We start from the raw sequence: 55,856 nt of genomic DNA on the forward strand, positions 1-55,856 counted from the left end.
CATAACGCCCACGTTTCCAGTGGCGTCGAAGGTATAATCGCCGCCGCCGCGCGTCAGCTCGACCAGATGGGCGACCAGATCGCCCTTGACGTCATTGGGATTGACGAAATCGGTCATGCCAAAGCGCGTGGCCATTTCCACCTTACCGGGGTCAAGATCGACGCCGACGATCTGGCTGGCCCCCGCCATGCGCAGACCCTGAATGACATTCAGGCCAATCCCGCCAAGGCCAAAAACGATAGCCCGGCTGCCGATCTCGACCTTGGCTGTGTTGATGACCGCACCGATGCCGGTGGTCACGCCGCAGCCGATGTAACAGATTTTATCAAACGGCGCGTCTTTGCGCACCTTGGCCAGCGCGATTTCGGGCAAAACGGTATGGTTCGCGAAGGTCGAGCAGCCCATGTAATGCAGGATCGGCGTGCCATCCAGCATCGAAAACCGGCTGGTCCCATCGGGCATCACGCCCCTGCCTTGCGTCTCGCGGATCGACTGGCAAAGGTTCGTCTTGGGGTTCAGGCAATACTCGCAGGTCCGGCATTCGGGCGTATAAAGCGGGATCACATGATCGCCCACTTCCAGCGACGTCACCCCCTCGCCGATCTCCAGCACGACGCCCGCACCCTCATGGCCCAGAATGGCCGGAAACGCGCCCTCTGGATCAGCGCCTGAGAGAGTGAAATCGTCGGTGTGGCACAGGCCTGTGGCCTTGATTTCCACCAGAACCTCGCCCTTTTTAGGGCCGTCCAGATTGACCTCCATGATCTCCATGGGCTTGCCGGCCTCAAGTGCCACCGCTGCTGTCGTGCGCATGATATTGTTCCTTCAACTTCGTTTCGGGTTTGGGCCGACTTTGCGGGAATTGCCGTGCGGTTTCAACATGGCAAAGATAAAGGGTTGGAATGCCGCGCCCTGCAGCGCAATCTAGCGTCTGAACACCAAGGAGATTTCCATGCCCCGCCTGATGCGCACTGCCTGCCTGATCGTTCCCGCTGCCCTCGCTTTGGCAGCCTGCCAGTCTACTGCGGCCAACAATCCCGCCCCGACCAGCCCGGCCCGTGATTCCTGTGGTGCGTCCGCGTATTCCGACCGAATCGGACAAAAACATGCACAGTTTGATTTCAGCGCGCCAAATCGCCCAGTAAGGGTATTGGGGCCGGATACGCCGATGACCATGGACTACCGGACCGACCGACTGAATATCGATACAGACACAGCGGGCCGGATCACACGTATCTGGTGCGGTTGATGCCTGTCTCATCGCCTTTACCGCGACCCTATCCCGGCGCGGTTAGGGCTTGATCCGGCGCCAAATCGGGGCAAGTCTGGGGTCATGACCTTTCAGTCCACCTCATCCGGTTTCGGCACAGCCGATCAGGTTGCATTCCACCGCACCGAACTGGGCGTGATCCTGTCGCTATACGGCCGCATGGTCGCGGCGGGTGAGTGGCGCGACTATGGCATTTCCAATCTGCGCGAAGTTGCGATATTTTCGGTCTTTAGGCGTACGGCAGAGCACCCACTTTACCGCATAGAAAAGCGACCCAAACTGCGCGGCAAGCAGGGACAATACGCGGTGATCGGCATGGACGGCCAGATCCTGAAACGCGGCGCGGACCTGCGCCAAGTGCTGCGCGTGTTAGAGCGAAAGCTGATTCGCACGGTGCAATAGGTGAAAATCAATGCGCAAGGGGACTGCCGGAATGTGCTGAGCCCCGGTTTTGGGTCAGACATCGCCTCGCAGCGGCTGGATGATCTGGACAAATCGGCCATCGAACATTTGCTTGGGATCCGCGCCCGCGCCGCCGTTTTGGATCTGGGGTGCGGCTTTCCTATTCAATCGCTTCGATTTGCGCTGCTAGGTGCGCGGGTTTATGCGGTCGATAGCCACGATTTTTCCGCTGAGGCCGCTGAGATGGCATCGGCGGCGCGACTGGATACGCTGACCTTTGTGCAGGGCGATATTCAACAGGTCATGGCGGAGTGGCCGAACGGCGGGATCGACATGATCTATAGCCAGCGTGCGCTACACTATCTGGACCCGCCAGATGCGGCAGGATTGGCCACGCGCCTGTTTTCGAACCTTGCTAAAGGGGGCAAAATCTTTGTGTCGGCATCGGGCCTGAATAGCGAGTTGGGCCAAGGGTATATTGGCCGCGACACCCCATGGGGCGCGCGTTATCACCCGCTTAGCGATGAGATGCGGAAAAAACATGATATCGAAGGGCGTGTCTGCCTCTATACTGAGGACGACATGAGCGCGCTTTTCCGCGCTGCGGGATTCGCCACCGAGAAGATTTATTCGTCGCCGTTCGGCAACGTAAAGGCAGTTTTCAGCAAACCGGGGTGACCCCGCAAGGAGCGTTTCGATGCCTATTGAGACCTATTTTCTCTACCTTGCTGCCGTCGCCGTTTTCTTTGCAACGCCGCCTGATACCAGCCAACTGCTCATCATATCGAACGCGATCCGCCACGGCTTGCGTCGCAGCATTTGGACTATCTTCGGTGACCTGTCGGCAAACGCGATCCAGATGACTGCCGCTGCCTTCGGCCTTGCCGCGATCATCGCCACCTCGGCCACTGCCTTTGCGTGGATCAAATGGCTGGGGGTCGCCTATCTCGCGTGGATCGGCCTGCAACTGATCCTGTCCAAGGGTGGCGCGGAGGGCGCAACGGCCGCGCAGAACGGTGCCTCGCGCCTTTACAGGCAGGGGTTTTTCACCTCGCTGGCGAACCCCTTTGCCGTAGTCTTCTTTGGCGCTCTTTTCCCGCAATTTCTAAATCCCGCCGCGCCGGTCCTGCCGCAGTTGGCTATCCTTGGCGGCACGTATCTGGTCGTCGACGGCGCGATCCTGATGCTGTGGGGGTGGCTCGGCACGCGGGCGGCGGGCGCGCTGCGCGGCTCCCGCTTTGCGCTGGTGAACAAGCTGTGCGGCACCTTGATGTTGGCCGGGGCCGCGATGCTGGCGTTCAAGGATATGCGGCCAGCGCGGTGATCTGACGCGGCCCTACTGCCGCCAGTCAAAAAATCCCGGCCCAGCCTCTTTTAGCATGTCCGCAGCCATTGCGCGGCCCAGTTCGGCACCATCGGCGATGGGCGCACTGCGCGCATCCTTGATGCTCTGCGATCCGTCAGGGCGCAGCACCTCGCCGCGCAAACGCAGAGTGCTACCGTCCAGCACTGCCAGCCCCGCGATCGGCGTCTCGCACGACCCATCAAGGGCGGCTAGAAACGCGCGCTCGGCGGCCAATTGCTGGCCCGTCATCTCATGATGGATCGCGCTTAGCATTTCGGCGGCCCGCGTGTCATTCGCGCGCCGCTCAATTCCGATTGCGCCCTGCGCGATGGCGGGCAGCATATCGGACGGGTCCAGCGCGCTACGCGCCGCTTCGCTCCGCCCCAGCCTGTTCAGCCCGGCCATAGCGAGGAAGGTGCAACTAGCCACGCCGTCATCCAGCTTTTTCAGCCGTGTTTGCACATTACCGCGAAATTCGACCACCTGCAGGTGCGGGTATGCGACCAGCACCTGCGCCCGGCGGCGCAAGGAAGATGTGCCGACCTTGGCCCCCTCGGGTAAATCAGCCAGCGCTGCGTAGACTGGCGACACGAACCCATCACGCACGTCCTCGCGCGGCAGATAGGTGTCCAGCAGCAGGCCACCCGGTTGCAGGGTTGGCATATCCTTCATCGAATGAATCGCGATGTCGATATCGCCCGACAGCAGCGCATCCTCAATCTCGCGGGTAAACAGCCCTTTGCCGCCGATATCCTTGAGCGGGCGGTCAATGATACGATCGCCCGTCGTCTTGATCGCCACGATCTCGAACGCCTCGAACGGCAGGTCGAACGCCTTTGCCAGGCGCGCGCGCGTCTCATTCGCCTGCGCAAGCGCCAGCGGAGAGCCGCGCGTGCCCAGTTTCAACGGGGCCATTGGGGTGGGTAATTGCAATGTCATGGAGGCGGTTTAATTGTGCGAGGGGCGCAGGGCAAGGGATGCCGCGCTTGACTTCTACCGCGCCGGACGACTTGACATCGCGCGCCTGCGGCGCGACCACCGCCGCAAACCGAGAGGACGCATCATGGCCAACCCGACATCAGACAAAACGATCCTGCGCGCATTGGCGGGCGAGGAGCAGGCAACCCCGCCGATCTGGATGATGCGCCAGGCCGGCCGCTACCTGCCTGAATATAAGGCCACGCGCGCCAAGGCCGGCGATTTCCTGTCGCTGTGCTATAACCCGGAATTGGCGACCGAAGTGACGCTGCAACCGATCCGGCGCTTTGGCTTTGACGGTGCAATTCTCTTTGCTGATATCTTGCTGGTGCCTCAGGCGCTGGGGGCTGATCTGTGGTTCGTCACCGGCGAGGGGCCGCGCCTGTCGACCATCACCGGCGAGGCTGAGTTGGCGCAATTGCGCAGCGTAGATGACATTCACGAGACGCTGTCACCGATCTATCAAACCGTGCGCAACCTGCGGCAGGAATTGCCAAAAGAGACGACGCTGATCGGATTTGCCGGTGCGCCGTGGACCGTTGCGACCTACATGATCGCGGGCAAAGGCACGCCGGATCAAGGACCAGCGCACGCACTGAAGGGGACACATCCAGCCGTCTTTGACGCGCTGATCGAGCGCATAACAGAGGCGACTATAGAATATCTCAGCGCCCAGATCGACGCGGGCGCAGAGGTGGTTAAGCTATTCGACAGCTGGGCCGGATCATTGAAAGGGCCGGACTTTCAACGCTACGCGCTGGAGCCGACGCGGCAGATTATCGCAGCGCTGAAATTGCGCCACCCGGAGACGCCCATCATCGCGTTCCCGCGTCAGGCGGGGGACAATTACATCGGGTTTCACGAGGCGACGGGCGCAGACTGCGTCGCAGTCGACGATTCGGTTACGGCCGATTGGGTGGCCAAGCATGTCCAGCCCGGCGGCTGCGTTCAGGGCAATCTGGCCTCGCGCCATATGGTGACGGGCGGCGAGGAGCTTGTGTCCGAGACGCAGCACATCGTCCGCACGTTGCGCGGTGGCCCGCATATCTTCAACCTCGGCCACGGCATCACGCCAGACGCAGATCCCGCCAACGTTCAGTTGATGATCGATACCGTGCGAGGCGCCTAGATCACTTTCGCTTGCGTAGCCGTGCGGGCGTTTTTGAATGAAATGTGGGCGGCCTTTTGCGAACCCATGCGATGAACTTGGCCAGCCGGGGATGCGCGCGCAGCGCCTCTGGCGTGTGATAGTCGCGCGCCAGTTCTGCCTCTGTCAGCGCCGCGTGAATCTCGTTGTGGCAGATCTGATGCAACAGAACAACGGGCCCGCCTTTGCCGCCCTTTAGCTTGGGCACCAGGTGATGCAGGCTCTGCTTTGCGCCCGCGGGAATGGGCCGCTCGCAGATCGGGCAGATGGGGGGCGGGCCTTCTATTGCTTGATCCTCCGGCGACTTACGCCCAAGAGGATGGCACGGCATCCCGCATAGGCAAGAGGCCACTCATGGAAAATTCCCCTACCGCACTCGTGATCGGCGCCGGCCCTGCCGGGTTAATGGCAGCCGAGGCGTTGGCCGCCGCAGGCAATGCAGTTACCATCGCCGAGGCTAAACCGTCGCCTGCGCGCAAGTTTTTAATGGCGGGCAAGTCCGGGCTGAACCTGACCAAGGCTGAAAATATCGACGTTTTTCTCGCCGCCTATGGCGCAGATGCCGAATGGCTGCACCCAGTCTTGCGTGGCTTTGGCCCCGATGAGGTCCAAGCGTGGGCGCAGGGTCTGGGCCAGCCGCTGTTCACCGGATCGACTGGCCGCGTTTTTCCGCAGGCGATGAAGGCGTCACCGCTGATGCGCGCATGGCTGGCGCGGCTGGACGGGATGGGCGTACGGATCGAACGGCGCTGGCGCTGGCAGGGCTGGGAAGGGGACAGCGTCTTGATCGGCACGCCCGAAGGCGTGCGGCATCTGGCACCCCGTGCCACCGTGCTGGCCTGTGGCGGCGCCAGTTGGGCGCGGCTGGGATCAGACGGTGCGTGGGCCGCGCCGCTCTTGGATCAGGTCACACCGTTTCAGCCCGCAAACATGGGCTTTGCGATTAACTGGTCGCCGCATATGCAGCGGCACCTCGGCGCGCCGGTCAAGGGGATCGCGCTGAACGCTGGCACCCAGACCTCGCGAGGAGAGATCGTGCTGAGCCGCGACGGGATCGAGGGCGGTGGCATATATGAGGTCTCACGCGCCATGCGCGGCGGCGCGCGTCTGACGCTGGATTTGATGCCAGATTTGAGCGTGGAGGAGTTGCGCAAGCGTCTGAGCCGTCCGCGCGGCAAGGAAAGTATGGCAAATCATCTGCGCAAGGCGCTGAAATGGACGCCGGAAAAGCAGGCGCTGCTGATGGAATTCGCACGTCCCCTTCCCGGCGATGTGGCCCCACTGATCAAAGTGCTGCCAATCACGCATCAAGGCCCCCTGCCGATCGATCAGGCCATCTCGACCGCGGGCGGCCTCAGGCTAGATGCGTTGGACGATGCGCTGATGCTGAAATCGCGGCCGGGCACGTTTGCGGCAGGTGAAATGCTGGACTGGGAGGCGCCAACCGGCGGCTATCTGATCAGTGCGTGCCTTGCCACCGGATTGCATGCGGGTCGCAGCGCGGCCGCGTGGCTGGCGCGCTAGACCACCTCGCCTGCATCCATTCGGTCAAGGAAACTGTTGGCCGTCTCTAGCACCTCGGCGCGCCGGGCTTCATCCATCTTGTCCCATGTGCGATAGATCATGCCCATCCGGTGATTGCCCTCAAATCGCTCGCGATGACGATCTAGAAAATGCCAGTAGAGCGTGTTGAAAGGGCAAGAATTCTCGCCTGTCTTGTCCTTGACCGAATAAGCGCAATCGCCGCAGTAGTCAGACATGTTGTTGATATAATTACCGGAACTGACATACGGCTTTGATGCGATGATACCGCCATCGGCCCATTGGCTCATCCCGATCACATTTGGCGCCTCGACCCATTCGTAGGCGTCGATATAGACCGCCAGATACCATTCATGCACCTCGTGCGGCGCGATCCCAGCCAGCAATGCAAAATTTCCCGTCACCATTAGGCGCTGGATGTGGTGGGCATACGCCTCATCCTTCGTCTGGCCAATGCTGTGCGCCATGCAATTCATCTGCGTCTCGCCGCCCCAATACATCCACGGCAGAGCACGGTCGTGCCTCAGCGCATTTCGCCCGGTATAGTCCGGCCCCTCGCGAAAATAGATGCCGCGCATGTATTCACGCCAACCGATGATCTGTCGAATGAATCCTTCGGCAGCGTTGATAGGTACATGGCCCTCACGCCACGCCGCCTCGATGCGCTGGCACACTTCCAGAGGGTTAAGAAGGCCCAGATTGATATATGGCGACAGCAGCGAGTGGTGCAAAAACCGATCATCGCGCAGCATTGCGTCCTGATAATCGCCGAACCCCTCCAAAAGGTAGCGCACAAAATGATCCAGTGCCCGTAGGGCCTGACCGCGCGTGACGGCAAAATGAAACGGGCGAAGCACGCCGAAATTATCCGAAAAGCGCGCCTCGACCAGGGCAAGCACTTCCTCGGTGACATCATCTGGAGTGAACTGCATCGGTGCGCTGCGCAGCATATCGGCCTTGGCGGGTTTTCGATTATCGTGATCAAAATTCCACTTGCCGCCCGCTGGGTCATCGCCGTCCATCATCAGGCCAGTCTTGCGCCGCATCAGGCGATAGAAATACTCCATTCGCAGCTCTTTGCGCCCCTCCGCCCAGCCCTCAAACTCAGCCATCGAGGCGATAAAGCGGTCGTCTGGCAGCTGCTGCACCTTTAGCGGAATATCCTCCAACGCCTTAATCAGACGCCAATCGCCGGGCCGTGTGACGATGACATCACTCGCGCCATGCGCGTCCGCCCGGCGCAGCAATTCACCCGGAATCGTGCCAGAACTGTCTGGATCGTCCAGACGGGAATATGCCACCGTCCAGCCATCGGCCTCTAGGCTAGCCGCAAAATGCCGCATCGCGGATAGCACCAGCGCGATCTTCTTTGGATGGTGCGGGACATAGCCTGTCTCGGCTTGGACCTCGGCCATCACGACGATGTCATGCGCTTTGTCTGCCTTGGCCAGCGCGCTCAGATCCTCGCTGAGCTGATCGCCGAGGATGAGCACCAGACGCGGCATCACCACGGGACCTGTTCGCCCTGCCAGTCATACAACTTGCCGCTATCGTCCGGGCCTAGTCCCTCAAGCACAGACAGCAGGTTATGCGCCGCTTCATCCGGCTTTACCGTTTTGTGGCGGCCAGCATATTTGGCGGTGAAATCGGTCGCGACCGTGCCGGGATGCAAAGCCACGCACACTGCCTCGCGGTGAGTGCGCTTAAGCTCAATCGCGGCGCTGTGAATCATCTGATTGAGCGCCGCCTTGGCAGTGCGGTAGGAATACCAACCGCCGATTTTGTTATCACCGATAGACCCGACACGCGCCGACAGCGCCGCAAAACACGACGGCCCCTTGCGCGGCAACAGCGGCAACGCGTGTTTCATTACTAGCGACGGGCCGATGCAATTGACGGCAAACTGGTCTGACATCGACTGCGCGGTGACTTCTTTCAGCGCCTTCTCCGGCTCGGCGCCGCCGACTACCAGCGCGCCAGTCGCGACGAAAATCAAGTGATACTCGCCTGTTATTCTACCGAGTACCTCCGCGACGCTGGCCTCATCGGTGACGTCCAGCCGATCCGCGCTGCGCGACAGGGTCGTCACTTCGCTGCCGTTATCCTTTAGCTTTGCCGTGATCGCGCTGCCGATGCCGCCAGACGCGCCGATGATGAGGGATCTATGTGTCATAACGGGAATGGTAGAGGCCCGGCGCGCCGCTTCAACGGCATCTAATGAAAAAACCGTCTTTTCATCGCAGCCCTCTTTGCGTAACGTGGCCTTTATGAAAACGGCGCAGCATATCACACCAGTCGCACACGGCCCTCGCCGTGCGCTGCGTGCTGCCCTCCTGCTGCTAGCCCGCCTCTGAGCGTGCCTGTCCGGCGCGAACGCTCAGAGGATGTGCCATCGCGCGCCGGATAATCACACACCGGACCAGCCTCAGGACCAACCTTCATGCACAAGATCAACCTCGCCGAGAAACTGGCGCAATTCGATACCCATTGGGACCCCAAGGTCGTGGCCAGCTACAATGGCAACGACGTCATGGTCGTGAAATTTCAGAGGGAATTCCCCTTTCACAGCCATGTCGACAGTGACGACTTCTTTCTCGTCATAGCGGGCGAGGTCACTATGGAATATCAGGACGCGCCCGCCGTCACCTTCGGCCCCGGCGAGTTGCTGATCGTGCCGGCCGGTGTCACGCACCGCCCGCGTGCGGACCATGAGGCGAAGGTTCTGCTGATTGAGCCGAAAGGCGAGCCCAACTCCGGAAACAGCGGCGCCCCAGCGGCGGCCAAAGACCATATTTGAACGGAAAATCACATGACTGATAGCAGCAAAGACCGCGTCTATATTTTTGACACCACCCTGCGCGACGGCGAGCAATCGCCCGGCGCCACAATGACCCACGCCGAAAAGCTGGAGCTTGCTCAACTGCTGGACGAGATGGGCGTCGACATCATCGAGGCGGGGTTTCCCATCGCTTCCGAGGGCGACTTTCGCGCCGTTACCGAGATCGCCAAACGTTCGCAAAATGCCGTCATCTGCGGCCTTGCCCGCGCCAACCTGCGCGACATTGACCGATGCTGGGAGGCGGTGAAACATGCGCGCCAGCCGCGCATCCACACCTTTATCGGCACGTCGCCTCTGCACCGCGCGATCCCAAACCTCGACAAGGACCAGATGGCCGAGCGTATCCACGAGACGGTCACGCATGCCCGCAACCTGTGCGATAACGTGCAATGGTCGCCAATGGATGCGACCCGGACCGAGTGGGATTATCTGGCCCGCACCGTCGAAATCGCGATCAAGGCAGGCGCGACCACCGTCAATATCCCCGACACGGTCGGCTATACTGCCCCGGCCGAATCCGCCGATCTGATCCGCCGCCTCATTAATGAGGTGCCCGGCGCGGATGAGATCATATTTGCGACGCACTGCCACAACGATCTGGGCATGGCGACGGCCAACTCTCTCGCTGCCGTGGATGGTGGCGCGCGCCAGATCGAGTGCACGATCAACGGCTTGGGCGAGCGTGCGGGAAATACCGCACTGGAAGAGGTCGTGATGGCGATGAAGGTGCGCGGCGATATCATGCCCTACACCACCCGCGTCGACACCACCAAGCTGATGAATATCTCGCGCCGCGTCGCGACTGTCAGCGGATTTGCCGTGCAGTTCAACAAAGCGATCGTGGGCAAAAACGCGTTTGCGCATGAAAGCGGCATCCATCAGGACGGCATGCTAAAGAACGCCGAGACGTTCGAGATCATGCGCCCCGAGGATGTGGGCCTGACTGAGACGAACATCGTCATGGGCAAACATTCGGGCCGCGCGGCCTTGCGCTCAAAGCTCAAGGATTTGGGCTACGAGTTGGCCGACAACCAACTGAACGACGTGTTCGTGCGGTTCAAGGAGTTGGCCGACCGCAAGAAAGAGGTATATGACGAAGACCTTATCGCGCTGGCCACCACCGACGCCGCCGAGGAGGAAGGCCGCCTTGTCATTACATCGCTGCGCGTTGTCTGCGGCACCGAGGGGCCGCAATCGGCTGCCTTGACCATGGAGATTGACGGCGTCTCCCACAGCACCGAGGCGACGGGCGATGGCCCGGTCGATGCTTGCTTTAACGCGGTCAAGAACCTCTTTCCGCATGACGCACGCCTGCAGCTTTATCAGGTCCACGCCGTGACAGAGGGCACCGATGCGCAGGCCACTGTCAGCGTCCGGATGGAGGAAGGCGGGCGGATCGTAACCGGTCAATCGGCCGATACCGATACCGTAGTGGCATCGGCCAAGGCGTATGTTCACGCCCTCAGCCGACTGATCGTGCGCCGCGAAAGGGCGGGTAAGGATACGCCTGAAGTCAGCTACAAAGACGTCGGCTGACAGCAGTGCGCCTGCGCGGGGGCAATCCGGCGCAGGCGCACGCGTTAGCTAACAATCATATACATCTTGCGCAGCTTTTCGGTGATCTCCCACACGACATGCTGGCCCTTGGCGATATAGAATGTATCGCCCGGCCCAAAGGTCTCCTTGCTGCCGTCCTTTTGCGTCAGAGTGACCGCACCCGAAACCACGGTCATCATCTCGTGCACCGGCCACGATTCCACCACCTCGCGGCATGGGGCACATTCCCATGTCCCGACCGAGATGCTCTCGTCCGCCGTCTCAAAATGTGTGTGGTTGCCCTCGGATTTATCTTGCGTGGTGAATGCCTCTGCGCCTGTCAGGGCCGACGGCTCCATCGCCGGGCTGGGTGCGATGCGAAAACTATGCTGCTTCATTGGTTGTCATCCTTGATGTTCGATATTGCCGCGTCGCCTGCCCATTCCCATGGCCGGGTGAATTCGCCCAGCACTGCCGCGACGCGGGCATCGTCCTTGCCGCCTGACAGCAGGGCGACGAGGCCGCGCTTCTTGTCGTCGATCACCTCTGTGACCCGGGCCTCGCAGCCCTCTTTCTTTAGCGCCGCATCATAAACGCGGGCGATGGCCAGCTTGCGCAAGGCGGGCTTAAATACCTTTCCGACTGCCGTTTTTGGCAGCTCGTCTAGTATCTCGATATATTTCGGCACGGCGGCGCGTTCGCGCACGCGCTGCTTGCAATGCTCGAGCAGCGTCTCGGGCGTGGCCTCGCCGCCCGCGACCAGCTCCACATAGGCGCATGGCAACTCGCCCGCGTGGGCATCAGGCTGGCCTATAGCACCCGCGCCAGCAACGGCGGGATGCGCCATCAGCGCCTCCTCTATATCGGCGGGGTCAATGTTATGTCCGCCGCGAATGATAAGGTCCTTCGCGCGGCCTGTGATCCACAGATATCCGTCTTCGTCGATCCGCCCCAGATCGCCGGTGCGCAAGTGATCGCCATTATACAGATCGCGGTTTCGAGCGGCGCTCGTATAAGTATTGCCGGGCCACACGCCAGGGTTCGAGATACAAATCTCGCCCACCTCGTCAGGTCCGCAAGGCACTGGGCCATCATCTGTGCTACGCATGATCCGCACATCGGTATATGGCAGCGGTATTCCGACCGACCCGACCTTTTTTGTACCCTCTGGCGGATTGACCGCGACGAGGCACGTCACTTCGGTCAGGCCATAGCCTTCGATCACGCTCATCCCTGTCGCGCTTTCGAACCGCTTGAACAGCTCCAGCGGCATCGGCGCGCTACCGGAGAACGCGTTTTTTACACGGCTGATATCGGCGTCCACCTTGCACTGCATCAGGGCGGCGACGGCGGTAGGCACGGTGATAACAAACGTCACACCCCAGCGCTCGCACAGCTTCCAGAAATTGGCGACAACTCCCTCGCCGCGATAGCCCGCGGGCGTCGGCAGAATCACTTGCGCGCCCGATTTCAGCGCCGACATCAGCACCACATGGCAGGCAAACACGTGGAACAATGGCAATGGGCACATGATTACGTCCATCGCATCAAACAGCAAACGGTCGCCGAGCCAGCCGTTATAAATCATGCCCGAATAACGGTGCTGCGCTATTTTTGGCATTCCCGTGGTGCCACCGGTGTGAAAATAGGCGCCAACGCGGTCACGGCCCCCGTCGTCAAAACTGAGCGTATCCGGCTGAAGCGCAACCTCGCGCGCAAAACTCAGCACGTCAGCGCGGTGCATGCCGGTATCCTTGGGCCTCAGGAACGGGACGATCCAGCTTTTCGGCGGGCGCAGATAGTGGTTTAGATCAACCTCCAGCACTGTGCCCACGCGCGGCGCATGGCGCACGGCCTCGGCTGTCTTGGCGGCGATGTCGGTCTTGGGAAACGCCTTGAGCGTCACGACGACGCGCGCTTTCGTCTCGCGTAGAAGGGCTGCAATCTGCTCCGGCTCTAGCAATGGATTTATCGGCGCAACGATACCTGCGATCATCGCGCCGAGTGTCGCCGTCGCCGTCTCTAGGGTGTTCGGTAGGACCAGTGCCACTGCGTCGCCCTCTTGTATTCCCAGACTGCGAAAAAGGTTCGCGGCGCGGCACACCTCTGCATGAAATTCGGACCAGTTCAGCGTCTGAGCCGGATCCCGCGCACCAGCGGTCAACTGATAGCTGATCGCAGGGCGCGCGGGATGCGCGCGAGCTGTGTCGCGTAGCATCTGGTACACCGTTTCGGGCCGTTGGCGGGCGTCCCATGGCATTTCGTTCTGAATGTCCAGCGCGTCCTGCCGTACCGCAAATGTCATCACGCTGTCCCCCCTTTTGCGCCCGGCGCACCGTCAGCGCCCTGTGGCGCAGGATGGGCGTGATTTGCCGCCGGCGCAAGCCGAACGCATGGCGGATTACACGTCGACAAATGGACTTGACTCTTTTAGTCGGATTATAGATGTAATGCTGATAGATTTTGTCAGATTAAACAGGAATGACTCGCATGATACGTAAAACTGCTGCACGTCTGGTCGCTGCTACTGCACTCGCGGCCATCGGCACAGCGGCCATGGCCGCCGAGGTTAACGTCTACTCCTCTCGCCATTACGATAGCGACGATGCCCTTTACGCCGAATTTACAAAGGAAACCGGCATCAAGGTGAACCGCATTGAGGGCAAGGCGGATGAGCTGATCGCGCGGCTGGAGGCAGAAGGCGACAACAGCCCCGCGGACGTGCTGATCACCGTGGACGCCGGCCGGATGGCCCGCGCCGAAGAGGCAGGCGTGCTGCAGGCCTATCCTTCGGCCGTAATCGACAAAGCTGTGCCCGCGCATCTGCGCCACCCTGACGATCTGTGGTTCGGCGTCAGCCAACGTGCGCGCATCATTTTCTACGCCAAGGACCGCGTCGAAAACCCGCCCCGCACTTATGAGGAATTGGCAGATCCTAAATTCAAGGGCCAGATCTGCATACGCTCTTCCTCCAACGTCTATAATCAATCGTTGTTGGCCTCGATTATCGAGGCGGACGGCGCGGTCGAGGCCAAGGAATGGGCCGCAGGCGTGGTCGCTAACATGGCACGCGCGCCCCAAGGCGGCGATACTGACCAACTGCTGGGCATCGTGTCGGGTGAGTGCGATATCGCGGTCGCCAACCACTATTACTTCTTGCGCGGGTTCGATTCAGACGTAGAGGGCCTGACCGCGGGCATCGACAATATTGGCTGGGTCTGGCCCAATCAAAGCGGGCGCGGCGCGCACCTCAATCTGACCGCCGCCGCGATGGCCAAATCGGCCCCTCACCCCGAAGAAGCAAAGACGCTGTTGGAATTCCTGACCGGCGACTTCGCGCAGCATCACTTTGCCAACCAGAATAACGAGTATCCTGCCGTGCCGGGTGTCGGCCTCGATGTCGATACCGCGCGTTTGGGCTTCTTTATTCCCGACACGCAGACGCCAACCTCGGCCTTTTCGGCAAATGCCAAAGAAGCGCAGGCGATCTTTAACGAGGTGGACTGGCAGTAAGTCGGTCTAAAGCTGAACAAAGCAGAGCAGGCCTTAGGGCCTGTTTTTTTGTGCCTCAGATCTTTAGAACCGCCCCAGGATTCATAATCCCGCGCGGGTCCAACGCCGCTTTGATAGCGCGCATCGCCGCCAGCTTGGTAGGATCGCCATACCGCTCCAGATCGTCCACCTTGAACCGGCCAATGCCATGCTCTGCACTGACCGATCCGCCCATCGCATCCACCAGATCGTGCACAGCCCTTTTGATTGCGTCACGCTGATCCTCGTGATCCTCGCGGCGGCGGCCCGGCACCGGGAACACGTTATAGTGCAGATTTCCGTCACCCAAATGCCCAAAGCAATTGATGCGGAAATCGCCCAAGGCGGCGATTGCCTGTCCGGCCTGCTCGATAAATTCGGCCACCGCGCCCAACGGTAGCGACACGTCATGCGAACTGACGGCACCGATATGGCGGTTTGCTTCGGGCACCGATTCGCGAACGCTCCAGAACTCGGCGCGCTGGCCTTCCGACTGCGCGATCAGCCCATCCGTGACCAGCCCGGCCTCCGCCGCGTCGCCAAAGAGCGCCTCCAGCGCCTCGGCCGGGTCCAGCCCCCGCGCGAGGCCGACGTCGACCAGCACAAACCATTCGGGAAAATCCGTAAAGGGCTGGCGCACCTGCGGCATCGTCTCTGCCAGGAAACTAAGGCATTGGCGGTGCATCAACTCGAACGCGCTGACGCCCTCGCCCATGTGATCGCGGGCCATAGCCAGCAGCTTGAGCGCGGCGGCAGGGCCATCCACCACCATCAGCGCAGTGCCCTCGCCCGCCGGGCGCGGCGCCAGTTTCAGCGACGCGGCGGTGATCAGCGCCAGCGTCCCCTCTGAACCAATCAGCAAGTTGCGCAGATCGTATCCGGTGTTGTCCTTACGCAGCCGCTTCAGCCCATGCCAAATGCTGCCATCGGGCATAACCGCCTCCAGCCCCAGACATAGGTCGCGCGCGTTGCCATAGCGCAGCACGTTAACGCCGCCCGCATTGGTCGCCAACAGCCCGCCAATGCGCGCACTGCCTTTGGCCGCGATACTCAGCGGAAAAAGGCGGTCCACCGCCTCTGCGGCGTCATGCACATCCGACAGGATCGCGCCAGCCTCGACGATCATCACATTCTCGTCGGGATAGATTTCGCGCACACGCGTCATCCGCTCAAGGCTGATGACCAGCGGCGCGAGGCCGCCACTTGCGACCTGCCCGCCGACCAGCCCGGTGCCGCCGCCATAGGGAATGACCGGCACACCGGCATCGGCGGCCAGCCGAATCGCTGCTGCTGCCTCCTCAACCGTGGCGGGCGCAATGACGGCGCAGGCGTGGCCTTGCCAACGTCCGCGCGGCTCCTCCAGATAGTGGGGCGCAATGTCGCGCAGGGCGGGTGCAGGCAGCGCGGATTTCAGGCGCTCAAGAAAGTCAGAATTGGATGCTTTTTGGGTCATAAGCCGAGCCTAGCGCCGTTGGCCGCCCGCGCATATGGGCAAATCAAGGCGTTGCATCAGTCGCAGCGTTTGTTGCGGCTATAGCCCAGCATCACTGCGACCGCGCCGGTCATGGCGCAAAGCCGCGTATAGAACATGCGTGCGCCAGCGCCCCTCAATCTGGAGATAGCTCTGCGCGACACCCTCGTATTTAAAGCCGCATTTTTCCAGCAATCCGCGCGACGCGGTGTTGGACGGCAGGCAGGCTGCCTCAATCCGGCTCAGATCCAAGCGGTCAAAGGCGTAGTGCACCATCGCCGGGATCGCCTCGCGCATATAGCCCTGGCGTGCATGGTTTTCACCGATCCAGTAGCCCAGTGTACCCGACTGACTAGGCCCGCGCCGAACATTGTCCATCGTGATTGCACCGAGCAGGCGGTCATCCTCGCGGCGGATCAGAAACAGCGGCAGCGCGGTGCCGGCATTAATACTGCGCTGCGCCCAGTAAACGCGGTTGGTAAAACCCTTGCGCGACAGGTGATCGTCGGCCCATGTCGGCTCCCACGGGGTGAGGAAATCCGCCGAGGTCCGGCGCAGATGCGCCCAATCGCGGAAATCGGTCATCACCGGCTGGCGCAGGCTCATCCGCTCCGTCTCGATACGGACCTTGCGCCGCGGCAGCAGCATCACGCGGCGCGCCGAATCTGAAGTGCCTCCAGCGTCGGGGCATCCTGAACCGGACCGTATAGCGCCAGCGCGGCCGGTGCCTCTGCCGCCGTCTTCTCGGCCAGATTGCGCACGTCGGCCAGCGTCACTGCGTCGATCTTTTCGACAACCTCCTCCAGCCCGGGCACGCGGCCCCAGATCTGGATCATGCGCGCCAGCCGCTCGGCCCGGTTGCTGGGGCTTTCCAGTCCCATCAGCAGGCCCGCTTTCATCTGGGCGCGGGCGCGCTCAATTTCGTCAGGGCGCATGTCGCTCGCGGCGCGCTTCATCTCGTCGATGGTGATTTCGGCAAGGCCGGCCATGGAATCACCGGACGTGCCCGCATAGATGGTCATCATCCCGGTATCGGCATAAGCGCCGGCCTGCGCGTAGATCGTATAGCAAAGCCCCCTCTTCTCGCGAATCTCTTGAAAGAGGCGGGATGACATACTGCCGCCAAGCGCGGTCGCATAAATTTGGGCCGCGTGAATCGCCGGATCGCCGTAGTCAGGCGATTCGAACGCGAGCGCCATATGCGCCTGCTCAAGCGTCTTGATCGTCCGGCTCTCGCCGCCGCGAAACTGAGCGCGCGGCGCGATCGGGGCATTACCGGCGGGCATATCGCCAAACATTTGCTCGGCTGCCTTGACCAGCGCGTCGTGATCGACAGCGCCCGCCGCCGACAGCACCATTTGGCCGGGACGGTAATGCTGATCGACAAAGCCGGTCAGATCATCGCGGCTGAAACGCGCGACGCCCTCTTGCTGGCCCAGAATGGCGCGCCCGAGGGGATGATCTGGATACGCCTTTTCCTGCAACCAGTCGAAGATAATGTCGTCAGGCGTATCCAGCGCCTGACCGATCTCTTGCAAGATCACGCCGCGCTCCGTTTCGATCTCGGACAAATCAAAGATCGAATTGCGCAGAATATCGGCCACGACATCCAGCGCCAGAGGCACGTCGTCTTTTAATACGCGCGCGTAATATGCGGTAACTTCGCGGCTGGTATAGGCGTTTATATAGCCGCCCACATCCTCAATCGCCTCAGCGATCTGCAGGGCATTGCGCCGCCCCGTCCCCTTGAACGCCATATGCTCTAGAAAATGCGCGATGCCGTTTTGCTGTGGCAACTCGTCTCGCGCGCCAGCCAGAACCCACACCCCGATGGCCGCAGATTCCAGCCCCGGCATCGACTCAGTCACGATGCGAAATCCGTTGGATAGTGTCGTAAGATTTACGCTCAATGCAGAGTCCGTTCTTTTATTAATGCTTCGATCGCGCCGAGGTCATTGTCTACCTCGGTAATTCGTTCCTCGCGCTCATACAGGTCCGCCATATGCGGGGGCAAGGGGGGGTGCTGGCCGCTGGCCTCCTCGACCGCTGCGGGGAATTTGGCGGGGTGCGCTGTGGCTAGCGTGATCATCGGAACATCGGGTGTCAGATGCTCTTCGGCGACGTGAACGCCTACGGCACTATGCGGGCAGAGCAGTTCGCCTGTCTCGTTCCATGTGCGCCGGATGGTGGCGCGGGTCTGTTCTTCGTCGCAGCGGCCTGAGTCAAAACTTTCGCGCAGCGCCTCCAGCGCGCCTTGGCTGACGGCAAAGCCGCCTGCTTTCAACTCGTCCATCAACTGCGCCGTGGCGCCCGCGTCGCGGCCGTATGCCTCAAAAAGCGCGCGTTCAAAGTTGGACGATACTTGAATATCCATTGACGGGCTGATCGACGGAATTACGCCGTCTGGAACATAGCCATCGCCGCTGAGGCAACGATGCAGGATGTCGTTCTGGTTCGTCGCGACAACCAATCGGTCAATCGGCAGGCCCATGCGGCGCGCGATATAACCCGCAAAGACATCGCCGAAATTGCCCGTCGGCACGGTAAAGCTAACCTTGCGATGCGGCGCGCCCAGCGCCACGGCAGACGTAAAGAAATAGACGACCTGCGCCAGCACACGCGCCCAGTTGATGCTGTTAACCCCGGCGAGACCCACCTCGTCACGGAACGCGAAATCGTTGAACATATCTTTGACGCGGGCTTGGCAGTCGTCGAAATGCCCAGTCATTGCGAGGGCGTGGACATTGCTTTCGGTCGCCGTACTCATCTGTCGGCGCTGCACCTCGCTCACGCGGCCATTGGGATAGAGAATGAACACGTCCACCATATCCAGCCCGCGAAACGCGTCGATTGCTGCGGATCCCGTGTCGCCGCTGGTCGCGCCGACGATGCAAACGCGCTGGCCGCTGCGCTTGAGCGATGCCTCAAACAGCTGGCCGATCAGCTGCATCGCAAAATCCTTGAACGCCAGCGTGGGGCCGTGGAACAGCTCTAGCAGGTGATGCCCAGAGGCCAGTTGCACGAGTGGTGCGCGGGCCGCATGTGCAAAACCGGCATAGGCGCGCGCGATGATATCTTCGAATTCGGCGTCGGTGAACGCGTCGCCGATAAAGGGGCGCATTACGCGGAAGGCGGCCTCTTCATAGCTGATCCCCGCCAGCGCGGCGATTTCGGCATGCGCCATCTGCGGGATCGTTTCGGGTAAATAGAGCCCCCCATCGCGCGCGAGGCCGGTCAGCATCGCCTCTTCAAATGTCAGTACCGGGGCCCTCCCCCGCGTCGATACATATTTCATGTCTCACCTTTCAGATCGCGGCCACGCGGGGCCCGTGTCATGCGCCAGATCAGATATCCGGTCATCGTCAGCCAGATGACGGCAAGTGAAAACCAAGTCACCGCGTACTGCATGTGATTGTTCGAAATCGAAGCCGTGTCCACCGGCAATGCGGTAATATCCTCGCCCGGCCCGCTAATTTGCTGCCGAACGATCAGCAGGACAGGCTCAGTGTTTAGCGCTTCGGCCATCGCAGGGACATCGCGGGCAAACCAAATGTCGCGTTCAGTATCCGGCGCGGGTGTGTAGCCGTCCACCTCGTCCGGCCAATGCAGATTGCCAATCAGGTGCGCGGGTCCGGTGCTGTGCGGCGCATCCTTGGCCTCAAGCGGGACAAAGCCGCGATCCACCATAATCCGGCGGCCGCCGATCTTAAACGGTTGGATCAAGCGATATCCGGCGCCCAACTCCTTGGCCCCGACGAGGACGAAAAGTTGAGGCGCGCCCAGCACGCCATTTGCCGTAACGGGCAAGTATTTGTCGCCCTCTGGATCGGGTCTGGCCGGGACAGCCACAGGCGCAGCAGATACGCGCGCGTCAATCTGGGCCAGCACGGCTTGCTTCCACGTGAGGCGTTGTAGCTGCCACACGCCAAGCGATATCAGCACGCCCGCGCCCAGCAAACCAAACAGCAAAGGCACTACCAGCCGCCGCATGAACTCTCATCCTTCAAGGCAAAAATGCGAGAGGTATTTCCCTCCCGCACTTTCTTTTTGCTAAAAATATCCTCGCGCGAAGCGCATCTGATCTTAGCAAAGAAGCCTTATGAGCCCCAGATGTAGATCGACGCAAAGAGGAACAGCCAAACTACGTCGACAAAGTGCCAGTACCAAGCTGCCGCCTCGAATCCGATATGGTTGTCGGGGGTGAAGTGGCCGCGCATCGTGCGCAGCAAGCAGATGAATAAAAAGATCGTCCCGATGACTACGTGAAAGCCGTGGAAGCCTGTCGCCATGAAGAAGTTGGCGCCATAGATGTTACCGGAAAATCCGAAGGCCGCATGGCTATATTCGTACATCTGAAAGCCGGTGAACAAAATGCCCAGCACAACAGCAATCGCCAGACCCTTTTTCATGTCTTCGCGGTTATTCTCGTGCACCAATGCATGGTGCGCCCAAGTCGCGGCGGCGCCCGAGCATAGCAAGATAAGGGTGTTGATCAGCGGCAGGTGCCACGGATCGAATGTCTCGATCCCGACAGGCGGCCAAACGCCGTCAATGCCGGGGGACAGTTCGCCCATCGGGTAGAGTGCATGCTTGAAAAAGCTCCAGAACCAAGCGGCAAAGAACATGACTTCGGACATGATGAACATAATGAAGCCGTAGCGCAGACCAATCCGCACGACCGGCGTATGATCGCCAGCCTGATTTTCGGCCACTGTTTCGGCCCACCAGCCGTACATCGTATAGAGAACGCCGACAAAGCCGATCAGAAAGACCCAAGGCTGGTTTGCCTCAACATGCGGCGACATCCACAGGACGGCGCCAAAAAGCATGACAAATGCTGCTATCGCACCCAAAAGTGGCCAGAGCGACGGGGTCAGGATGTGATAGTCGTGGTTCTTTTCATGTGCCATGTCAGGTTCCCTCATCGACGGGCTTTAAGCGTTTTGCGACAGTTCGGGCGCTGCGCCACTCTGCGCTGCCCCCTTATCTCGCTGAATTTCCGGCCACCTCTTACCGAGGATAGCCCGAAACGCGTTAATTTACGGTTCTAACCGTTTCAGCGTCTGGTGCAAGTGCGGCTTGCTGATCAGGCAGGTCGATCTCGTAGAATGTGTAGGACAGCGTGATCGTGTGGGTGTATTTCGCATCGCGATCGCTGACAATCTCGGGATCGACATAAAATGTCACTGGCATCTCTACCCGCTCGCCCGGTTGCAGCACCTGCTCGGTAAAGCAAAAACACTCGATCTTTTCAAAGAAACCGCCAGCCTCATAGGGCGTTACGTTGTAGGCAGCCTGCCCGGCGATAGGGTGATCGGTAGGGTTGTATGCCTCGAAAAAGGCAAGGCCGGTCTCTCCGATGCGTAGCTCCATTTCGCGCTGCATCGGTTTGAATTCCCACGGCATGCCGCGATCAAGGCTGCCGTCAAAACGTACCTTGATCATTTTGTCCAAGATGACGTCCGAATCCCCTTGGGCCACGCCCGTCACACCGCCAAAGCCTGTTACCCGGCAGAACCAGTTGTAGAACGGGACAGAGGCCCAAGCGAGCGCGCCCATCGTCACGACGACACAGCTCAACTGGATCACTGTCTTTTTAGTGTCAGTCATTTTCGCCATAGCCAGCCCCCTTTGCAGTATCGGGAATTGCAAACTCATCCTGGCTTACTTTGGCGATGGTCAGACCGAAAACCAATGCGACAAATGCTGCCAGCACCAAGCCTAGGCCCATGTTGCGGCTAAAGCGGCGCGTGTGAATTTCGTGGTTTTTGCGAAAGAATGCCATCAGAGCCCCGAGACGCCAAACGGACCAGCGCCAAGCAGGTCATAACTGCGCAGGCAGGCGTCGATCAGAATCGCGACAAAAAGACCAAAGAGATAGTAGAGCGAGTGTTTGAACACCGTCTTTTCGGTGGCGTATCCGTCCGCGTCCGCCGCGACTTCATCCCGGCGCCAGATGCGCCACGCACCGCGCAGAAAGAGCGCGTTCAGCAGCACGGCGGCGATCAGGTAGGCAGGTCCACCGATCGACGTGAAGGCAAGTGCGAAGGACACCGGGACCAGCAGGATCGTGTAGACAAGGATATGATTGCGCGTCACGCGGCGGCCATGGGTCGAGGTCAGCATCGGCACGCCCGCCTCGTCATAGTCCGACTTCATAAAGAGGGCCAGCGCCCAGAAATGCGGCGGCGTCCACATAAAGATGAGCGCAAACATCAGAACCGACTCGATAGACACGCTACCCGTTGCTGCCGCCCAGCCAATCATCGGGGGAAATGCGCCGGCGGCGCCGCCGATCACGATGTTCTGCGGGGTCCACCGCTTGAGCCACATGGAGTAGATTACGACGTAAAAAAAGATGGTGAAGGCCAGCAGGCCAGCAGCGACCAGATTGGTCGCAAGCCCCAGCATGATCACCGAAATTCCTGCTAGCGCGATGCCAAAGCCAAAGGCTTCGCCTTCGGTGATGAGGCCGGCGGGGATGGGCCTGCCTTTGGTGCGTTTCATAATGCGGTCGATATCGGCGTCCCACCACATATTCAGCGCGCCCGACGCGCCGCCGCCGATGGCGATGAACAAGATTGCCGTGAAACCGACGATTGGGTGAACGGACACCGGCGCGGCCAACAAGCCAACAAGCGCGGTAAAGACCACCAGCGACATGACGCGCGGCTTTAGCAGCGCGAAGAAATGCGAGAACTCGGCGTCCTGCGGCTGTGCAGACCCGACCTTGTTTGCGCTGGTGTCAAAGCTTGCGTCGCTCATATCGAACTCCGGTGACGGGCGGCACTAGGGCGCGCCCTGCTCAAATGGACCCTATGGCGTCTGCCCGCCCCGAGGGCATCGGGGCAGGCAGTGGAAAAAGACCCGTCGGGACGTATTACTGCGCCGACGCGACCTTGTAGGCGTCCTGCACAGGCAGGCTGGCGTACTCTTCGATCGCACCCTTCAGCCATTCGTCATAGGCCTCTTGGCTGACGACCTTGACTGTGATCGGCATAAAGGCGTGATCCTTGCCGCAGAGTTCGCTGCACTGGCCAAAATAGATGCCCTCACGCTCGGCCTTGAACCAAAGCTGCGCGAGGCGGCCTGGAACAGCGTCCTGCTTTACGCCGAATGCCGGAATGGTCCAGCTGTGGATCACGTCCGCGCCAGTGACCTGCATCACGATAGTCTTGCCGATTGGCACGACAACGGCGGTATCGGTGGCCAGCTTGAACTCGTCGCGGCTATAGCCAGCCTCTTCCAATTCGGCGATCACTTCGTCGTTCAGGACCTTGCCTTCGCCAATCATGAAGCTCTCAAAGCCGAATTCATGGTCCGTATACTCGTAACCCCAGTACCACTGGTATCCGGTCACCTTGATATTGATGTCCGCCTCAGGGATTTCCTGCTGCTTGAATAGAACCGGCAGCGAGAAGGCACCGATAAAGACGAGAATCAGGATCGGGACGATTGTCCACGCCACCTCGACCGGGGAGTTGTGGGTGAATTTGGCCGGGTTGGGGTTAGACTTGCGGTTGAAACGGATCATCGCATAGATCAGCAACCCTGTAACGAGGACAGTGATGAGCGCGATGATGATCAGCACCATACCGTCCAGCCAGTGAAGATCGCTGGCCAGCTCTGTCGCTGCAGGCTGAAAGCCTATGCCGCCCGGCGTAGGTTTGCCCACGATCTCTAACTTGTCCTGCGCCAGCGCGGGAAAGGCGGTAAATGCCGCCATCGCGGCCAGCAGAGTGGAAATGTATCGCATATGGCACCTTGATCGGTTGAAGCGGATATATCGTCACGCGAGAGGGCGGCACGCCGTCACGAAGGGGCGCGCCCCGTTGTATCTGCGCCCGTTAAAAACATATATTGTGTCCTGAGACAAGAATGACGGTTGCGGCAATCGGACGCTTCACACGATTTAGATCGAAAAGCGCCACCTGCCAGCACCATATAGATAGTAAAGTCGTCCGGTCGCCCTCTGCGGCAGGATCAAAATGCCGCCCACGCTTTGGCTGTTGCCGCGCTTTCGGGCCAATCATTTAAGGATGCCAGCCATGCCAGACGCCCTCTTTCGTCCGTTCGACGATAACCTGGACAAGGACGCCGCCCTCGCCCATCTGCGCCGCGCCACAGCAGGCGCCGATGATGGCGAATTATTCCTAGAGCGCGCCCGCAGCGAGGCTTTGGTGTTCGACGATGGCCGGATCAAGACCGCCAGCTACGATGCAGGCGAGGGATTCGGCCTTCGCGCCGTGCGCGATGAGGCTGTGGGATACGCCCATGGCTCGGACATTACCGAGGCGGCGCTGAGCCGCGCGGTCGATACCGCGCGTCTGGCCGTCGGCGATGGGGGCGGCGTGATGGCCGCCGGCCCTAAGGCAACGAACACGCGGCTTTATACAGATGACGACCCCATCAACGGCGCCAGCTTTCCAGTCAAGATTGAGACGCTGCGCGAGATCGACGCGTTTGCGCGCGATCTGGATGCCCGCGTTGTTCAGGTGTCGGCGGTAATCGCTGCCTCGTGTCAGGAAATTGAGATTCTGCGCCCCGATGGCACCCACCTGCGCGACGTGCGCCCGATGACCCGCGTCAATGTTTCCATCATAGTGGAGCAAGACGGGCGCCGCGAATCCGGTACTGCAGGGGGTGGCGGGCGTGTCGGCCTAGACGGTCTGCTCGATCCGGCCGACTGGCAGGCCAAAGCACGCGAAGCGCTGCGCGTCGCCACCGTAAACCTTGCCGCTGTTCCGGCCCCTGCGGGCGTGATGGACGTCGTTCTAGGCCCCGGCTGGCCTGGCATCCTGCTACATGAGGCGATCGGTCACGGGCTTGAGGGCGATTTTAATCGCAAGGGTGCGTCCGCCTTTGCGGGCCTGATGGGCCAGCGTATCGCCTCCAAGGGCGTAACAGTGCTGGACGACGGCACTGTCCCCGATCGGCGCGGCAGCATCACCATCGACGACGAGGGCACGCCATCGCGCCGTAACGTTCTGATCGACGACGGCATACTAGTGGGCTATATGCAGGACCGCCAGAATGCGCGCCTGATGGGCGCTGAGGCCACGGGGAATGGCCGCCGCGAAAGCTATGCCCACGTGCCGATGCCGCGTATGACCAATACCTACATGCTGGGCGGCGACACTGCGCCCGGCGATATCGTGGCCAGTCTCAAGGATGGCATCTATGCCGTTGGTTTCGGCGGCGGGCAGGTCGATATCACCAACGGCAAATTCGTGTTTTCCTGCACCGAGGCGTATCGCGTCCAAAACGGCGTGGTCGGCGCGCCGGTCAAAGGCGCAACGCTGATCGGCGACGGCGCTACTGCATTGCAGCAGATTCGCGCACTGGGCAACGACATGGCGCTGGACCCCGGCATGGGAAATTGCGGCAAGGCGGGCCAGTGGGTGCCAGTGGGCGTGGGGCAGCCGACGCTGATGATCGGCGGTCTGACAGTGGGCGGAGCGGGCGGATAATAGGGCGAGGCGCCTGCGGCTTATATCCAGTTTTGGGCGATAATACTCGTAAACGCCGCATGTTCTGTGCCCTCTGGCTGTTTTGGGGACATGGTTTACCAGCTGTTAACCACCCGTGCGCTACACCTGATTCTGCAAGCAGATGGAGCCACGATGTCCGAGGAAACACATCCTTCCACTCACCCCCCACTCCCACCCACCACGGAAGATGATCGGGTATCGTGGCTTCGTCTCTTGCGATCGCGGCGCGTCGGCGTCGCTACTTTTTATCGCTTGCTGGCCGAACATGGCAGCGCGCAGGCCGCCCTAGCCGCCCTGCCCGGTGTGGCGAGTGCTGCGGGCATCGACAAATACGCCACCTGCCCCGAGGGCGTCGTGTTGGCCGAAATGCGCGCCGCAAGAATGGCCGGGGCGCAAATGATTTGCGTCACCGACCCCCTCTATCCTGCCGCGCTGCGTGATATCCCCGATCCGCCGCCGATCCTGTGGGCGATGGGCGAAATCGGCGCACTGGCGCGCCCAAAGATCGCAATGGTGGGCGCTCGCAATGCGTCGTCACTGGGCACACGCATGGCGCGCGCGCTGGCGAGTGATCTGTCGAAGGATGGATACGTCATCACGTCCGGCCTTGCGCGCGGGGTCGATACTGCCGCGCATACCGCATCGCTTGAGGGTGGCACCATCGCCGTCATGGCTGGCGGCGTTGACGTGATGTATCCTGCCGAAAACACGCAACTGGCGCAGGATATATTGCGCAGCGGTTTGCGCCTGTCGGAGATGCCAATGGGCACAGTTCCGCAAGCGCGTCATTTCCCGCGCCGCAATCGCATCATCAGCGGGCTGGCCGGCGCCGTCGTGGTGGTTGAGGCGGCGGCAAAATCCGGCTCGCTTATCACAGCGCGCAATGCGCTGGATCAGGGGCGCGAAGTGCTGGCAGTGCCGGGGCATCCGTTCGACGCCCGCGCCGCCGGGTGCAATATGTTGATCCGCGATGGCGCGCGACTGGTGCGCAGCGCCGCCGACGTAATCGAAGCATTGCCAGAGACGGCACCGTCGCAAGAGGCGCTTGCATTGGAGGCGATACCGCTTGCCCCGCCCCAGCAGCGCACCCTTGGCGAGACGGCGGACCTGCACAGCCGCATCCTCAATCGGCTGGGTCCATCGCCGCTCGCCGAGGATCAATTGATCCGCGACCTAGCCGCCCCTGCCCGCGCCGTGGCCCCCGCCCTTATCGATCTGGAGCTCGACGGACGCATCCGCAGGCAGGCCGGCGGGCTGCTGTCGCTGGCCGATTAGGCGCACGTTCATGCCTCAAATAGGGCCTCATTGACAATCACCCTTGCGCCACCACATGTTGCGCCGCCATAAGCGCCGTTCCGAGTGGAGAAGAATTTTATGCCCGTCGTCGTCGTCGAATCCCCGGCCAAAGCCAAGACAATCGAGAAGTATCTTGGCCCCGGCTTCACCGTTCTGGCGTCCTACGGGCATGTGCGGGATCTGCCGCCCAAGGACGGCTCGGTCGATCCAGACAACGGTTTTGACATGAAGTGGGAGATTGGTGTCGACAGCCGCAAGCACGTCAAGGCAATCGCCGATGCGCTGGCCGAAGACAACTCATTGATCCTCGCGACCGACCCCGACCGCGAGGGCGAGGCGATCAGCTGGCACCTTGAGGAAGCGCTGCGCAAGCGCAAAGCCATCAACAAAGACACCCCCGTCAGCCGCGTCGTTTTCAACGCGATCACCAAGTCGGCCGTGACCGAGGCGATGGCGAATCCCCGTCAGGTCGACGCACCGCTGGTCGAGGCATATCTCGCACGCCGTGCGCTGGATTATCTGGTGGGTTTTAATCTGTCCCCCGTTCTGTGGCGCAAGCTGCCCGGCGCGAAATCGGCGGGGCGCGTGCAATCGGTCTGCCTGCGCCTCATCGTCGAACGCGAGATGGAGATCGAGGCTTTCAACCCGCGCGAATACTGGACCGTCAAGGCGTTGCTCAGCACGCCCCGCGGGCAGGAATTCGAGGCACGGCTGACCACACTTGCGGGTAAAAAGCTGGACAAGTTTGACCTTTCGAACGCGACACAGGCCGAAATGGCCGTGCAGGCGGTATCCAGCCGCGCGCTGAAAGTCACCTCGGTAGAGGCAAAACCGGCCAGCCGTAATCCATCTGCACCCTTTATGACCTCGACCTTGCAACAAGAGGCCAGCCGTAAGTTCGGCATGGGCGCGCGCCAGACGATGAGCGCGGCTCAGCGCCTTTATGAGGCCGGCCATATTACGTACATGCGAACCGACGGCATTGATATGGCGCCCGAGGCGGTGACTGCCGCCCGCGACGCGATCGCCGAGCGGTATGGCAAGGAATACGTGCCCTCCAGCCCCCGCATCTACAAGAATAAGGCAAAGAACGCTCAGGAAGCGCACGAGTGCATTCGCCCCACAGAAATGGGCAAGGATGCCGCCGCCCTGAAGATCACTGACCGCGATCAGGCCCGCCTCTACGATTTGATCTGGAAACGGACGCTTGCCTGCCAAATGGAGGGCGCGCGACTTGAGCGCACCACCGTCGACATCGGCTCGGACGACGGCCAAGTCGGCCTGCGCGCGACCGGCCAAGTCGTTTTGTTCGACGGCTTCCTGCGCATCTATGAGGAAGGCCGGGATGACGTCGAGGGCGATGGCGACGACGCGCGCCTGCCTCAGATCACCGAGGGTGATAAGGCGGCATTCGGCAAATCCGGCCTCAAGGAGCAGTTCGCCAAGGCCGACAAATCCGAAAGCGTGATTGAAAGCAGTGACAGTGGCATGGCGCAGCACGCTGCGGCCATATTGGCAGAGAACGCCGCGGTGCTGGGCCTGCAATCGCACACTCAACCGCCACCGCGTTATACTGAGGCAACGCTGGTCAAACGAATGGAGGAGCTGGGGATCGGGCGCCCGTCGACGTATGCCAGCATCGTGACCACGATCCAGGACCGCGAATATGTGCACAAGGACGGCAATCGACTGATCCCCGATGACAAGGGCCGCATCGTCACGATCTTTCTGCTGAACTTCTTTAAGCAGTATGTTGGCTACGAATTTACCGCGAACCTGGAAGAAGAGCTGGACCATGTCAGCGCCGGCAATGCCGATTGGAAGGATATCCTGACACGCTTCTGGCGTGATTTTTCGGTCGCTATCGCTGAGACGTCAGAGCTCCGCATCGCCGAGGTCTTGGATGTGCTCGATGCCGCGCTGGCGCCCACGCTTTATCCGCCGCGCGAAGATGGGAGCGATCCGCGTGCCTGCCCGCTATGCGGTGAGGGGCAGTTGCATCTCAAGACGTCGAAATCCGGCGGATTTGTCGGATGCGGGCGCTATCCTGAGTGCCGCTATACCCGGCCCATCGGCGGCGATGCTGCCGAGGGTGGCGATCGCGTGCTGGGCGAGGACCAAGGCGACGAGATCAGCCTGCGATCCGGCCGGTTTGGCCCCTATGTTCAGCGCGGCGAGGCGACCGAAGAGAACAAGAAGCCGCCGCGTTCGTCCCTGCCAAAGGGCTGGACGACCGAAGCGATGGATCTGGAAAAGGCGCTCACACTGCTCAGCCTGCCGCGCGAGGTGGGCCCGCATCCCGATGATGGCGAGCCAATTGAGGCAGGCATTGGCCGCTATGGCCCGTTCGTCAAGCACGGCAAGCTTTACGCCAATCTCAAGGAAGTTGACGAGGTTTTCACTATCGGCATGAATCGCGCCGTCGAAGTGCTGGCGCTGAAATTGGCCAGCCGGGGCGGTGGTCGTACTGCCGCCGCGCCGCTGAAAGAGTTGGGCGAACATCCCGGCAGTGGCGGCCTGATGAATATAATGGACGGCCGCTATGGCCCGTATATTAAGTGGGAAAAGGTCAACGCGACGCTACCTAAAGGAACCGAACCGGGCGACGTGACCATCGCGATGGCTGTCGAGTTGATCGCTGAAAAGGCCGCAAAATCAGGCAAGGGTAAAAAAGCGCCTGCCAAGAAAGCACCCGCCAAAAAGAAAGCTGCCCCTAAAAAAGCGGCAGCTAAAAAGCCAGCGGCGAAAAAGGCACCTGCGAAGAAGCCAACCGAGAAAAGGCCTGCCCGGGAGGCGTGATTTGAGGGTGTGCGCGAACATCAATCAAGCTATGCACGCGGCGCATACCAGCCATGATACACGTCATTGTTATTGGCACTGGGCGCGCTCAGGCACCATGTAAGAGAATGGCGGCGCAAGATTCCGCCATAGAGAATGAGAGGACCATAGCGATGACAGATATTAGACTAAACAGACGCGCCGCATTGATCGGTGGGGCCGCCGCGCTGACCACTTTGGCGACGCCTGGTATCTTGCAGGCGCAGGACCTAGCTGGCGCACGCCGCAACTCGTCCAGTTTCATCGTGCAGAATTGGCAAGACCACTTCGACCGTCTGGGCAGTGGCGCCATCGTTTGCGATACCGGATCGCGCGCCCTGCACTACTGGAATTCAGATGGTAGTGATTATCGCGTATATCCCAGTTCGGTTCCCATGACCGACGAATTGACGCGCACCGGATACACCAAGATTGTTCGCAAGAAGGTAGGTCCTACCTGGACGCCTACTGCCAACATGAGGGCGCGTGATCCGTCCCTGCCCGATTTCATGCCGGCTGGCGAAAACAATCCGCTAGGCACGCATGCGATGTATCTTACATGGCCCGCGTACCTGATCCACGGCACGCATGACACGCGCAAGATCGGGCGTAAATCGTCGTCGGGCTGTATCGGTCTGTATAACCCAAAGATCGCGGAGCTGTTTGCGATCACGCCGATCGGAATGCAGGTTCGCGTTATCTGAGGCATCCAAGTGCCAATCAGCCGGGCGCCGCATCTGCGGTATCGGCTGATAACCCCCCTCATCGGTCCGGTTTGGGCAGCGGCGGCATTGACTCTTCATACCCCGCTGCCCACAAACTAGATTACCGATCTATAGGGGTTTTTCATGAAAAAAGTGTATGCAAACGCTGCCGATGCGCTGGATGGGCTGCTGTTCGACGGCATGACCATTGCCGCTGGCGGCTTTGGCCTGTGCGGCATTCCAGAGCTGCTGCTTCAGGCAATCAAAGAAGATGGCGTTAAGGATCTGACCTTTGCCAGCAACAACGCGGGTGTAGACGATTTCGGCATCGGAATTCTGCTACAGACGCGCCAAGTGCGAAAAATGCTCAGCTCTTACGTGGGCGAGAATGCCGAATTTATGCGCCAGTATCTGGCGGGCGAGCTTGAGATCGAATTCAATCCCCAAGGCACGCTGGCCGAGCGTATGCGCGCTGGCGGTGCAGGCATCCCCGGTTTTTACACCAAAACCGGCGTCGGCACGCAAGTCGCCGAAGGTAAGGAGCACAAGGATTTCGACGGCGAGACCTATATTCTCGAACGCGGAATCGTCGCAGACATGTCCATCGTCAAGGCGTGGAAGGCCGATGACACCGGCAATCTGGTGTTTCGCAAGACCGCGCGCAACTTCAACCCGCCTGCTGCGATGTGCGGTAAGGTCTGCGTTGCCGAAGTCGAGGAGATTGTGCCGCGTGGCTCGCTGGACCCCGATAACATCCACCTGCCCGGTATCTACGTTCACCGCCTGATCCAAGGCGATCACGAAAAACGGATTGAGCAACGCACCACGCGCAAAAGGGAGGACGCATAATGCCCTGGGACCGTAACCAAATGGCCGAGCGCGCCTCGCAGGAGCTGGAAGACGGTATGTATGTCAACCTTGGCATCGGCATTCCGACGCTTGTGGCGAACTACGTAGGCGACAAGGAAATCACGCTGCAATCCGAAAACGGTATGCTGGGCATGGGCGCCTTTCCCTATGAGGGCGAAGAAGACGCCGATCTGATTAACGCTGGCAAACAGACGATCACCGAGTTGAACCGAACAGCCTATTTCGATAGCGCGACCAGCTTCGGCATGATCCGCGGTGGCAAAATCGCGGCGGCGATCTTGGGCGCTATGGAAGTGGCCGAGAACGGTGATCTGGCGAACTGGATGATTCCCGGCAAGCTGGTCAAGGGTATGGGCGGCGCGATGGATCTGGTCGCGGGCGTGGGCCGGGTAATCGTCGTGATGGACCACACCAGCAAGCATGGCGACAGCAAATTGCTGAAATCTTGCACACTTCCGCTAACCGGCACGGGCGTGGTGGATCGGATCATCACTAATCTCGGCGTTCTGGATGTAGTGGAGGGTGGCCTAAAGATTGTTGAGGTCGCAGACGGCGTCACAGAGGACGAGCTGCGCGCCGCAACCGAGGCGACCATCGTCTGACAAGAGTCTGATATTCAGATCAAGAAGGGGCGGTGCCAGCATTTGGCGCCGCCCTTTTTTTATTCGGCAAAGGCCAAGTTCAGCGCGCAGCCGTCCGAAATGAATTGCGGCCGTGTCTTGCACAGTCCGCGCGCAAGGTCATAGGCGGCCAGCACTTTGGGCACGTAGTCTCGCGTTTCCGCATAGGGCGGTACGCCCGCATTTGCCTTCACCGCGCCCTCGCCCGCGTTGTATCCGGCGAGGGCCAGAATCGGATCGCCCTTAAATTCCTTGAGCAGCCAATCAAGATAGGCGACGCCGCCCTTTATGTTTTGCGCTTCCGATAGACTGTCGATGACGCCAAAGCGCGCGGCGGTATCTGGAATCAGCTGCATCAATCCTTGGGCGCCCTTTTCACTGACCGCAGCCTTGCGTCCGCCCGATTCGACCGCGATCACGGCCAGCACGAGCGCGGGCGATACATCCGTTCCAATTGTCGCCATCAGGATATTCGTACCCTGCGCCAGTGCGATCTTTTGCAAATCCTGAAGCCGATAACGCGGCGCCGGCATCCCTTTGGGCGGTTTGGCAAGAATGCCCAGCGCCTCGTCAAACCGCACCGTGCCCACATCGGCATAGCCGGGCGTCACATGATCCCAGAACCAGCCATAAGTCGCGAGCCGCACAGTTGGCGAGGCTGGGATCGCGGGCGTGCCCGGCTCCTCCGCATCATCCCTGCGCGGGGTGCTGGGCGCCGGGGGGTGCTGATCGCCAGGCTCGATCTGAACCTGTATCCGTTTCGTTGTGCCCTTGGCAGGCGGTTTGCCCATCTTAAACGTGAACTCGGGAAAGGGAGCAGGGTCGCCTGCGGCAGGCATTGCGGCAAGCAGCGTGGCCGCAAGAATGTAGGAGATGGTATATCGCAACGAACCGGCCCGCCTAAGATTACTTGCTATCGGGGTGAATCATCGCAAGAATCGGCGTTTCGCGCCAGTGCCGACGCGTATTTTCGGCCCTTTGAGCCCAGTTTGATGCCAGAAATCACTGGTGCTACACATATTTCACTTTTTTATTTCTCTTTAAATTTGTTAACTTTCAATTGCTTAAGCACATTAGGCATTAAAAAAATGGGGTGCGCCAAAATTGCGCCAATCGTGCCTAATTTGCGCCTTCATTGGAGGGCAAAAAGTATTCATCGACACGTTGAGGGCCAACAGAGAGAAACGGCCCAGACCAGCGAGACGGTGTGAAACCTGAGTAAACTTTATGATCCTTTGGAGGGACAACAACATGATCAATTTCATCAAGAATTTCCGTGCAGACGAAGATGGCGCCGTTACAGTTGACTGGGTCGTTCTGACCGCAGCAGTCGTCGGCCTGGGCGTTGCCGGTGTGGCAACAGTCAAAGGCTCGATCTCGACACTGGCCACTAACATCAAAACCGGTGTGGAAGCACAGGAAGTCGGCGGCACCCCAGCTCCCTAATAATCGGCCTAGTTCTGAAATGAACAGCTAGACACGGAGGGCCGCAAGTCTTTGATTTGCGGCCCTCTTGCCCTGGGGGGTGTAATGGTGGTTTCGCCTTGCGGTTGATCGCAGGTACACCGCCATACTCGCAACAGTTTATTTATCGAAAGCGAGCATACTATGTTGAACTACATTAAATTTTGGCTTCGCGACGAAAGCGGCGCGGTCACAGTAGATTGGGTCGTACTGACCGCGGCCGTCGTCGGCCTCGGACTGGCTGCAACCCTTTCGGCACGTACCGGCATCGACAGCTTGGCGGGCCAGATTGAAACAGTCGTCGAAGCTATCGAAGTTGCCAATTCAGGCGGATAAGCTTTGATGATTTCGCGCCGCGAAAGAACCGCGCGGCGTCCCATTTTTTACCACATTTCCGGGGCAGTCTGTCCCGAAGACGAACCGCTCTTCATTGCGAAGAAGTGCGCCCCGCCTGAAACGATCGAAAGGATAAGTCATGCGCTTGGTATTCGGACTGGTACTTGTTCTCGGGCTCGGCCTGGCGGGTTTTGCCGTATATATGGCCAAGAGCTATATCCAGAATTACCAGACCCAACTTGAGCTGGAGCGCAACGCGCGCCCCGTAGTTATAGAGACGGTCGATATTTATATTACCAATAAAGCGCTGCAATATGGCGAACGGATCACCACCAAGGACGTCGTGAGCGTCGCCTTTCCGGTCGCCGCCCTGCCCGAAGGTGTCTTTCGCACTGTAGAAGATCTGTTCCCGAAGGGTGACGAGGAACCGCGCACAGTGCTGCGCGCCATGGAAAAATCCGAAGCGATCCTGGCCGTCAAGGTTACAGGCGCCGGCGAGGATGCTGGCATCACGTCGCAGCTTGCCCGCGGGATGCGCGCTTTTGCGATCAAAGTTGATAGTATGTCAGGCGTATCCGGCTTCTTGCGGCCCGGCGACCGTGTCGACGTCTATTGGACCGGCAACATCGGACGCGGCGGTATGCGCACCGAAGGCGATAGCGAAGGTGACGTGACCAAGCTGATCGAAGCGGGTGTCAAACTGATCGCCGTCGACCAGTCAGCCAACTCGGACGTGACCGAAGCCAGCATTGCCCGCACCGTCACCGTTGTTGTGCGGCCCGATCAAGTCGCCGCATTGGCCCAAGCCCAAGCAACAGGTCGCCTTGCGCTGAGCCTGGTGGGTACTGGCGACGACACCACCGCCGATATTATTGAGGTCGATCAGCGCCAGCTTTTGGGTCTTGCATCTGCACCTATGGCCGAGCCTACGCCCATTCAGCAGGTTTGCACGATCCGCACACGCCGTGGCGGCGAAGTGATCGAAACTCCGATCCCCTGTACCAATTGACCTTCTAATAAACTGAAAATGAACCACAATATCGGGGTGCTGCATCTGCGGCGCCCCGTCTCTTTGTTGCAACGGTTCCCAATCGAATCACCTAAATGACGATTCATCGTCATTGATTCTTGAAAAAAATAAAAATGTGACGCAGGGTGAATTTAATCCGGGGCAATAAGACCCCATCAATGAGGCGTGATCGGAAGGCAGGTCACCATGTATTACAGACATCTATTTGCGGCAGCTCTCGTAGGGCTGACCGGGGTCATGGCAGTTGCGCCAAAGCCCGCAATTTCACAGGCGTTGCAAGTCGTGCGCAAGGGATCGGAACGCGATCTAACCGTTTCGATGAACAGCGCAGTTGTAGTTGAAAGCGACGTCCCGTTCGCCGAGCTTAGTATCGCGAACCCGGCCATCGCCGATTTCTCGACTCTCTCGGACCGCACAATTTACGTGCTGGGCAAAACACCGGGACGCACCACACTTACGCTGCTTGACGAAAACGGCAGGCTAATCGCCAATGTCGAAGTCCAAGTCAGCGCGGACGTGTCCGAATTCAAAGAGCGGCTACGACAGATTCTGCCGAACGAGCAGATCGAAGTGCGCACCGCGAATGACGGTATTGTCATGTCCGGCACAGTCTCTAGCACGCCGCGCATGCAGCGCGCCTTGGATCTGGCCGAGCGTTATGCGCCAGAGCGGGTATCGAATCTGATGAGTGTGTCTGGCAAACAGCAGGTCATGCTCAAGGTTCGTTTCGCTGAAATGCAGCGAAGCGTGGCCAAGAGCTTGTCAACCTCTCTCGCGATTGACGGACTTTCGGTCGCCGGACTGGGCGCTGGTGTCGCGACAAATGGTGTTACCTCAAACGCCAAGCCGGGCGGCGTTACGCCGGGCACTTCGAACAATCTGGGCACAAATAACGGCGCTGCCTTCTTCGGTTTCAACGCCGGTTCAGCGCAGATCGGTATTTTGCTGCAAGCGCTTGAGACAAAGGGCGTTGTGCGAACCTTGGCCGAGCCGAACCTCGTCGCGCTTTCGGGACAAGAGGCCAAGTTTCTGGCCGGCGGCGAATATCCTATCCCGGTCAGCCAGGATAACGGCACGATCTCGGTCGAGTTCAAGCCATTTGGCGTCGAGCTGAACTTTACCCCCCGCGTTTTGGATGATGACATCATCAATCTGGAAATGGCGGCTGCTGTATCATCGCTGGATCCGGCCAACGGATTTACTGGAAACGGATTTAATATCAGTGCCTTCCGCCGCCGCGACACCTCGACCACAGTTGCACTGCGCGACGGTGAAAGCTTTGCGATTGCCGGCCTGCTGCAGGACGATTTCCGCGATAACAACGGCCAGGTGCCGTGGCTGGGCGACGTGCCGATCATCGGCGCGCTATTCCGCAGCGCCGACTACCAACGCTCGCAGACCGAGCTGGTCATTATCGTCACCGCCCATCTGGTCACGCCTACTCGTGGCGAGGCACTGGCGCTGCCGACCGACCGGATCAAATTACCGTCCGAGGCCGATCTGTTCTTGCATGGGCGCGTTGCCCGCGATGCCCGCCCCACCACGGGCGGCGCCGGCGAAGTTGCCGGGCAGGATTTCAGTGGCTCCTACGGTTACGTAATGGATTGATGCAGGGAAACGGGACAATGAAAAAAGTTATTTCAATTCTACCGGTTCTCGCCTTGGCCGCCTGCGCTGGCGACCAGCAAGTCTATCGGTCCTATTTTACTGAGGCGGGTGCGCTGGTCGATGGCGGCAATTTCGGCAACGCCAACATGAATAACACGCAAATCATGACTGGCGAGCGGGACTATGTTGTCAATCTGTCCAACCGGTTCTCTAGCGAAGTTCTGACGACCGTCAATTTCGCCTTTAACTCAGATGTTCTAGATGCCGGCGCTCGCGACACTATCCGCAGGCAAGCTGCATGGATCCGCCAGTTTCCAGAGGTCAGGTTCAAGGTGTACGGCCACACCGATGCTGTCGGGTCGGCCGGATACAACAAGGCCCTTGGTCTGCGCCGTGCGCGCGCCGTCGTTGGTTTTCTATCCACTCAAGGCATTAGCACCGCGCGGCTGGAGGCCGTTGTTTCATTCGGTGAGGCGCAGCCGCTGATCGTGACGCAAGGCCAAGAACGACGCAATCGCCGCACGGTTACCGAGGTGTCGGGTTTCGTGCGGTCACATCCGATCATCATGGACGGCAAATATGCCCAAGTCATCTATCGCGAGTATATCGCCAGCGCTGTCCCAAAATCTACCATCGTGATGGCCCCAGAAGGCGGCGCGCTTGGCAAAGAATGACGTAAGGTTTCTCCCTGCCCGGCTTGCCGGGCTACCTCAAAAACCCGCCGCATCGCCGGTGGGTTTTTTTTGTGCTGTTTGACCGGTTTTTTAGCATGAAATTCGCCTCCTATTAGGCGCAAAATCGCACAATAACGATAATCCGGCCCCATTGTTGCCCAGATCTTCGGTGATCTTAACCTCAGTAAAATCCGATCTGTGCCAAACGTACAGACGGGATTCGGACATACGTATCGCTACGCCCAGCGCGCCCCGCCTTTCGTCGGCTCGCTGTGCAGGCGGTACGCAGAATAGGACGAGAACGCCATGAGCAGCGCGACCCAACAACCCGATTCAAGCCCGCTGGTCGCATGCACGATCAGCCGCGACGTAACAAATTTCGATCTGTTGATCGAAGATATGGAAACGGCAGTTGGCGAGGCGTGGGGCGATCTGGGCTTTCCCGAGTCGCTCGCCTTTCTTGGCCAGCTTGAGGCACGGTCACTCGAATTTGTCGCTATCGCCATAGACGAGGATGACGAGGATCATCTGGGCGTCATTGGCGAGATCATCACCCTTGCTGGCAACTTGGAGATCAAGGTCATCCTGATCGCCGATGACGTTAGCCCGTCGGCCCTGCACGCCCTCCTGCGCCAAGGTGCCGACGAATTTGTGCCCTACCCCCTCCCCGAGGGCGAGCTGTCAGCCGCGATCGAGCGTTTGCGCGCGCCGGTAGCCCCCGCCCCCGCCCCTGCCCCGACCGTTGCCGCACCCACTGCGACCGGAGAGGACGGGGTTATTTTAGGCATTCACGGCCTTGCAGGCGGCACAGGTGCAACCACCCTAGCGGTCAATCTCGCCTGGGAGCTGGCTAATTTGTCCAAGGAACATGCCCCTCGGGTGTGCATCATCGATTTGGGGCTTCAGTTCGGCTCGGTTTCGACCTACCTTGATCTGCCCCGCCGCGAGCCCGTGTTCGAGATGTGGTCCGATACCGAAACAATGGACGAAGACATCTTTAAGCAGGCACTGGTCAGCTATCAGGATCGCCTGTGGGTGCTGACTGCGCCGCCCGAAATGCTTCCGCTGGATATGCTCACGCCCGAGGATGTGACGCGTGTTCTGGATCAGGCCCGCAAACATTTCGATTATGTGATCGTCGACATGCCAACCACGCTGGTGCAGTGGACGGAAACAGTATTGTGCGCCTCGCAGATTTACTTTGTCACACTGGAAATGGACATGCGCTCGGCCCAGAACACGCTTCGCCTGAACCGCGCGCTCAAGACCGAGGATCTCCCGCTGGAGCGCTTGCGCTTTTGCATGAACCGCGCCCCCAAGTTCACCGACATGAGCGGCAAGAGCCGCATAAAACGAATGGCGGAAAGCCTGGAAATCAGCATCGAGTTGCAGCTGCCCGACGGCGGCAAGCCTGTCAGCCAAGGCGCGGATCACGGCCAGCCTTTAGCCACCTCGGCCCCTAAAAATCCCTTGCGCAAGGAGATCGCCAAACTGGCGAGCTCGATCCACGCGCTTGGCAAAAGTGACGCAGCGGCCGCCTGAGTGCGCCGCTAGAAAGGTAACGATCCGATGTTTTCACGTTATAAAAAAACTGATGCCGGGAAGGCCACCCCCGTCAAGGCCGCGAGCAGCGCGCCTGCCAAGCCCGCGCCCGTTGCCGCCAAAAACACGCCAGCCGCGCCGCCAAAACCGGCAAGCCTGCGTCGCCCCGGCCCTGTAGCCAAGGCTGATCTGGGCCCCCAAGACAAGGAACGCAAACGCAAGGACCGCCTGAGCGAGATCAAGCTGGACATGCACCGCGCCCTTTTGGACAATCTGAACTTGGGCGCGCTGGACACAGCGACCGAGCAGGATTTACGCGCAGAAATTGGCGCCATCACCGCTGAGGTACTGGAGGAACGTAGCATCGTTCTGAACCGTGAGGATCGCATGATCCTCACGCAGGAGCTTTATGACGAAGTTCGCGGCCTTGGTCCGCTTGAAACGCTGCTAAAGGACGACACGGTCAACGATATCCTGGTGAACGGCCCGCAACAGATCTTTATCGAGCGCGACGGCAAGCTGGAATTGAGCGACGTCACCTTCAAGGATGAAAAGCACCTCCTGCGCATCATCGACAAAATTGTAAGCGCCGTGGGCCGCCGCGTGGACGAAAGTAACCCTTACGTTGACGCCCGTCTTGCCGACGGATCGCGCTTTAACGCGATGGTTCCTCCCGTTGCTGTCGACGGCAGCCTCGTGTCTATTCGTAAGTTCAAAAAGGACAAGCTAGGCATCGACGATCTTGTCAATTTCGGCGCCTTTAGCGAAGAAATGGCCGCATATCTACAAGCCGCCGTCGCGTGCCGACTGAACATTATCGTGTCGGGCGGTACCGGTTCGGGTAAAACCACTACGCTAAATGCGCTGTCTTCTTTCATCGACAACGATGAGCGAATTCTGACCATCGAGGACACAGCCGAACTTCAGCTGCAACAGGTCCACGTTGGCCGAATGGAAAGCCGCCCGCCAAACGTCGAAGGCAAAGGTGAGGTTTCTCCGCGTGACTGCCTGAAAAACGCTCTACGGATGCGCCCCGACCGCATCATCGTCGGCGAGACGCGCGGCGAAGAGGTCATCGACATGCTGCAGGCTATGAACACCGGCCACGACGGATCGATGACCACAATCCACGCAAACAATCCGCGTGACGGGATCAGCCGCCTGGAAAACATGGTGGCGATGGCTGGTATCGAAATGCCGCTCAAGGCGGTGCGCAGCCAAATCGCGAGCGCCGTGCATTTGATCGTGCAGGCCAGTCGCCTTCAGGATGGTAGTCGCCGCATGACATCCATAACCGAAGTGACGGGAATGGAAGGCGAGGTAATCTCAATGCAGGAAGTGTTCCGCTTCCAACGTGTTGGCCTCACCCCCGAGAACAAGATCGTAGGCCACTTCACAGCTACCGGCGTGCGCTCCCACTTCTCCGAGCGGTTCCGCCTCTGGGGCTTCGATCTGCCTGCGTCCCTCTATGAACCCGTCAAGCCGGAGTAATTGTCATGACCCTCAGTGCAGAGCCTATCATCTATGGTCTGATCTTCTTCGGCGTTCTTGTGCTGGTCGAGGGCATCTATCTGACCGTGTTCGGCAAATCGATCAGCCTCAACAGCCGGGTCAATCGGCGCCTCGAAATGCTCGACAAGGGCGGGCGCCGCGAAGAAGTGATGGAGAAGCTGCGCAAGGAAATGCAGCAACATCTGCGTTCGCGCCGCTTCCCGCTTTACTCAATTCTGGCGACCAAGGCACAAAAGGCCGCGATCGCATTTTCGCCCAAGCAGCTGATGCTTTTGATGGTGGGGGTCTCGTTCTTGGCCTTTATCGGGCTGACCATCGGCACGGGCACATCGCTGCCGGTGCGCGCTGCGGTGTCTGTTGTTATGGGCGTAGGTGGCATTTTCATGTGGATTTCCATGAAGGCGAAAAAGCGCATGGGCCTGCTGGAAGAGCAACTGCCTGACGCGATTGAGCTGATGGTTCGCTCGCTCAAGGTGGGGCATCCATTCACTTCGGCCATTGCGATCGTCGCAAGCGAGGTCGGTGATCCGCTGGCCAGCGAGTTCGGCATGATCGCGGACGAGGCCGCTTATGGCCGCGACCTTGGCGAGGCGCTCAAGGAAATGGCCGAGCGGCTGGACATGCAGGATCTGCGCTTTCTCGCCGTGGCTGTGGCCATTCAGCAGCAATCAGGCGGTAATCTGGCCGAGATCCTCGCCGGTCTCGCCACGGTCATCCGCGCCCGGTTTCGCCTCTTCCGGCGGGTCAAGGCGATCACCGCCGAGGCGCAATGGTCGGGCAAGTTTCTGTCAGGTTTCCCGCTTATGGCGCTTGTCGGTATCCAGCTGCTTGATCCGAACTATTATGACAACGTGCTCGATCACCCTGCCTTCATCCCCGCGTGCCTCGTGGTGGGTGTGTTCCTGACGGTCAATCTGTTTGTCATGCGCGCCCTCGTGAACATCAAAGTCTGAAAAGGATCATTCCATGACCTTCCTCAATGACATCCTAACCGGCGCACTGGGGCCATTTGGCCCGATCATCGCGGTCGGCACGCTGGGCATTCTCTTGATCGCCCTGACGCTGATCCTGATGATGAACCGGCCCGAAGATCCGCTGGACAAGCTCAAGCGCTCGCAGCAAGAAAGCAAGACCGGCACGTCGCAGCAACAGCGTTTGCGCGGGTCCAAAAACGAAAAGCTGGATAAATACGCCGGGTTCCTAGAGCCGCAAGACGAAAAACAGCTAAGCGAAATGCGCAAGAAGCTGATGCAAGCCGGTTATCGTGACCGCGATGCGGTGCGCTATTTCCACTTTGCCCAGTTCGCGCTGGGTGTCGGTGGCCTGCTGCTGGGCGTCACTTACTACGTTCTATTCAAATCAAGTAGCGACATCGGCACGGCCAAGATCCTGATGTTCATCCTCGGCCCCGGCGGAGTGGGCTACATGGCACCCAAATACTGGGTAACAAAGCGCCAGCAGCAACGCCAAGAGGAGATTACAGACGGCTTTCCCGACAGTCTGGACATGATGCTGGTCTGCGTCGAGGCCGGGCAATCTCTGGACCAGTCGATCATCCGCGTGGCGAATGAAATCCGCCCCTCCTATCCTGCTATTGCCGAGGAATACCTGATCGTCAGTCAGCAAATTAAGGCCGGCCGCGACAAGGCGTCCGTCTTGAACGAGATGGCCGAGCGTTGCGGCGTCCAGGATATCTCTAGCTTCGTGACGGTTCTTGTCCAATCGCAAACCTTCGGTACGTCCATCGCGGATGCCTTGAGGGTGTATGCCGGCGAAATGCGCGACAAGCGTGTCATGCGTGCAGAGGAAAAGGCGAACAAGCTGCCGACAAAGATGACATTGGCAACCATGATGCTTACAGTACCCCCATTGCTGATCATTCTGGTTGGCCCTTCGATCGTCGGCATCATGGAACTGACGGCGTCGGCGCAGTAAATTTGGGCCGTTTTGTTCAAGGCCAGTAGATTCAAGGCAGCACAATTTGCACCAAGTGATTCAGGGCGAACGCGACCAGGCATGATACGAACGCGCGCCACTCTGTCTCTGGCCCTGATTGCGGCCGTCTTGGCTGCCTGCGCGGATACGCGCGGCAAGCCTGATGGCGCATTTGCCCCCGGCATCGCCAAAAACGGCACATCCGTTGATGCCGCGACAGTAGGCCACCGCCTGATCGAAGCGGGCGAATTTGAGCTGGCGATCAAGGCATTTTCCCGCGCCGCACTGGACGAGGGCATGACATCCGAAGTGCTCCTTGGCCTCGGCAGTGCCTATCTGGGCCTTGGCCGCGTCGGACAAGCCGAACAGCTTTTGCGCGATGCAATCGACAAGGACGAACGCTCGCCCGAGGCGTGGAATAACTTGGGCGTCACGCTAATGGAACAGGGCGAAATCGCCGAAGCCGAGCAGGTATTCCGCCGCGCTTATGCGCTGGATAATGGCGAAAGTGACTCAATCCGCGACAATCTTCGCTTGGCACTCGCAAAACAGGAAAATCAGGTCTATGCTGACACGCAAGATCAAGAGTATAAATTGGTGCGACGCGGTAGCAGCGACTACCTGATCCGGTCCATTCCCTGACCGGTCACCCCTCAAAAGGGCGCGTATCGAGATCGAGGCAAGGCAGTAAAGGACGCAAAAATGCGCCACCCCATCCTAGTATCGCTCTGCGCCGCAGGGGCATTTTTCCTGTCAGGTTGCGAGAAATCCAAGACAGAAGACGTTGACCGCAAGTTTCAAGGCGTCAATGTCGTCGACGAGTCGAACCTGAGCGACGTGATGCTGTCGGTCTCAGATGCGAACGAGGCCGTCGTCTATTTCCAGCGCAGCGTGGCCGAAAAACCGGACCGCATCGACCTGCAACGCGGCCTCGCCAAATCGCTGGTGCGGGCCAGCCGTGGAACCGAGGGCGTGTCAGCGTGGAAAAAAGTGGTCGATCACAAAGACGCCACTGACGAGGACCGCGTCGACCTAGCCGATGCGCTGATCCGCAATAACGAGTGGGACCGCGCCGAGGCCGCCCTCAATGCCGTGCCGCCGACCTATGAGACGTTCAAGCGCTACCGGCTGGAGGCAATGGTCGCCGACAGCAACAAGGACTGGAAGAAGGCCGACAGCTTTTACGAGACGGCAGTGGGCCTGACCACCCGCCCGGCTAACGTTATGAATAATTGGGGTTATTCCAAGCTAAGCCGCGGCGATTATGCCGATGCCGAGCGTCTGTTTTCCGACGCCATCCGTCAGGACACCACGCTCTTTACCGCCAAGAACAACCTGATTCTGGCGCGCGGGGCACAGGGCAATTACGCTCTGCCCGTTATGCCCACCAGCCAGACCGAACGCGCGCAGTTGCTTTATACGCTGGGCCTTTCGGCGATCAAAAAAGGCGATGTCGAGACGGGCAAGGGCCTGCTGCGCGACGCCGTCGAAACGCACCCCCAGCACTTTGAGGCGGCCGCACGCAGCCTGTCTGCGCTGGAAGGCACTGCCACCAATTAATTTAAGCCTGACGCCAAGGGGCGACGCGCATGTATATTTCAGCCTACGCCGCCATGTGGTTTTTGCCCTTCGTCCTGCCCATCTGCCTTTGGGTTGCCTGGAGCGATTTGCGCGACATGAAGATCCCGAACAAGGCCGTGATGGCTCTGGTTGCGGTTTATGTTGTCGTTGGCCTGCTTACCCTGCCCTTCGATATCTACGCATGGCGGTTCGTCCATCTGATAGTGGTGCTGGTCGCCGGGATCGCGTTGAATGCTCTTGGCGCGCTGGGGGCTGGCGATGCGAAATTCGCCGCCGCCGCCGCACCTTTTATTGCGATAGGGGATCTGGGGATGCTGCTGCTGATTCTTGCCGCCACCATGATTTTCGGCTTTGCCGTCCATCGCACCGCCAAACATACCGCGCTGCGCCGCCTTGCGCCCCACTGGGTCAGCTGGACGCGCGAGGGCAAGTACCCCATGGGCCTGTCGCTGGGCGGCGCGCTGGCGATCTATTTGGCACAAGGTGCGCTGGCCGGATCGTAGCGTGCCGCGCGCATGCCCATGCACGGTCACAATTTGCCCATGATCCAGCGGCATAAGCGGTAGAAGTTCCGAACTTCCACAGCCGAGGCCGCAATCCCATGAACATGCAAGTCACGCCCCGCGAAGGGGTGCAGCCGCCCCCGCCGCCCGTCACGATCCAGGACATGCGCCTAAGTGTGGTCATGATGCGTGACATCCTGCTGAAAACCATCTTTCGTAAGAACGTGGACATGGTTAGCGACATCGCCATCGCCATCTGCCTGCCCCGCACCGTGACCCAAGAGCTTGTGGACCTCGCGCGCGAGCAGCGCCTGATCGAGGCAACTGGCACGATGAGCGCGACACAAGGCAGCGAGATGGGCTACCAGTTGACCGATATGGGCAAGGCACGCGCACTGGATGCGCTGGCGCAGTCCGAATACTTCGGCCCGATGCCGGTCCCGTTGGCCGTGTATGCCGAACAGGTTCAGCGGCAGTCGATCCGTAAAATCCAGATCACGCGCGACCAGTTGACCGGCGCGATGGGCCATCTGGTCCTGCCGCCCAGCCTGCTGGACCAGCTAGGCCCCGCGGTCAGTGCGGGTCGGTCGATTTTGATGTATGGACCGCCCGGCAACGGTAAATCCAGTATTTCCAATGGCATACGCGACGCCATGGGTGACAAGATCTACGTGCCGATGGCCATCGAATACGCGGGGCAGGTCATCACGGTCTATGATCCCATCGTCCATTCCAAGGCCGAGGCCGAGACGGACGATCCAAACTCCCTGCGCCGTCGCCGCACGTTCGACGCGCGCTATGTCCGCTGCGAGCGGCCCACCGTGATCACAGGCGGCGAGCTGACATTGGACATGCTGGATTTGGTCTATAACCCAACCGCGCGCACCTATCAGGCGTCGTTGCAGCTGAAATCAACCGGCGGTATTTTCATCGTTGATGACCTTGGCCGACAAGCCGAGCCGCCCCAAAACCTCGTCAACCGCTGGATCGTCCCGCTAGAGGAATCTAAGGATATTCTCGCTTTGCAGTCGGGCGAGAAGTTCGAGGTGCCGTTCGATACGCTTGCGATATTCTCGACTAACTTTCACCCAAACAAGATATTTGACCAAGCCGCTCTGCGCCGGATTTTCTACAAGATCAAGATTGACGGACCCAGCCAGGCCGACTTCCTCAAAATCTTTGCCATGGTCGCGCGCAAGAAACAGATCGCCTTGAATGAGCCATCGTTGGTCCATCTGCTCAAGAAGAAGTATCCCGAGATCGACAACGTCTATGCGAACTATCAGCCCGTTTTCCTGATCGATCAGATGATCTCGATCTGTGAATTCGAGGGGATTCCTTACCAGATGACCCCCGATCTAATCGACCGTGCATGGGCCAACATGTTCGTCGAGGACAGCGAAATCGTGAATTGAGAGGCGGCTGGCTGCCCCCGGCAAAAAACGCCCTATATAGGCGGCATGACCGATCTGCCCCTCAAGTTTACCGACTGGTTCGCCGCGCGCGGCTGGTCGGTGCATCCCCACCAGCAGGAGATGCTGGAGCGTTCGCATGATCCGTCCCTGCTGCTGATCGCGCCTACCGGCGGCGGCAAGACGCTGGCGGGTTTTCTGCCAACTTTGGCCGAACTCAGCGAGGGTGGACACAAGGGTCTACACACTCTCTATATCTCGCCGCTAAAAGCGCTGGCGAGCGACATCCGCCGCAATCTGACGACCCCCGTAACCGAGATGTCACTGCCCATCCGCATTGAGGATCGCACTGGTGACACCTCGTACACGCAAAAACGCCGCCAGCGCGCGGACCCACCCGACATTCTGCTGACCACCCCCGAGAGCCTTGCTTTGTTGACCTCCTATGAGGACGCGCCGCGCATTTTCGCGGGTCTCCAACGCGTCGTGATCGACGAGATCCACGCACTAGCCGAAAGCAAGCGCGGCGATCAACTGATGCTGGCGCTTAGCCGTCTGCAAGCGCTGTGCCCGGGTCTGCGCCGCGTCGGCCTGTCGGCCACGGTTGAGGACCCCGCCGCCATCGCACGGTTTCTCGCGCGCCATCCGGACCCTTGCGAAATTATCATGGCAGACCCCGGACCGGAGCCTGACATCGAGATGCTGGAGGTGGCAGAGCCGCCCCCATGGGCGGGCGGCGGCGCGGCCTACTCGATCCCTGCCGTGCTGGAGCAGATCAAGGCGCACAATACGACGTTGATTTTCCACAACACCCGCGCGCAGGCCGAGATTTTCTTTCGCAATCTTTGGCTGGCGAATGACGGAAACCTCGCCATCGGCATCCATCACGGTAGCCTTGACCGCACACAGCGCCAGCGGGTCGAAGGCGCGATGCAGCGCGGCGAACTACGTGCGATTGTCTGTACCGGATCGCTTGATCTGGGCATCGACTGGGGCGATGTGGACCTTGTCATTCAGGTCGGCGCGCCGAAAAACGTCAAACGCTTGGTACAGCGTATTGGCCGTGCAAACCACCGCTACAACGCACCGTCAAAAGCGTTGTTGGTGCCGGCGAACCGTTTTGAGGTCGTCGAATGTGTGGCCGCGTTGCAGGCCGTCCGCGCGCGCGAGCTTGATGGCGATCCACGCGGCCCCGGGCCGCTGGACGTGCTCTGCCAGCACATCCTGATCGCCGCCTGCGCAAGGCCGTTCGACGCAGACGCCCTCTACAGCGAGGTCTGCGCCGCCGGCCCCTACGCCGCGCTAACCCGGGCCGAATTCGACGATTGCCTGGAATTCTGCGCGACTGGCGGCTACGCCCTGCGCGCCTACGATAAATGGCAGCGGCTGGTCCAGCGGGATGGCCTGTGGTGCCTGCGCGATCCGCGCGCCGCACAGATTATCCGCATGAATATCGGCACCATTCAGGACACCGACCTGCTGAAGGTAAAAATGCAGCGCGGCCGCGGCGGCAAGCCGTTGGGCGAGATTGAGGAATCATTCGCCGCCACCTTGACGCCCGGCGATACATTTTTGATGGGCGGGCAGGTCGTGCGCTACGAGGGCTTGCGCGAAATGACCGTCGAGGTTAGCCGCTCTAGCAACAAAAAGCCCAAGATTGCCACCTTTGGCGGTACAAAATTCGCCACCTCGACGCAGCTCAGCCAACGTATTCTGGATATGTTGGCACAGCCGGATTGGCCCGCCCTGCCCGCACACACTGCTGAATGGCTGCACCTTCAACGGCGTTTGTCGCAAATGCCGCAGTCCGGGCGATTGCTGATCGAGAGCTTTCCGCATGACGGGCGCGAACATGCCTGCATCTATGGCTTTGCGGGCCGCAATGCGCAGCAGACATTGGGCCTTTTGCTCAGCAAGCGGATGGAAGAGCTGGGACTAGACCCGCTAGGCTTTGTCTCGACCGATTACGCGACCCTTATCTGGGGGCTTGAACCCCTGATGAACGCAGAACCTCTTTTCGACCCCAAAGCATTGCGCGAGGGCCTGGACGTTTGGCTGACGGGCAATGCGGTGATGAAGCGGACGTTCCGCGCGTCCGCCACCATTGCCGGGCTGATCCAGCGCAACCTGCCGCAGGCGCGCAAATCGGGACGGCAGGCAACTTTTTCGTCCGATATTCTTTATGATACGTTGGTCAAATACGACCCGGATCACCTGCTGCTGCGCATCACGCGCACCGAGGCGATGCGCGGTCTTGTCGATTTTGGCCGGATCGAGGAAATGATTGCGCGCATCGACGGCCGGATTGATCTGGTTCGCTTGCCCCGCGTCACTCCGCTGGCCGCCCCACTATTTCTCGAGGCAGGGCGCACGCCCATCGGCGGTGCGGGCGAAGAGCGCCTACTTGCCGAAGAGGCTGCGCGCTTGATGCAGGAGGCCGGCCTCGCTCAGCCTTCCTGAATGCTCTCCAGATAGCTCAGCAGCGCGGCCAGTGGGCGCGGCACCGGCGTCATCACGCCGTCGCCAGTATCGACCGGCACCGTATCTCCGGTCAGAAGCGCGCCGAATTCAGGCATCTGCTGGCTCGGCAACTGCGCGCGGTGATATCCGTCGATGGTCGACAGCACCCTTACGCGGGGAAACGTGCCGCCCATCGCCAGCTGCGTCAAACCGGATGGCGCGGGGCTCATCCCTTTGGCAAATTTTCCATCGCCTTTGCCAGCGGGGCCGTGACATCCCGCACAATTCTGGAGATATAGCTGCCGCCCCTCGCCCGCCTCGGGCATCGACTTCGCCTCCATGCACGCCGCCAGAACGCCCAGCGCCATCAGACCGCCCACCAAACCTGTATAATTCATCGCGCGCCTCCACTTTTGCACTCAGAATGGCCGCGTAGAAATGCAGCCGCATTGATCCAGCGCAAGTTTCAGTCAGCGTTGACGAACTTTCCGGCGAGCGCGTCGTCGATCAGTTGCACAGTCTCGTCCACTCCATAAAGCGCGATGAACCCGCCGAAACGCGGCCCTTGGGATGCGCCCAGCAGCACCTCGTAAAGCGCTTTGAACCAGTCGCGCAGCGGATCAAAGCGGTCGCGGCCCACGCCGTACACTACAGATTGCAACGCCTCATCGTCGCGGGGTCCGTCATACTGCGCCAGTTGCTCGCGCAATTCCTCTAGCGCTTCCCGCTCCATCTCGGTCGCGGCGCGGTAGACCTTGGCTGGTTTCACGAAATCGGTGTAATAGCGCAGCGCATGGCCGACAGCCTGGTCCATATCGGGGTTCGTCTCGGCGCTCGCCTCCGGCGCGTAGCGCTGGATAAAGCCCCATAGCTGGCCCTTCTCCTCGGCGCCCGCGACGGATGCTAGGTTCAGCAGCATCGAGAAGGGCACGACCATCCGGCTCGTCGGCACGCCGTCCGGGTGGATGTGGAACACCGGGTTGTTAACCCGCGCCGCTGCATCCTGCCCGGCATAAGCGCGCAGTTGCTGGTGATACTCGTCCACGGCCTTGGGGATGACGTCAAAATGCATCCTCTTGGCCGTTTTAGGCTTGGCATACATAAAATAGCTGAGGCTTTCGGTCGAGGCGTAGGTAAGCCATTCGTCGATGCTGATGCCATTGCCAGAGGACTTGGAAATCTTCTGGCCATTTTCATCAAGGAACAGCTCATAGCTGAAATGCTCGGGCTTACGCCCGCCCAAGATCTCGCAGATGCGGTCATAGATCGGTGTATTGGTCGCGTGTTCCTTGCCGTACATTTCGAAATCAACGTCAAGCGCCGCCCAGCGCGCGCCAAAGTCAGGCTTCCATTGCAGCTTCACATGGCCGCCCGTCACCGGAAGCGTCCATTCACGGCCATCCTCGTCGTCAAAGGTCACGGTGTGGTTAACTGCATCCACGTTCTTCATAGGCACATACAGAACCCGGCCCGTTTCGGGGTGGATGGGCAGAAAGATCGAATAAGTCTGTTGCCGCTCGTCGCGGAGCGACTTCAGCATGACTTTCATCACTTCGTCATAGCGCTCGGCGGCCCGCTTTAGCACCTCGTCGAACTGCCCCGAGGCATAGAATTCGCGCGCAGAGTAGAATTCGTATTCAAACCCGAAGGTGTCGAGAAACCGGCGCAGCATCGCATTGTTGTGATGGCCAAAGCTCTCATGCGTGCCAAATGGGTCGGGCACGCTGGTGAGGGGCTTGTGCATATGCTCGGCCAGCATTTCCTGCTGGGGCACATTACCGGGAATTTTGCGCATCCCGTCCAGATCGTCGGAAAAGCAGATCATCCGCGTCGGAATGTCGCTGATCACCTCAAACGCGCGGCGGATCATCGTAGTGCGCAGCACCTCGCCAAAGGTGCCGATATGTGGCAGGCCTGAGGGGCCATAACCCGTCTCAAACAGCACATGGCCCTTTTCGGGCGCACCATTTTCATACCGTTTGACCAAACGGCGCGCTTCTTCGAATGGCCAGGCCTTTGAGGTCATCGCAGCATCGCGCAGATCGGACATTATGCTCTCCAGAAGTGTTGCCCGCGCGGGGATGCGCGCAAGGGTCCGCCGCTTCCTATTGCCGAGGGGCGCGAAGGTCAATAATCTGCACCCGACGACCCCGTTTTGAAAAGGATCGAAAACATGGCCGATGCAGGCACCCACCCGCTGAGCGCGCAGGATTGTCTGGTGGCCGTGATGATCGCCGTCTCGGCGTCGGATGAGCAGATCAGCACAGCCGAACTGGTCAAGATTGAGAGCGCCGTAAACAATCTACCGGTGTTCGGCAATTACGACGTGGATCGCATCAATATCATCGCGCAGACGGTGTTTGATTTGTTCACCGACGAGGACGGTCTGGACGCACTCTTTGGCCTAATCCGCGACAGCCTGCCCACGCGCCTTTTTGAGACCGCCTATGCGCTGGCATGCGACGTCGCTGCTGCCGACGGCGTTCTTGGGGACGGCGAGATGCGCCTGCTCGAAGAGATCCGCTATGAGCTGGATATAGACCGTCTGCACGCAGCCGCGATTGAGCGCGGCTCGCGGGCGCGCCACGCACGCCTCTGACTGGCCCAAAAACCCAAGGATACCTATATGCGCTGCGTCTTCATTAATATCCGCTGCAAGCCCGGCACCTCCTACAAGGTGGCCGAGGATATCGCCCTGCGCGAGTTCCATTCGGAGCTGTACTCAACCTCTGGACCATTTGATTTGCTGCTAAAGCTGTACATTCCTGATGCTGAGGATGTGGGCAAGTTCATCAATGAGAACCTGCTGCAAATTCCGCATATTGAGCGGACCGAGACGACCCTCACGTTCAAGGCGTTCTAGAGCATGCTGGACAAAATTCGCGATATCATCGGCGCGGCGAATGTCCTGACCGGGGCCGATATGGCGGGGTACGATGCCGATTGGTCGGGCCACAAGCGCGGCACGCCGCTGGCAGTGCTGCGCCCTGGATCTGCGCAGGAAATATCGCAGATCGTGAAGCTGGCGAACGAGACAGGTACGGCAATTGTGCCGCAGGCCGGCAATACCGGGCTGACGGATGCCACAGAGGCAGGCGGCGCACTGCTGCTGTCAGTCGCAAGGCTGAACAAGATCCGCGAAGTGCGCGCCTCAGGCCGCATCGCCATCGTCGAGGCAGGCGTGATCTTGGCCAGCATCCATGATGCAGTGGCCGAACATGGCCTGATTTTCCCGCTGTTTTTCGGCGCGCGCGGATCGGCGATGATCGGCGGCGCGCTGTCGACGAATGCCGGTGGATCGAACGTCTTGCGCTATGGGAACACGCGCGATCTGTGTCTGGGGATCGAGGCGGTGATGCCAAATGGCGATATCGTCGATCTGATGCGCCAACTCCACAAGGACAATTCCGGCTATGACCTGCGCCACCTTTTGATTGGGGCCGAAGGGACGCTCGGCATTATCACCGCCGCCGTGATAAAGCTGCACCCTGCCCCGCTCGCCAATGCCACAGCCATGGTTGCCGTGCGGTCGGTGACGGACGCGCTGGACCTGCTGAACCGTCTGCAACAAGAAACAGGCGGCGCGGTGCAAGCGTTCGAGTACATGCCCCGTGCGTATATGGAGACATATCTGGAGCTATCGCCACAGCACCGCGAGCCGTTTGAGGACTGCTACGACGTGAACATTCTGGTCGAAGTCGGCGCGATCGCCCCGCGCGATGCCGAACCGGGCGACGATGGCCAGATCCCCATCGCCGCACATCTAGAGACAGTGCTGGGCGCGCTTTTCGAGGAAGGCGCGATACTGGATGCCGTCGTCGCCCAGAACGAGGCGCAACGCCGCGAAATGTGGGCAAGGCGCGAGGCTGCAGCAGAGGTCATCACCCTGCACGAGCCATATGCGGACCGCGATATTGCCGTACCCGTTGACCGGATGCAGCAGTTTCTGGACGATGTCGCAGCGATCATCGCCCGCCTTGATCCCGGCGCGGCCGATGTATCGGTCGCCCATCTGGGCGATGGCAATCTGCATCTGGGCGTATTCCCCACCCGGCCAGACGATGGGTTGTGCAAGCAGATTGGCGACGCGGTCGAGGATGCGGCACTCGCCCTCGGCGGCAGCTTCTCGGCGGAACATGGGATCGGGCTAAGCAAGCGCGCCAGCATGGGACGGTACAAGGATCCCGCCGCGCTGGCCGCAATGCGCGCGATCAAAGCAGCGCTGGATCCGAATGGCATCATGAATCCCGGTAAGGTTCTTCCAGACGTCTAATTAACTAATTTAAGATCCTTCGGACTGGTTCAGAGCACTGGTAGGGCGTGCTATCGAAGCCGCTTCCGCACGGTGATAGGGCCGCCGCCCGCTGCGTCGATGCGCGCCACTGCAGCCTCCAACCCCTCGATTGCGACGCTCATCGAATGGGCATTCGCGTGCAGAATGTGGCCTGCGTCCAACACCCACGCAACATGACCACGCCAGAAAATCAGGTCTCCGCGCTGCGCAGCCTGCCCGCTGTTCAGCGGATCGCCTAGTGCCGCCTCTTGCAGGTCGCTATCGCCGGGGCAGTCGATTCCGCAGGCGCGGCAGCCAGCCTGAACCAGGCCGGAGCAATCTATACCGTACGCCGAATTGCCACCCCAGAGGTAGGGCGTGCCGAGGTAGATCTCTGCGGCGGCCACGGGATCTGAACCATGCATCGGCAGCGGGCTGAGGTGCTGCGCCGGTATATGGCCAAGCGGCGTTTCGGCCCAGGTGCCGGTGTGGGATGTGACTTGAACGCGTGACAGATGGCTGAGCGGCAGACGTTCGGGCGACTTCAGATCTGCGCGGGTGTAGGCGTGACTGGCGCGGACGTGGACCCAATGGGTCGGCTGCGGCGCCTCATTGATTGCGCCCTCTGGCAGATAACCCACGTAGCCGTCTTCGGCCTGCACGAACGCCCATCCTGCGTATAGTTCAAAACAGGTGACAGGCGCACCCATCAGCAACTGGCGCGTCCGCGCGCCGCCCGGGGTGCGCGACAAATCTGCAACTGGCGAGCAAACCCGCCGCGCAGACCCTGCGGTAAACTTCGCGTGCTGCATCTGCCCGCGCAGCACCGCCGAGGCAACGCGGTCGTTTGCGGGTGTCAGGCGGGGATCGCTCATATGCCCAGCGCGTCCGGCAGTGCGGCCAGAAGTGCGCGCGCGCCCATGCCGACGCCGCCCTTGGGGCGGGCTGGTGCAGCAGCAGGGTTCCAGCCGTAGATATCGAAATGGGCATAACGCACATCCCCGGCAAAGCGGCGCAGGAACAGCGCGGCGGTGATTGATCCGGCAAAGCCGCCCGATGGTGCGTTGTCCAGATCGGCGATCCCCGGCTCTATCATGGCCTCGTAGGGGGCGTGAAATGGCATCCGCCAAACGGGGTCCGACGCAGTCGCCGCTCCGGCCTCAATAGCGGCCACAAGCGCGGCATCATCGGCGTAATATGGTGCAAGGTCCGGGCCGACAGCAACGCGCGCAGCCCCCGTTAGCGTCGCCATAGAAATCATCAGATCGGGCGTCCCCTCAGCCCCGAGTGCCAGCGCATCAGCCAGCACAAGGCGCCCCTCGGCATCGGTATTGTTGATCTCTATCGTTTTACCATTTCGCGCGGTCAGGATGTCGCCGGGCCGCATCGCATTAGCACTGACGGAGTTTTCAACCGCCGGGATCAGCACGCGCAAACGCACCGGCAGATTTAGCGCCATAATCATATGCGCAAGGCCCAGCACGGTCGCGGCGCCCCCCATGTCCTTTTTCATAAGGCCCATGCTGGAGCCAGGTTTGAGGTTCAGCCCCCCGGTGTCAAAACACACGCCCTTGCCGACAAGCGTGACCTGCGGACCACTGCCGCCCCACGCCATGTCGATCAATCGCGGCGCCCGATCCGAGGCGCGTCCGACCGCATGGATCAGCGGCAGGTTCGCCTCCAAAAGGTCCTTGCCGAGGGTCACGTTCATTTCCGCGCCATGTTTCGCAGCCAGATCGGCACAGGCCGTCTCAAGCGCGTCTGGCCCCATGTCATTGGCAGGCGTGTTGATCAGATCACGGGTCAGCGCCTCGCCGGCTGCAATCACCTCTAGCCGGTTGGCATCTAGGCCGTCCGGCGCGACCAGTCTCGCCTTGGCGCCGCTGGCCTCGTGATAGCGGTTGAAGGCATAACCTGAAAGCAACCATCCCAGTGCCTCCTCCTCCTGCCGGGCGGCATCAAGACCTGTCAGGCGATATCCCCCCTCAGGCAGCGCGGCGGCGACGGTGGCCAGATGAAACCGCCCGCGCGTGCGCGCCGCAGCGGTGCCGTACCCGGCCAGCGCCATGACAGGCGCGCCATCATCGCCAGGCACCAGCAGGCTAGCCCCCAGCGCCGCCTTGAACCTGTTTGATGCGATCCAGCGGCGGGTCTGTTCAGACTGGCCCACGCACCATGCCTCTAGCGCGTCCGCCTCAATCACATGAAGCGGGATAGCATCGGCGGCATCATCGGCAAATACGAGGCAGGTGGAAGAATGTTCAGACGTCATAGGGTCGCGACCTTTCTGGATCGGGCAGGCGCGGCGGGCGCACCGCGTTTGCGCCAGCCTAGCCACCCTACCGTCGCCCGCAAGGGATCAAATCGACAGATCCTGCATCTCCCACACTTCGCTAAGGCTGGAATCGCCAATCCGCAAAAGGCGCGAAAGCGTCGCGGCCACGGCCACCATATCTTGGCTATCGACACAAACTGTCACGTCGGCGGCGACGCGTGCCAGCAATTGCATTCCTATCTGATCGGCAATCGCAACCAGACTGCGCGCGGATTTGCGCATGTCGGCCAGCCGCCCCTCACGGTGGCACCGCTCCGTGTGCGACAGGCGCAGGGCCAACTCCTCCAGCGCGCGGCATACAACGTCCTCGGCGCTAGCCTCGCCCAACTGCGCGAATAACTCCTCTAGGCGTCCTGCATTCAGCCGAACCGCCTCCTTTTGTTTTAACATTGTCACTTGTTCCACGGCTCACCCCGAATTCACTATACTTCAGTTCGGACCGCCCCACAGCGCATCCGTCCTCGCGAACTTGCCAGCCCAACCTTCCCAAAAGGTTTCGCCGAGTCTCAAAAGGGCTGTCCTCACGCAATTTCTATGTCGAATTAGCCGCGAATACCGTCTATTCGTCATTCGACTCTCCTGTCGTAAAGGCCACACAATGCAGCACGCGCGCCCCCTGCCCCCCTACCTGATCCAACGTTATCACGGCTGGAAGGCGACATCGTACACCGAGAATGAGAGCTGGTATCGCACGCTGGCCCAAGAGGGACAGCATCCACGTGCCATGCTGATTTCCTGCTGCGACAGCCGGGTACATGTCACGTCGATATTTGGCGCGGATCAGGGCGAATTTTTCATCCACCGCAATATCGCCAACCTCGTGCCGCCCTACACCGCGGATGGCGGCCAGCACGGCACATCAGCGGCGCTGGAATACGCTGTCTGCGAGTTACGCGTGGCGCATGTGATCATCATGGGCCATTCCAGCTGCGGCGGCATCAAAGGCTGCGACGAAATGTGCTCGGGCCGCTCACCGGGGATGGACGAGCCCAACAGCTTTGTCGGGCGCTGGATGGATATTTTGCGTCCCGGCCATGCCCGCGTCGCCCATATCGAACACGACGAGGCCCGTACGCGCGCACTGGAAAAAGAGGCCGTGCTAGTATCGCTAGAGAACCTGAGCAGCTTTCCTTTTGTCACGGCGGCGATGGAGAAGGGCACGCTGACGCTGCATGGTGTCTGGCTGGATATTGGTGAGGGCCGGGTCGAGCAATATAGCGCAGCAACCAAGCAATTCGCCCCGATCTGAACGCCTCCTCCAACAGGATATCGGAATTCGGAACCGCAGCAGATGACGATACGATCGCGAGCCTAAACTTATACTCCATAACC

Annotated in this window: 56 protein-coding genes (1 of these 56 only partly in view); 33 read left to right on the plus strand and 23 right to left on the minus strand. The window is 60.2% G+C overall.

Going from position 1 to position 55,856, the window contains the following annotated elements; genetic code table 11:
* On the minus strand, positions 1-813 hold the 5' portion of the coding sequence (locus MK6180000_RS13355) for an S-(hydroxymethyl)glutathione dehydrogenase/class III alcohol dehydrogenase (RefSeq protein WP_138935177.1). It extends 300 nt beyond the left edge of the window; only the first 813 of its 1,113 coding nucleotides appear in the window; it begins with the start codon at positions 811-813; its stop codon lies beyond the left edge, outside the window.
* Between the two features lie 139 nt (positions 814-952).
* On the opposite strand from MK6180000_RS13355, the gene MK6180000_RS13360 reads away from it, so the two are divergent.
* The 4 genes from MK6180000_RS13360 to MK6180000_RS13375 all read left to right on the plus strand — a co-directional run bounded on the left by MK6180000_RS13360 (position 953) and on the right by MK6180000_RS13375 (position 2,996).
* Entirely contained in the window at positions 953-1,249 is a 297-nt protein-coding gene (locus MK6180000_RS13360; RefSeq protein ID WP_246040523.1) for an I78 family peptidase inhibitor, read from the plus strand.
* An 84-nt stretch (positions 1,250-1,333) separates the two neighbouring features.
* The gene (locus MK6180000_RS13365) at positions 1,334-1,672 is read left to right on the plus strand and encodes a DUF2794 domain-containing protein (protein ID WP_138935178.1); all 339 of its coding nucleotides are present in this window, start codon (positions 1,334-1,336) and stop codon (positions 1,670-1,672) included.
* Positions 1,673-2,350 (plus strand): class I SAM-dependent methyltransferase, encoded by a 678-nt coding sequence (locus tag MK6180000_RS13370; protein WP_138935179.1) that lies wholly within the window; start codon positions 1,673-1,675, stop codon positions 2,348-2,350.
* Positions 2,351-2,369: 19 nt separating this feature from the next.
* Complete coding sequence (locus MK6180000_RS13375) at positions 2,370-2,996, plus strand: LysE family translocator (protein ID WP_138935180.1); 627 nt, start codon at positions 2,370-2,372, stop codon at positions 2,994-2,996.
* 12 nt (positions 2,997-3,008) lie between these two features.
* Here MK6180000_RS13375 and hemC read toward each other — a convergent pair whose 3' ends face one another.
* The gene (hemC, locus tag MK6180000_RS13380) at positions 3,009-3,956 is read right to left on the minus strand and encodes a hydroxymethylbilane synthase (RefSeq protein ID WP_138935181.1); all 948 of its coding nucleotides are present in this window, start codon (positions 3,954-3,956) and stop codon (positions 3,009-3,011) included.
* A 124-nt stretch (positions 3,957-4,080) separates the two neighbouring features.
* On the opposite strand from hemC, the gene hemE reads away from it, so the two are divergent.
* Entirely contained in the window at positions 4,081-5,124 is a 1,044-nt protein-coding gene (gene hemE / locus MK6180000_RS13385) for a uroporphyrinogen decarboxylase (RefSeq protein ID WP_138935182.1), read from the plus strand.
* A 1-nt stretch (position 5,125) separates the two neighbouring features.
* Here hemE and MK6180000_RS13390 read toward each other — a convergent pair whose 3' ends face one another.
* A complete protein-coding gene (locus MK6180000_RS13390) occupies positions 5,126-5,473 on the minus strand; it encodes an HNH endonuclease (protein ID WP_138935183.1) in 348 nt (115 codons plus the stop codon).
* A 23-nt stretch (positions 5,474-5,496) separates the two neighbouring features.
* Between MK6180000_RS13390 and MK6180000_RS13395 the strand changes: the two genes are divergently transcribed.
* The gene (locus MK6180000_RS13395) at positions 5,497-6,666 is read left to right on the plus strand and encodes a TIGR03862 family flavoprotein (RefSeq protein ID WP_138935184.1); all 1,170 of its coding nucleotides are present in this window, start codon (positions 5,497-5,499) and stop codon (positions 6,664-6,666) included.
* Here the strand turns inward: MK6180000_RS13395 and MK6180000_RS13400 are convergent.
* The gene (locus MK6180000_RS13400) at positions 6,663-8,189 is read right to left on the minus strand and encodes a cryptochrome/photolyase family protein (protein ID WP_215811714.1); all 1,527 of its coding nucleotides are present in this window, start codon (positions 8,187-8,189) and stop codon (positions 6,663-6,665) included. The genes MK6180000_RS13395 and MK6180000_RS13400 overlap by 4 nt on opposite strands.
* Positions 8,189-8,857, minus strand: coding sequence for an SDR family oxidoreductase (locus MK6180000_RS13405; protein ID WP_138935185.1), 669 nt, complete (start codon positions 8,855-8,857; stop codon positions 8,189-8,191). Before MK6180000_RS13405 ends, MK6180000_RS13400 begins: the two co-directional genes overlap by 1 nt.
* Positions 8,858-9,124: 267 nt before the next feature.
* Here MK6180000_RS13405 and MK6180000_RS13410 point away from each other — a divergent pair, with 267 nt between their 5' ends.
* Together MK6180000_RS13410 and MK6180000_RS13415 are read left to right on the plus strand one after the other, a co-directional pair.
* Entirely contained in the window at positions 9,125-9,481 is a 357-nt protein-coding gene (locus MK6180000_RS13410) for a cupin domain-containing protein (protein ID WP_138935186.1), read from the plus strand.
* A gap of 12 nt (positions 9,482-9,493) precedes the next feature.
* Complete coding sequence (locus MK6180000_RS13415) at positions 9,494-11,059, plus strand: 2-isopropylmalate synthase (RefSeq protein ID WP_138935187.1); 1,566 nt, start codon at positions 9,494-9,496, stop codon at positions 11,057-11,059.
* 44 nt (positions 11,060-11,103) lie between these two features.
* On the opposite strand, the gene MK6180000_RS13420 is transcribed toward MK6180000_RS13415, so the two are convergent.
* Together MK6180000_RS13420 and MK6180000_RS13425 are read right to left on the minus strand one after the other, a co-directional pair.
* On the minus strand, positions 11,104-11,457 hold the full coding sequence (locus MK6180000_RS13420; protein WP_138935188.1) for a cupin domain-containing protein: 354 nt from the start codon (positions 11,455-11,457) through the stop codon (positions 11,104-11,106).
* Positions 11,454-13,364, minus strand: a complete 1,911-nt coding sequence (locus tag MK6180000_RS13425) for an acyl-CoA synthetase (protein WP_138935189.1) — start codon at positions 13,362-13,364, stop codon at positions 11,454-11,456. The genes MK6180000_RS13420 and MK6180000_RS13425 overlap by 4 nt, the downstream gene beginning before the upstream one ends.
* A gap of 185 nt (positions 13,365-13,549) precedes the next feature.
* Between MK6180000_RS13425 and MK6180000_RS13430 the strand changes: the two genes are divergently transcribed.
* Positions 13,550-14,572, plus strand: a complete 1,023-nt coding sequence (locus MK6180000_RS13430; RefSeq protein ID WP_138935190.1) for an extracellular solute-binding protein — start codon at positions 13,550-13,552, stop codon at positions 14,570-14,572.
* Positions 14,573-14,627: 55 nt separating this feature from the next.
* On the opposite strand, the gene MK6180000_RS13435 is transcribed toward MK6180000_RS13430, so the two are convergent.
* From MK6180000_RS13435 to coxB, 10 genes are all read right to left on the minus strand, one after another.
* Positions 14,628-16,043: an FAD-binding oxidoreductase gene (locus MK6180000_RS13435; RefSeq protein ID WP_138935191.1), complete on the minus strand. Its 1,416-nt coding sequence runs from the start codon at positions 16,041-16,043 to the stop codon at positions 14,628-14,630.
* 78 nt (positions 16,044-16,121) lie between these two features.
* Positions 16,122-16,709, minus strand: coding sequence for a GNAT family N-acetyltransferase (locus MK6180000_RS13440; protein ID WP_171054628.1), 588 nt, complete (start codon positions 16,707-16,709; stop codon positions 16,122-16,124).
* Positions 16,709-17,971: a M16 family metallopeptidase gene (locus tag MK6180000_RS13445; protein ID WP_138935193.1), complete on the minus strand. Its 1,263-nt coding sequence runs from the start codon at positions 17,969-17,971 to the stop codon at positions 16,709-16,711. Before MK6180000_RS13445 ends, MK6180000_RS13440 begins: the two co-directional genes overlap by 1 nt.
* Positions 17,968-19,356 carry a threonine synthase gene (gene thrC / locus MK6180000_RS13450; protein ID WP_138935194.1) on the minus strand — a complete coding sequence of 463 codons (1,389 nt, stop codon included), beginning with the start codon at positions 19,354-19,356 and terminating at the stop codon, positions 17,968-17,970. The genes MK6180000_RS13445 and thrC overlap by 4 nt, the downstream gene beginning before the upstream one ends.
* Positions 19,353-20,051: an SURF1 family protein gene (locus MK6180000_RS13455; RefSeq protein ID WP_138935195.1), complete on the minus strand. Its 699-nt coding sequence runs from the start codon at positions 20,049-20,051 to the stop codon at positions 19,353-19,355. The genes thrC and MK6180000_RS13455 overlap by 4 nt, the downstream gene beginning before the upstream one ends.
* Positions 20,052-20,158: 107 nt before the next feature.
* A complete protein-coding gene (locus MK6180000_RS13460; RefSeq protein WP_138935196.1) occupies positions 20,159-20,971 on the minus strand; it encodes a cytochrome c oxidase subunit 3 in 813 nt (270 codons plus the stop codon).
* Between the two features lie 124 nt (positions 20,972-21,095).
* Positions 21,096-21,680: a cytochrome c oxidase assembly protein gene (locus tag MK6180000_RS13465; protein ID WP_246040524.1), complete on the minus strand. Its 585-nt coding sequence runs from the start codon at positions 21,678-21,680 to the stop codon at positions 21,096-21,098.
* A complete protein-coding gene (locus tag MK6180000_RS13470) occupies positions 21,664-21,846 on the minus strand; it encodes a hypothetical protein (protein ID WP_138935197.1) in 183 nt (60 codons plus the stop codon). The genes MK6180000_RS13465 and MK6180000_RS13470 overlap by 17 nt, the downstream gene beginning before the upstream one ends.
* Entirely contained in the window at positions 21,846-22,826 is a 981-nt protein-coding gene (locus MK6180000_RS13475) for a heme o synthase (RefSeq protein WP_138935198.1), read from the minus strand. Before MK6180000_RS13475 ends, MK6180000_RS13470 begins: the two co-directional genes overlap by 1 nt.
* Positions 22,827-22,941: 115 nt before the next feature.
* Positions 22,942-23,817: a cytochrome c oxidase subunit II gene (coxB, locus tag MK6180000_RS13480; RefSeq protein WP_138935199.1), complete on the minus strand. Its 876-nt coding sequence runs from the start codon at positions 23,815-23,817 to the stop codon at positions 22,942-22,944.
* A 292-nt stretch (positions 23,818-24,109) separates the two neighbouring features.
* Between coxB and tldD the strand changes: the two genes are divergently transcribed.
* The 6 genes from tldD (at position 24,110) to MK6180000_RS13510 (ending at position 31,841) form a co-directional block, all read left to right on the plus strand.
* Entirely contained in the window at positions 24,110-25,531 is a 1,422-nt protein-coding gene (gene tldD, locus MK6180000_RS13485; protein WP_138935200.1) for a metalloprotease TldD, read from the plus strand.
* A 153-nt stretch (positions 25,532-25,684) separates the two neighbouring features.
* Positions 25,685-26,827: a DNA-processing protein DprA gene (gene dprA / locus MK6180000_RS13490; protein WP_138935201.1), complete on the plus strand. Its 1,143-nt coding sequence runs from the start codon at positions 25,685-25,687 to the stop codon at positions 26,825-26,827.
* Between the two features lie 99 nt (positions 26,828-26,926).
* Positions 26,927-29,647: a type I DNA topoisomerase gene (gene topA / locus MK6180000_RS13495; RefSeq protein ID WP_138935202.1), complete on the plus strand. Its 2,721-nt coding sequence runs from the start codon at positions 26,927-26,929 to the stop codon at positions 29,645-29,647.
* Between the two features lie 152 nt (positions 29,648-29,799).
* Positions 29,800-30,369, plus strand: coding sequence for a L,D-transpeptidase (locus MK6180000_RS13500; RefSeq protein WP_138935203.1), 570 nt, complete (start codon positions 29,800-29,802; stop codon positions 30,367-30,369).
* A 144-nt stretch (positions 30,370-30,513) separates the two neighbouring features.
* On the plus strand, positions 30,514-31,218 hold the full coding sequence (locus MK6180000_RS13505; RefSeq protein WP_138935204.1) for a CoA transferase subunit A: 705 nt from the start codon (positions 30,514-30,516) through the stop codon (positions 31,216-31,218).
* Positions 31,218-31,841, plus strand: coding sequence for a 3-oxoacid CoA-transferase subunit B (locus tag MK6180000_RS13510; RefSeq protein ID WP_138935205.1), 624 nt, complete (start codon positions 31,218-31,220; stop codon positions 31,839-31,841). Before MK6180000_RS13505 ends, MK6180000_RS13510 begins: the two co-directional genes overlap by 1 nt.
* A 59-nt stretch (positions 31,842-31,900) precedes the next feature.
* On the opposite strand, the gene MK6180000_RS13515 is transcribed toward MK6180000_RS13510, so the two are convergent.
* Entirely contained in the window at positions 31,901-32,746 is an 846-nt protein-coding gene (locus MK6180000_RS13515) for a lytic transglycosylase domain-containing protein (protein ID WP_425466844.1), read from the minus strand.
* A 364-nt stretch (positions 32,747-33,110) separates the two neighbouring features.
* Between MK6180000_RS13515 and MK6180000_RS13520 the strand changes: the two genes are divergently transcribed.
* From MK6180000_RS13520 to MK6180000_RS13585, 14 genes are all read left to right on the plus strand, one after another.
* Complete coding sequence (locus MK6180000_RS13520) at positions 33,111-33,305, plus strand: Flp family type IVb pilin (RefSeq protein WP_138935206.1); 195 nt, start codon at positions 33,111-33,113, stop codon at positions 33,303-33,305.
* Positions 33,306-33,467: 162 nt separating this feature from the next.
* A complete protein-coding gene (locus MK6180000_RS13525) occupies positions 33,468-33,659 on the plus strand; it encodes a hypothetical protein (RefSeq protein ID WP_138935207.1) in 192 nt (63 codons plus the stop codon).
* Between the two features lie 139 nt (positions 33,660-33,798).
* Complete coding sequence (gene cpaB, locus MK6180000_RS13530; protein ID WP_138935208.1) at positions 33,799-34,668, plus strand: Flp pilus assembly protein CpaB; 870 nt, start codon at positions 33,799-33,801, stop codon at positions 34,666-34,668.
* A 207-nt stretch (positions 34,669-34,875) separates the two neighbouring features.
* Positions 34,876-36,297, plus strand: coding sequence for a type II and III secretion system protein family protein (locus tag MK6180000_RS13535; protein WP_138935209.1), 1,422 nt, complete (start codon positions 34,876-34,878; stop codon positions 36,295-36,297).
* 17 nt (positions 36,298-36,314) lie between these two features.
* Positions 36,315-36,971 carry an OmpA family protein gene (locus MK6180000_RS13540; protein WP_138935210.1) on the plus strand — a complete coding sequence of 219 codons (657 nt, stop codon included), beginning with the start codon at positions 36,315-36,317 and terminating at the stop codon, positions 36,969-36,971.
* A 306-nt stretch (positions 36,972-37,277) separates the two neighbouring features.
* Positions 37,278-38,513 (plus strand): CpaE/TadZ family protein, encoded by a 1,236-nt coding sequence (locus tag MK6180000_RS13545; RefSeq protein ID WP_138935211.1) that lies wholly within the window; start codon positions 37,278-37,280, stop codon positions 38,511-38,513.
* A gap of 27 nt (positions 38,514-38,540) precedes the next feature.
* The gene (locus MK6180000_RS13550; RefSeq protein WP_138935212.1) at positions 38,541-40,004 is read left to right on the plus strand and encodes a TadA family conjugal transfer-associated ATPase; all 1,464 of its coding nucleotides are present in this window, start codon (positions 38,541-38,543) and stop codon (positions 40,002-40,004) included.
* Positions 40,005-40,009: 5 nt separating this feature from the next.
* Positions 40,010-40,978, plus strand: coding sequence for a type II secretion system F family protein (locus tag MK6180000_RS13555; protein WP_138935213.1), 969 nt, complete (start codon positions 40,010-40,012; stop codon positions 40,976-40,978).
* A 13-nt stretch (positions 40,979-40,991) separates the two neighbouring features.
* The gene (locus MK6180000_RS13560; RefSeq protein WP_138935214.1) at positions 40,992-41,960 is read left to right on the plus strand and encodes a type II secretion system F family protein; all 969 of its coding nucleotides are present in this window, start codon (positions 40,992-40,994) and stop codon (positions 41,958-41,960) included.
* Positions 41,961-42,041: 81 nt separating this feature from the next.
* A complete protein-coding gene (locus MK6180000_RS13565) occupies positions 42,042-42,602 on the plus strand; it encodes a tetratricopeptide repeat protein (RefSeq protein WP_138935215.1) in 561 nt (186 codons plus the stop codon).
* A 60-nt stretch (positions 42,603-42,662) separates the two neighbouring features.
* Positions 42,663-43,520: a tetratricopeptide repeat protein gene (locus MK6180000_RS13570; RefSeq protein ID WP_138935216.1), complete on the plus strand. Its 858-nt coding sequence runs from the start codon at positions 42,663-42,665 to the stop codon at positions 43,518-43,520.
* A 29-nt stretch (positions 43,521-43,549) separates the two neighbouring features.
* Positions 43,550-44,044, plus strand: a complete 495-nt coding sequence (locus tag MK6180000_RS13575; protein ID WP_138935217.1) for a prepilin peptidase — start codon at positions 43,550-43,552, stop codon at positions 44,042-44,044.
* 98 nt (positions 44,045-44,142) lie between these two features.
* Positions 44,143-45,459 (plus strand): ATPase, encoded by a 1,317-nt coding sequence (locus tag MK6180000_RS13580; protein ID WP_138935218.1) that lies wholly within the window; start codon positions 44,143-44,145, stop codon positions 45,457-45,459.
* 45 nt (positions 45,460-45,504) lie between these two features.
* Entirely contained in the window at positions 45,505-47,916 is a 2,412-nt protein-coding gene (locus MK6180000_RS13585) for a ligase-associated DNA damage response DEXH box helicase (protein WP_138935219.1), read from the plus strand.
* Here MK6180000_RS13585 and MK6180000_RS13590 read toward each other — a convergent pair.
* Positions 47,904-48,314 (minus strand): c-type cytochrome, encoded by a 411-nt coding sequence (locus MK6180000_RS13590; protein WP_138935220.1) that lies wholly within the window; start codon positions 48,312-48,314, stop codon positions 47,904-47,906. The two genes, MK6180000_RS13585 and MK6180000_RS13590, sit on opposite strands and share 13 nt — an antisense overlap.
* 68 nt (positions 48,315-48,382) lie before the next feature.
* Entirely contained in the window at positions 48,383-49,966 is a 1,584-nt protein-coding gene (locus MK6180000_RS13595) for a lysine--tRNA ligase (RefSeq protein WP_138935221.1), read from the minus strand.
* A 123-nt stretch (positions 49,967-50,089) separates the two neighbouring features.
* On the opposite strand from MK6180000_RS13595, the gene MK6180000_RS13600 reads away from it, so the two are divergent.
* Genes MK6180000_RS13600 through MK6180000_RS13610 form a run of 3 tightly spaced genes read left to right on the plus strand, consistent with a single transcriptional unit; the run spans position 50,090 to position 52,189 of the window.
* Positions 50,090-50,515 (plus strand): tellurite resistance TerB family protein, encoded by a 426-nt coding sequence (locus tag MK6180000_RS13600; RefSeq protein ID WP_138935222.1) that lies wholly within the window; start codon positions 50,090-50,092, stop codon positions 50,513-50,515.
* A gap of 27 nt (positions 50,516-50,542) precedes the next feature.
* Positions 50,543-50,779 (plus strand): Lrp/AsnC ligand binding domain-containing protein, encoded by a 237-nt coding sequence (locus MK6180000_RS13605; RefSeq protein ID WP_138935223.1) that lies wholly within the window; start codon positions 50,543-50,545, stop codon positions 50,777-50,779.
* Between the two features lie 3 nt (positions 50,780-50,782).
* Positions 50,783-52,189 (plus strand): FAD-binding oxidoreductase, encoded by a 1,407-nt coding sequence (locus MK6180000_RS13610; protein WP_138935224.1) that lies wholly within the window; start codon positions 50,783-50,785, stop codon positions 52,187-52,189.
* Positions 52,190-52,239: 50 nt separating this feature from the next.
* Here MK6180000_RS13610 and MK6180000_RS13615 read toward each other — a convergent pair whose 3' ends face one another.
* The 3 genes from MK6180000_RS13615 to MK6180000_RS13625 all read right to left on the minus strand — a co-directional run bounded on the left by MK6180000_RS13615 (position 52,240) and on the right by MK6180000_RS13625 (position 54,914).
* The gene (locus MK6180000_RS13615; protein ID WP_138935225.1) at positions 52,240-53,064 is read right to left on the minus strand and encodes a C40 family peptidase; all 825 of its coding nucleotides are present in this window, start codon (positions 53,062-53,064) and stop codon (positions 52,240-52,242) included.
* Positions 53,061-54,461 carry a leucyl aminopeptidase family protein gene (locus tag MK6180000_RS13620; protein ID WP_138935226.1) on the minus strand — a complete coding sequence of 467 codons (1,401 nt, stop codon included), beginning with the start codon at positions 54,459-54,461 and terminating at the stop codon, positions 53,061-53,063. Before MK6180000_RS13620 ends, MK6180000_RS13615 begins: the two co-directional genes overlap by 4 nt.
* 87 nt (positions 54,462-54,548) lie before the next feature.
* Entirely contained in the window at positions 54,549-54,914 is a 366-nt protein-coding gene (locus MK6180000_RS13625; protein WP_138936509.1) for a hypothetical protein, read from the minus strand.
* A gap of 208 nt (positions 54,915-55,122) precedes the next feature.
* Between MK6180000_RS13625 and MK6180000_RS13630 the strand changes: the two genes are divergently transcribed.
* Positions 55,123-55,773 (plus strand): carbonic anhydrase, encoded by a 651-nt coding sequence (locus MK6180000_RS13630; RefSeq protein WP_138935227.1) that lies wholly within the window; start codon positions 55,123-55,125, stop codon positions 55,771-55,773.
* Positions 55,774-55,856: the final 83 nt, after the last annotated feature.

Source organism: Roseovarius arcticus (assembly GCF_006125015.1).
In the GTDB taxonomy this organism is placed as follows: domain Bacteria; phylum Pseudomonadota; class Alphaproteobacteria; order Rhodobacterales; family Rhodobacteraceae; genus Roseovarius; species Roseovarius arcticus.

Excerpts from the sequence above, each read along its gene's own strand:
- MK6180000_RS13560 (WP_138935214.1), top strand. The coding sequence starts at position 40,992 with ATGACCTTCCTCAATGACATCCTAACCGGCGCACTGGGGCCATTTGGC.
- MK6180000_RS13585 (WP_138935219.1), top strand. The coding sequence starts at position 45,505 with ATGACCGATCTGCCCCTCAAGTTTACCGACTGGTTCGCCGCGCGCGGC.
- hemC (WP_138935181.1), bottom strand. The coding sequence starts at position 3,956 with ATGACATTGCAATTACCCACCCCAATGGCCCCGTTGAAACTGGGCACG.
- MK6180000_RS13605 (WP_138935223.1), top strand. The coding sequence starts at position 50,543 with ATGCGCTGCGTCTTCATTAATATCCGCTGCAAGCCCGGCACCTCCTAC.
- MK6180000_RS13405 (WP_138935185.1), bottom strand. The coding sequence starts at position 8,857 with ATGACACATAGATCCCTCATCATCGGCGCGTCTGGCGGCATCGGCAGC.
- MK6180000_RS13420 (WP_138935188.1), bottom strand. The coding sequence starts at position 11,457 with ATGAAGCAGCATAGTTTTCGCATCGCACCCAGCCCGGCGATGGAGCCG.
- MK6180000_RS13625 (WP_138936509.1), bottom strand. The coding sequence starts at position 54,914 with ATGTTAAAACAAAAGGAGGCGGTTCGGCTGAATGCAGGACGCCTAGAG.
- MK6180000_RS13580 (WP_138935218.1), top strand. The coding sequence starts at position 44,143 with ATGAACATGCAAGTCACGCCCCGCGAAGGGGTGCAGCCGCCCCCGCCG.
- MK6180000_RS13510 (WP_138935205.1), top strand. The coding sequence starts at position 31,218 with ATGCCCTGGGACCGTAACCAAATGGCCGAGCGCGCCTCGCAGGAGCTG.
- MK6180000_RS13545 (WP_138935211.1), top strand. The coding sequence starts at position 37,278 with ATGAGCAGCGCGACCCAACAACCCGATTCAAGCCCGCTGGTCGCATGC.
- MK6180000_RS13615 (WP_138935225.1), bottom strand. The coding sequence starts at position 53,064 with ATGAGCGATCCCCGCCTGACACCCGCAAACGACCGCGTTGCCTCGGCG.
- MK6180000_RS13475 (WP_138935198.1), bottom strand. The coding sequence starts at position 22,826 with ATGAGCGACGCAAGCTTTGACACCAGCGCAAACAAGGTCGGGTCTGCA.
- MK6180000_RS13460 (WP_138935196.1), bottom strand. The coding sequence starts at position 20,971 with ATGGCACATGAAAAGAACCACGACTATCACATCCTGACCCCGTCGCTC.
- MK6180000_RS13575 (WP_138935217.1), top strand. The coding sequence starts at position 43,550 with ATGTATATTTCAGCCTACGCCGCCATGTGGTTTTTGCCCTTCGTCCTG.
- MK6180000_RS13610 (WP_138935224.1), top strand. The coding sequence starts at position 50,783 with ATGCTGGACAAAATTCGCGATATCATCGGCGCGGCGAATGTCCTGACC.
- cpaB (WP_138935208.1), top strand. The coding sequence starts at position 33,799 with ATGCGCTTGGTATTCGGACTGGTACTTGTTCTCGGGCTCGGCCTGGCG.
- MK6180000_RS13525 (WP_138935207.1), top strand. The coding sequence starts at position 33,468 with ATGTTGAACTACATTAAATTTTGGCTTCGCGACGAAAGCGGCGCGGTC.
- MK6180000_RS13400 (WP_215811714.1), bottom strand. The coding sequence starts at position 8,189 with ATGCCGCGTCTGGTGCTCATCCTCGGCGATCAGCTCAGCGAGGATCTG.
- coxB (WP_138935199.1), bottom strand. The coding sequence starts at position 23,817 with ATGCGATACATTTCCACTCTGCTGGCCGCGATGGCGGCATTTACCGCC.
- MK6180000_RS13435 (WP_138935191.1), bottom strand. The coding sequence starts at position 16,043 with ATGACCCAAAAAGCATCCAATTCTGACTTTCTTGAGCGCCTGAAATCC.
- topA (WP_138935202.1), top strand. The coding sequence starts at position 26,927 with ATGCCCGTCGTCGTCGTCGAATCCCCGGCCAAAGCCAAGACAATCGAG.
- MK6180000_RS13430 (WP_138935190.1), top strand. The coding sequence starts at position 13,550 with ATGATACGTAAAACTGCTGCACGTCTGGTCGCTGCTACTGCACTCGCG.
- thrC (WP_138935194.1), bottom strand. The coding sequence starts at position 19,356 with ATGAAATATGTATCGACGCGGGGGAGGGCCCCGGTACTGACATTTGAA.
- MK6180000_RS13520 (WP_138935206.1), top strand. The coding sequence starts at position 33,111 with ATGATCAATTTCATCAAGAATTTCCGTGCAGACGAAGATGGCGCCGTT.
- MK6180000_RS13630 (WP_138935227.1), top strand. The coding sequence starts at position 55,123 with ATGCAGCACGCGCGCCCCCTGCCCCCCTACCTGATCCAACGTTATCAC.
- MK6180000_RS13500 (WP_138935203.1), top strand. The coding sequence starts at position 29,800 with ATGACAGATATTAGACTAAACAGACGCGCCGCATTGATCGGTGGGGCC.
- MK6180000_RS13395 (WP_138935184.1), top strand. The coding sequence starts at position 5,497 with ATGGAAAATTCCCCTACCGCACTCGTGATCGGCGCCGGCCCTGCCGGG.
- MK6180000_RS13415 (WP_138935187.1), top strand. The coding sequence starts at position 9,494 with ATGACTGATAGCAGCAAAGACCGCGTCTATATTTTTGACACCACCCTG.
- MK6180000_RS13375 (WP_138935180.1), top strand. The coding sequence starts at position 2,370 with ATGCCTATTGAGACCTATTTTCTCTACCTTGCTGCCGTCGCCGTTTTC.
- MK6180000_RS13440 (WP_171054628.1), bottom strand. The coding sequence starts at position 16,709 with ATGCTGCTGCCGCGGCGCAAGGTCCGTATCGAGACGGAGCGGATGAGC.
- MK6180000_RS13565 (WP_138935215.1), top strand. The coding sequence starts at position 42,042 with ATGATACGAACGCGCGCCACTCTGTCTCTGGCCCTGATTGCGGCCGTC.
- MK6180000_RS13535 (WP_138935209.1), top strand. The coding sequence starts at position 34,876 with ATGTATTACAGACATCTATTTGCGGCAGCTCTCGTAGGGCTGACCGGG.
- MK6180000_RS13570 (WP_138935216.1), top strand. The coding sequence starts at position 42,663 with ATGCGCCACCCCATCCTAGTATCGCTCTGCGCCGCAGGGGCATTTTTC.
- MK6180000_RS13550 (WP_138935212.1), top strand. The coding sequence starts at position 38,541 with ATGTTTTCACGTTATAAAAAAACTGATGCCGGGAAGGCCACCCCCGTC.
- MK6180000_RS13620 (WP_138935226.1), bottom strand. The coding sequence starts at position 54,461 with ATGACGTCTGAACATTCTTCCACCTGCCTCGTATTTGCCGATGATGCC.
- MK6180000_RS13590 (WP_138935220.1), bottom strand. The coding sequence starts at position 48,314 with ATGAATTATACAGGTTTGGTGGGCGGTCTGATGGCGCTGGGCGTTCTG.
- MK6180000_RS13505 (WP_138935204.1), top strand. The coding sequence starts at position 30,514 with ATGAAAAAAGTGTATGCAAACGCTGCCGATGCGCTGGATGGGCTGCTG.
- MK6180000_RS13600 (WP_138935222.1), top strand. The coding sequence starts at position 50,090 with ATGGCCGATGCAGGCACCCACCCGCTGAGCGCGCAGGATTGTCTGGTG.
- MK6180000_RS13555 (WP_138935213.1), top strand. The coding sequence starts at position 40,010 with ATGACCCTCAGTGCAGAGCCTATCATCTATGGTCTGATCTTCTTCGGC.
- hemE (WP_138935182.1), top strand. The coding sequence starts at position 4,081 with ATGGCCAACCCGACATCAGACAAAACGATCCTGCGCGCATTGGCGGGC.
- MK6180000_RS13410 (WP_138935186.1), top strand. The coding sequence starts at position 9,125 with ATGCACAAGATCAACCTCGCCGAGAAACTGGCGCAATTCGATACCCAT.
- MK6180000_RS13595 (WP_138935221.1), bottom strand. The coding sequence starts at position 49,966 with ATGTCCGATCTGCGCGATGCTGCGATGACCTCAAAGGCCTGGCCATTC.
- MK6180000_RS13455 (WP_138935195.1), bottom strand. The coding sequence starts at position 20,051 with ATGCGGCGGCTGGTAGTGCCTTTGCTGTTTGGTTTGCTGGGCGCGGGC.
- dprA (WP_138935201.1), top strand. The coding sequence starts at position 25,685 with ATGTCCGAGGAAACACATCCTTCCACTCACCCCCCACTCCCACCCACC.
- tldD (WP_138935200.1), top strand. The coding sequence starts at position 24,110 with ATGCCAGACGCCCTCTTTCGTCCGTTCGACGATAACCTGGACAAGGAC.
- MK6180000_RS13465 (WP_246040524.1), bottom strand. The coding sequence starts at position 21,680 with ATGGCGAAAATGACTGACACTAAAAAGACAGTGATCCAGTTGAGCTGT.
- MK6180000_RS13425 (WP_138935189.1), bottom strand. The coding sequence starts at position 13,364 with ATGACATTTGCGGTACGGCAGGACGCGCTGGACATTCAGAACGAAATG.
- MK6180000_RS13470 (WP_138935197.1), bottom strand. The coding sequence starts at position 21,846 with ATGGCATTCTTTCGCAAAAACCACGAAATTCACACGCGCCGCTTTAGC.
- MK6180000_RS13540 (WP_138935210.1), top strand. The coding sequence starts at position 36,315 with ATGAAAAAAGTTATTTCAATTCTACCGGTTCTCGCCTTGGCCGCCTGC.
- MK6180000_RS13360 (WP_246040523.1), top strand. The coding sequence starts at position 953 with ATGCCCCGCCTGATGCGCACTGCCTGCCTGATCGTTCCCGCTGCCCTC.
- MK6180000_RS13390 (WP_138935183.1), bottom strand. The coding sequence starts at position 5,473 with ATGCCGTGCCATCCTCTTGGGCGTAAGTCGCCGGAGGATCAAGCAATA.
- MK6180000_RS13365 (WP_138935178.1), top strand. The coding sequence starts at position 1,334 with ATGACCTTTCAGTCCACCTCATCCGGTTTCGGCACAGCCGATCAGGTT.